Genomic DNA, 50,020 nt, shown 5'->3' with positions numbered 1-50,020 from the left:
CGGGACTTCCTCGCCGACCGGGTGGCCGGGTGGGCGGGAGGATACGTAGCGGGTGGGTGGGGGGACGCGTGCCGGTCAGGTCGGCAGCTCGATCACGTCCAGGGCACCGGCGGCGTGGTCGGCGCGGATCCGCTTCTTGTCGAACTTGCCCACCGAGGTCTTCGGTACGGCGTCGACGAACGCCCACCGCTCGGGCAACTGCCACCCGGCCACCCGGTCGGCGAGGAAGTCCCGCAGCTCCTCGGCGCCCACCTCGGCGCCCTCCCGCCGTACCACCGTCGCCAGTGGACGCTCGTCCCAGCGCGGGTCCGGTACGCCGACCACGCACGCCTCCTGCACCGCCGGATGCGCCATCAGCGCGTTCTCCAGCTCGACCGACGAGATCCACTCACCACCGGACTTGATCACGTCCTTGGCCCGGTCGGTGAGGGTGATGAAGCCGTCCGCCGAGAGAGTGCCGACGTCACCGGTACGCAGCCAGCCGTCCCGGAACCTCTCCGGGTCGGGTGCGTCGTCGCCGACGTACCGGCCGGTCACCCACGGGCCGCGGACCTCCAACTCGCCGACGGACGTGCCGTCGGCGGGCATCCGCGCGCCGTCCGGGCCGACGATCCGGGCGGCGACCCCGGCCGGCACCCGCCCCTGGGTGTAGCGGTAGCGCCAGGCCTCGTCCCCGGTCGCCCCGGCCGGTGTCCGGGCCACCGAGCCGAGCGGTGACATCTCGGTCATCCCCCAGGCGTGGATGACGTCGATCCGATGCCGCTCGGCGAAGGCGTGCATCAGCGCGGGCGGGCAGGCCGAGCCGCCGACGATCACCTCGGTCAGCGAGGAGGTGTCGACCTCGTTGGCGTCCAGGTAGTTGAGCAGGTCGGTCCAGATCGTCGGCACCGCACCGGCCAGGGTCGGTCGCTCGGCGGCGATCATCGCGGCGATCGGCGCACCCTGGAGGTACCGGTCCGGCATCACCAGGGACGCCCCGGAGAGGAAGGCTGCGTACGGGATGCCCCACGACATCGCGTGGAACATCGGCACGATGGCGAGTTCCCGGGTGGTCGGGCCGAGCCCGAACGACTCCGGCAGGCAGATCTGCACCGAGTGCAGCCAGATCGACCGGTGCGAGTAGGCGACACCCTTCGGGTTGCCGGTGGTGCCGGAGGTGTAGCAGAGGGCGGCGGCATCGCGCTCGTCCAGCTCGGGCCAGTCGTACCGGTCCGGCCGGTTCCGCAGCAGGTCGTCCCACCGGTGTACGGCGATCCGCCCGCCCCCGGCTGCCGACAGCGCCGCCGGGTCACCGCCACCGACCACCACCACGTGCTGCACAGTGGACATTTTCGGCAGCGCCTTGGCCAGCAACGGGATCAGCGTCGAGTCGACCAGCACCACCCGGTCCTCGGCGTGGTTGGCGATGTAGGCGACCTGCTCGGGAAGGAGACGGATGTTGAGTGTGTGCAGCACCGCACCCATGCTCGGCACCGCGAAGTACGCGACCAGATGCTCGGCGTTGTTCCACATGAAGGTCGCCACCCGCTGGTCACCGGTGATCCCGAGGTCGTCGCGGAGCGCGTGCGCGAGCCGGGCGGCGGTCGCACCAACCTCGGCGTACGTCATCCGACGGGAGCCGTCGCCCAGCCAGGTGGCCACCTCGGCGGTGCCGTGCACGGTGCTGCCGTGTTCAAGGATGCGGGAAACCAGCAGGGGCGCGTCCATCATCGTGCTACGCATGGACCACAACCTAGTGTCGCAGCTCACACCTGACCACCCGGAAGGCAGCCCGATGAGCAGCAGTATCCCGTGGGCCGATTCGTACCTCGGTCAGCTTCGCTCCCTCGCCGGTGACCGTACGCTGCTGTTCGTCGGCGCCCGGGGCGTGGTACGCGACGAGGCCAACCGGGTGCTGCTGATCGAGCGCTCCGACAACGGTTACTGGGCGCTGCCCGCCGGCGCGTTGGAACTCGGCGAGTCGATCGCCGAGTGTGCGGTCCGCGAGGTCTGGGAGGAGACCGGCCTGACCGCCACCGAGGTCACCCCGTTCGCCATGTACACCGGCCCGGACCGCACCTTCACCAACATGTACGGCCACACGTACCAGCTCTTCGTCGTCGCCTTCCGGGTCGACGCCTGGTCCGGCGTACCGCTCACCAGCACCGACGAGACCACCGACGCCGGCTTCTTCGCGCCCCGGGCGCTGCCCGCGCCGGTCTCCGGCACCGTGCCGGAGACCCTGGACGACCTCGCCGTGTTCGAGCAGACCGGCCAGGTCGTCTTGAAATAGGTCATCCTGAAATAGGAAGGGTGCGACGGGAGCGCAGTCAATTCTCCGATCAGGAAGGCCTCAGATCATCGTCTGGGCGTTCGCCTCCATCTCGGTGGCCGCGTCGCCCTTCCGGTCCCGGGAGAGCCGCTCGCCGGAGGTGGCCGGCGGGGCGCCGCGCAGCTCGTGGTTCGGCATCGCCAGGGTGACGGCCACGGCCAGGAGCGCGACCAGCCCGGCGACCAGGAAGACGGTGTCCAGCGCGTCGACGAACGACTCCTGCACGGCCGCCCGGATCGGCTCCGGCAGCGCCAGGATCCGGGACGGCTCGTTGACCGAGAATTCGGTGCTGGCGCCGGCGAACTGGGCCCGTTGCTCGGGCGGGAGCTGGGCGATCGCGCCGGGCAGCCGGTCGGCCAGCCCGGTGGAGAGGCCGGCGGAGAGCACCGCGCCGAGGATCGCCACCCCGAACGAGCCGCCCAGCGACCGGAAGAAGGTGGCGGCCGAGGTGGCGGCGCCGAGGTCGCGCATCTGGACCGCGTTCTGCACGGCGAGGACCAGCGACTGCATGCAGAGGCCCAGCCCGACGCCGATGACCACCATGTAGGCGAAGGCGTTCCAGAGCGAGGTGTCGACCTGCAACTGCGTGAAGAGCAGCATGCCGGCTACCAGCACGACCGCCCCGGCCACCGGAAACCATTTGTACCGGCCGATCTGGCTCATCGCCCGCCCGGAGAGTACCGAGGTGACGATGACACCGACCATCATCGGCAGCATCAGCAGGCCACTGTCGGTCGGCGACGCACCCTTGACGATCTGGAGATAGAGCGGGATGAAGATGATCGATCCGAACATCACCAGCCCGAGGATGAAGCCGGCGGCGTTGGCCAGCGCGAAGGTGGACCGGCGGAACAGTTTCAGCGGCAGGATCGGCTCGGCCACCCGGGCCTCCTGGACGAGGAAGAGTACGCCGAGCACCGCTCCGGCCGTGAAGAGTCCGATGATCATTGCGGAGCCCCAGGCGTACTCGTTGCCGCCCCAGCTCAGCGCGAGCAGCAGCGCACTCACCCCGGCCACCAGCAGGCCGGCGCCGAGCCAGTCGATGGCGTGCTGCCGGCGCTCGAACGGGACCAGCCGCATCACGTGATAGCAGACGACGATGGCCACCACCGCCAGCGGCACGTTCAGGAAGAAGATCCAGCGCCAGTCGTGCTCGGCGAAGTAGCCGCCGACCAGCGGACCGGCCACCGAGGAAACCCCGAACACCGCGCCGAACAGCCCCTGGTAGCGGCCACGCTCCCGGGGCGTCACCACGTCGGAGATGATCGTGAAGGCGAGGGTCATCAGACCGCCCGCGCCGAGGCCCTGCACCCCCCGGGTGATGATGAGCTGGGTCATGTCCTGCGCGAAGCCGGCGGCCAGCGAGCCGACCAGGAACGTCCCGATGGCGAAGAGGAAGACCGGGCGGCGGCCGAGGAGATCGGCCATCTTGCCGTACAGCGGGGTCGAGGCGGTCGACGCCAGCAGGTACGCGGTGACCACCCACGAGTAGTGGTTGATCCCGCCGAGTTCGCCGACGATGGTCGGCAGCGCCGTACCGACAATGGTCTGATCCAGCGCGGCCAGCAGCATGCCGGTCATCAGGCCGCCCATCAGGAGCAGGATCTGGCGGCGTGTCAGGGTCGGCCGCGTGTCCTCAGCAGCGGTGGTCATAGTGCCTTCTCCCCCTGATGACACAGAAGATGCCTGCCTGGACACGCGCGAGCGGCTCGACCGCACCGCCGGTCCCGGGGCGCGGCCCGTGGGACGCCGGTCCCGGACTCGGCTCGTGACACCGGTCCCGGACTCGGCTCGTGACACCGGTCCCGGACTCGGCTCACCGCCGGGCCGGGACCGGTGATGGTGCCGCAGGGGTCGGTCAGAGTGTCAGTGCCGGCCCTCGGCGAGTTCCTCCACGAGCTTGGCGCAGAACGCCGGCAGGTCGTCCGGCTTGCGGCTGGTCACCAGGCCGTTGTCGACATGGCACTCCTCGTCGACCCAGTGCGCGCCCGCGTTCGACAGGTCGGTGCGCAGGCTGGGCCAGGAGGTGAGGGTACGGCCCTTGACCACGTCGGCGTCGATCATCGTCCATGGCGCGTGACAGATCGCCCCGACCGGCTTGCCGGCGTCGAAGAACGCCCGGACGAATCGGACCGCGTCCGGGTTCGTCCGCAGGGCGTCCGGGTTGGCCACCCCACCGGGCAGCACCAGGCCGTCGTAGGCCGCCGGGTCCGCCTCGGCCACGGTCGCGTCGACGTCGTACGTCCCGGACTTGTCCAGGTGGTTGAAGGCCTGGATCCGGCCGCCCTTGAGGGAGACCAGTTCGACCCGGCCGCCGGCCGCCTCGACCGCCTCCCGCGGGCGGGTGTACTCGACCTCCTCCACACCGTCCGTGGCCAGGAAAGCGATGCGCTTGCCCTGCAAGGTCGCGGTCATCTCGGTTCTCCTTTCCAGGGGGAAACGGGGGTTAATGTTCCGACGAACCGTTTGGTCGCATCCCGTGGAAAAGACGTTCCCGGTACGCCCGGTGCCAAACCCGCCGTACGGCCACCGCCGCACCCCCGGCGGGGTACCCGGGACCAGGTTTGCCCGGCCGGGCACCGGGGACCCGCAGCAACATGGCGACAGACGCAGCGGAACAGCGCCGGTTGGCCTCGGTGGTGGAGAGCTGGCTCGGCAGGGGCGTACTGGTGGTCGGCGACGCCATGCTGGACGAGTGGCGGTTCGCCGAGTCGGACCGGCTCTGCCGGGAGGCGCCGGCACCGGTGTTGACCCTGCGCCGCCGGCTGACCGCGGCCGGCGGCGCCGCGAACACCGCCGTCAACCTCACCGCCCTGGGCGGCCTGGCGGCGCTGGTCGCCCCGGTCGGCGCGGACGTGGCCGGTGACGAACTGCACGACTGCCTGGACCGGGCCGGCGTCTGGGACCGGACCATCAGCCAGCCCGGCCGGCCGACCCCGGTGAAGCGGAGACTGCTCGCCGCCGACCAGATCCTGCTCCGGGAGGACGAGGGCGACGCCGACGAGACGCTGCCCGAGGAGGGCGTACAGCGGATGCTCAACGCGCTCGCCCGGGCGACCGAGGAACTGCGGGCGGACCGGGACGGCCAGCCGCCGACCCTGGTGGTCTGCGACTACGGCCTGGGTGCCCTGCCCGAGGCGGTACGAAGCTGGCTGGTCCGGCACCGCGACTCCTTCGCCACCGTCGCCCTGGACGCGCACGATCTGGCCTACTGGCGCGGGCTCGCCCCGACCGTGGTGACCCCGAGCTTCGCCGAGGCGACCCGGCTGCTCAACGACGCGGTCACCGCCGGCCCGGCCAGCTCTTCGGCGGTCGCCGGCATCCGGGTCAGCGTCGCCGAGGATGGCACGACAGCCGCCACCGGCGGGCCCGTCCCGGCCGCCGCTGCCGCTGGTGCCGAGGAGGGTGGCCGGGACGGTGACGGCTCCGCCGCGCCGGACGCTACGCCCCCGGGTGGCGGCGACGGTGCCGGTCCGGTCGGCGGGGACGGCCTCACGGTCACCAGTGACGAGATCGGGGTCTCGGGTGACGACATCGTGGTGGCCGGTGACGAGACGTCGAGTGCCACCGCCGGGCGTCCCGTCGCGGCCGGCGGCGTCAGCCGGGCGCTGGTCGCCCAGGCCCGCCTCGCCGAGCTGCGGGAACGCACCGGTGCGGACGTGGTGGCGGTGACGTTGGACGCCGAGGGTGCCGTGGTGGGCGGGGCCGACGGGCGGTCCCGGCGCAGCCACGCGACTCCGGTACCGGCGAGTTACGCCGTCGGTGCCGGTGACGCGTACCTGGCCGCGATGACGCTGGCGCTGGCCGCGGGCGCGCCGCTGCCGACCGCCGCCCAGTTGGCCCAGCTCGCCGCGACCACCACCGTCTCGGACACCGGCACCTGTGTCTGCCTGCGGGAGGACCTGATCGCCGCGCTGGGCTCGGTCGACGAGGCCCCGGCCCGGATCGTGCTCGACCGGGACGCGCTGGTCGAACTCGTCGAGCGGCACCGGGCCGAGGGGCGGACCGTCGTCTTCACCAACGGTTGCTTCGACGTACTGCACCGGGGGCACGTACGCTACCTCGACCAGGCACGCGACCTCGGCGACCTGCTGGTGGTGGCGGTCAACTCCGACGAGAGCGTACGACGGATCAAGGGCACGGACCGGCCGGTGAACCCGGTCGAGGACCGGGTGGCGGTGCTCGCCGCACTCTCCTGTGTGGACCACGTGGTGGTCTTCGAGGAGGACTCGCCCACCGCGCTGATCGAGGCGATCCGCCCCGACGTCTACGTCAAGGGCGGCGACTACCCGCCGGACATGGTCCCGGAGGCACCCCTGGTACGCCGGCTCGGCGGTGAGGTCCGCACCCTCGGCTACGTACCGGACCGGTCCACCTCGGCGGTGATCGAGCGGATCCGCTCGCACGGCGACGCGGCCCGTGGGGCGGTGCGCACCAGCACGCTGCGTCGGCGCGGAACGGCGCAGACGGCCGGGTCGACGCAGACAGGCGGAACGGCGCAGGCGGCCGGATCGCCGCAGACGGGCGGGACGGCGGCCGCGTCGAGTCGCCGGGCGTGAACGCCGGTTCACACTCCGATCGGGCCGGTGCGGGGGTCAGGACGGTCACCCGGCCGCTCGACCCGGGCAGTGCGGCCCAGTTCCGTACGCCCCGGCTGCTGGACGTGCTGGTGCCGACCCGGAACCGACCCGCCGAACTCGCGGTCACCCTGGCCGGGCTGGCCGCACAGCGCCCCGCCGAGGTCGACGGGCGGGCCACCGACCGGACCGGCTCGGACGGCTTCGGGGTGGTGGTCAGCGACCAGTCCGACGGAGAGCCGGGCTGGGCCGAACCGGCGGCTGCGGCGATGGTCCGGGTACTCCGGCACCGGGGACACCCGGTGCTGCTCACCCGGCGGCTGCCCCGGCGGGGCCTGGCCGAGCACCGCGCCTATCTGCTGGACGCCTCGGCGGCCCGGTACGTCCTCTTCCTCGACGACGACGTCTGGCTCGAACCCGGCACCGTCGACCGGCTGGTCACCGCGATCCGGGAACTCGACTGCGGCTTCGTCGGCAACGCGGTGCACGGACTGTCCTACCTGGGCGACGTCCGGCCGGAGACCCACCGGCACTACGTGGAGTGGGACGGCCGGCCGGAGCCGGAGCGCCTCCGCCCCGGCGCGCCGGAGTGGGACCGGGCGCAGATCCACTCGGCGGCGAACCTGCTGCACGTGACGGAGGCCCGCCGGCTGCCGGCCGGACAGTGGCGGGCATACAAGGTCTCCTGGATCGGCGGCTGTGTCCTCTACGACCGGTCCCGGCTGCGCGCGGCGGGCGGCTTCGACTTCTGGCCCCGGCTCGACCCGGGGCACCAGGGCGAGGACGTGGCCGCCCAACTCGCCGTGCTGGCCCGGTACGCCGGAGCCGGCGTGCTGCCCAGCGGGGCGTACCACCTGGAGGCGCCGACCACGGTGACCGAGCGGACCATGGAGGCCTGGGAGGTCACCGTCGGGTCAGATCGGCCACCGCCGCCAGCACCTCCACCACCGGTACGTCGGTGACGAACGAGACCTGGTGCGGGCAGGCCGGGCCGCCGCCCCGGGCCGGATAGATCTCCCGGCTGCAGTCCTGGCCGCAGGTCGGGCAGTTGAGGGTCCACGAGGCGATCGGCCGGTGCCGGGCGCGCAGCGGCACCGCGCAGTTGATCATGTTGCCGACCCAGAAGATGCCGACCGTCGGGATGTCCAGCGCGGCGGCGACGTGCACCGGCCCGGTGTCGTTGGAGACCACCACCTCGCAGCCGGCGTAGCAGCCGATCAGGCCGCCGAGCGACAGTTCGCCGACCACCGAGCGGACCGGCCGGCGGGCCGCCGCCACCACCTCCCCGGCGAGTTCCCGCTCGCCCGGGGTGCCGGTCACCAGCACCTCGTAACCGTCGTCGACGAGGTGGTCGGCGACCTCGGCGAAGCGCTCCGGCGGCCACCGGCGGCGCGGGTCGCTGGCACCGGGATGCAGGGCGATCCGGGGGCCCGCCGGCTCGCCGAGCACCGTACGCGCCTCGGCCAGGTCCGCCTCGGTGGCGACCAGCCGGGGCAACAGGCCGGTAGGGCTGGCGCCGACCAGGCCGGCGACCTCCAGGTATCGGACCACCTCCGGCTGGTAGTAGACGTACCGGAGCCACCGGTCCAGCGGCGGCGCGTCCTCGGTACGCAGCCCGGCGGTCACCCGGGCACCGAGCCCGGCGACCAACGGGTTGGAGTTGGCCCCGCCACCGTGCATCTGGAGCGCGAGATCGAACCGCTCCCGGCGGGCCGCGGCGAGGAACTCGGGCATCGACTCGGCCGACGGCTCCGGTTCACCCGGCCCGGCCACCCGGATCCCGTGCGCGGGCGGTACCACCAGTACCCGGTCGACCGGGCCGGGACGGTCCCGGAGCAGACGCTCGTGCCAGGGCGCGCCGATCAGCACCAGCTCGGCGTCCGGATAGCCGGCCCGCAACGCGTCGAGCGCCGGCAGCGCGAAGATGAAGTCACCGAGCGCGTTGGCCCGGAGTACGGCGATCCGCTCGACGTCACCGACGAGGTCCCCCACCTTGCCGATCATCGGGTACGGGTCCGCCGCCCGCTCAACCCGTGAAGCCGGACGTCGGGGTGCCGGCGGCGGTGTCCGGCCGGTGCAGTTCCCGGTCGGCGGCCGGGTCCACGGTGCCGGGCGGGACGCCGGCTCCGGCGGTACCCCCGGCGCGCTGGCCCGGGTCGTGGCGTCGGCTGCCGATGGTGATGGTCCGGCGACCCGGCCGGGGTGCCCTCGGCAGCGTGACCGTGAGCAGCCCGTGGTCCATCACGGCGTCGATCCGGTCCGGGTCGACCGGCGCCGGTAGGTGCACCCGGTGCTCGAAGGCGCGGGTCTGCGACGCGCTGCCGACCATCCCGTGGTCCGCGTTGACCTCGGCCTCGGAGCGGGCCCGGATGCACAGCTCGCGGTCGTCCAGCTCCAGGGCCACCTCCTCCGGCGCCACCCCGGGCAGCCGGGCCTGCACCGTCCAGCCGTCGTCGACCGGCCTCAGCTCGACGTCGGGTTGCCCGCCCCGTCCGCCGACCAGCCGGCCGAGTTCCGCGCGGAGCGTCTGCAACTCGCCGATCGGATCCCAGCCCCGGTCCCCGGTGCCACGTCCTGGCTCAGTCATGCCGCCGCCTTCCCTCCCATCGTCGTCCGGGCCTTCTCGCCCGGTTCGGCACTCCTCGGGCCGGCCCGCTTCGCCCAGCTCAACGCTCCTCGGGCCGGTCCGCGGCCGCGGCGGCGGTGGCCCGGGGGCGCAGCGAACTCGGCGCGTTCAGGTCCGCATCCGGATCCACCCCGACGCCGAGCCGGTCCACCAGCTCGCCACCGAGCCAGGCGCCGAGCCCGGCGGCGGCGACCGCCACCACCTCGATCGCGACCAGGGCGCCGCCGGCCGCCCGGGTGTCCGCGGCCAACCGCACCGCCCAGACGGCGGCGAAGAGCAGCACCACGGCCAGGTTGGTCGAGGCGTGCGCCACCCCCACCCGCTTGGCCCGGGTCCCGGACGGTATGGCCAGCAGGTCCACCGCGCCGGCCATCGCCGCCAGTAACCCGCCGATCAGGCCGACCAGAATGTTCCAGTACGCCACCTCGCCGAGGAAGGCAGGGCCGCCGGCCACGTCGATGATGTCGAAGATCGTGGCGGACACGAACAGGGCGATCGGGAACATCACCAGCATCGGATGGACCGGGTGCCCGAGCACCTTGATTCGGCTCTCCATCATCGTCGCCTCCCAGGCTCAGCGAATGCCGGCGCCGCGGTCGCTGTAACCGACGCCGTACCCGAATTGTCCGCCCGCAAACCTTCCGTGCCTGGCTCATCCGCTATTTCGGTGCTGAATGCCGCTGCGTGCGGTAGGCAACCGCCATCGCGCCCCCCGAGGGGATCGAGCCAAGCTGCCGAAGACCGTCAGCGGCGGGCCACCACGGGTTGGGCCAGGACCCGCCGGCCCAGCGGCTCCGACCCGGTGGCCAGGCAGGTGAGCAGGCAGCGTGCGGCGACGTTGACGTAGTTGCCGTAGCGGACGAAGCCGACGAGCTGGTCGACGGTCATCCAGCAGAAGTCGTCCGGTACGTCCAGGTCGAAGTCCTCACCCAGGTCCACCACGATGTACCGGCTCTCCGCGTGGAAGAACCGCCCACCCTCCTCCGAGTGCACCACGTCCACCAGTCGCCGGGACGGCGGCGCGTCGAGGATCTCGGTCAGATAGCGCGGCCAGCGCTCGGCGGGCAGCCCGGCGTAGTTGGCGGGGATGCAGGACACGGTGGGCGCCATCTCGATCACGTCGTGCGTGCCGGCCTCGGTACGCGCGTGCACCAGCACGTGGAACGTCTCCCCGACGTGCCGGCCGAGGAACCCGACGACGCCGCGGCCGCAGGGCTCGATCATCGGCTGCGACCAGCGGCTCACCTCGCGGTTGCTCGCCTGCACGTCCACGCCCATCACCGAGAAGTGCCGGCCCTCCTCGTGCACGACCCGGCCGTCGACGCGCCGCCACCGGGCCACCCGGGACAGCGGCAGCAGGTTCCGGCCCAGGTGGTACCGGGCTCGTGCCTCGGTGAACCAGCTCAGCAGGTGCTCGTGGGAGTGCAGGGGGCGAACCGTGCTGTCGGGCCGGGCTCCCTCCTCGTGAAACAGGAATGGCGCACCCGACAGCACGGTGCGCGCGTCCATGTTGATGAGGTTGGGTGCCTTCAGCAACTCCGCGATCTGCTCAAGGCTGAGCCAGCAGAAGTCCTCACGGGCGGGCACCGGCCCGTCGACCTCGACGATCATGTTGCGGTTCCGCTTGTCCAGGAACCAGGTGCCCTGCTCGGACTGCAACGCGTCGAACACCGCCCGGCCGGGCCGGGGCGCGACGAAGTACTCCAGGTAGGGAACGCTGTCGCCCCGGTGAACCCTGGTGTAGTTGCTGCGCGTCGCCTGGATCGTCGGCGACAACTGGACCAGGTTGATGTTGCCCGGCTCCATCTTGGCCTGCATCAGGCAGTAGACGGTGTCGCCGACCAGCCGGACGAGGAGACCGAGGATGCCGATCTCGGGCTGGAGGATGATCGGTTGCGACCAGGACGACGTCTCCCGGTGGTCGGTGGTAACCGCGAGCCCCTGCACGGAGAAGAACTTTCCGCTCCGGTGAGCGATGTTCCCGGTCGCCGGGTCCGTCTGCCATCCGTCCAGCCCATCCAGTGGCGCCCGGGTCACCTGGTACGCGTTGCGTCGGCTCCGCTCGGCGAACCAGGCGTGGAATTCTGACAGGTCGTGGATCACGAACTACCTCCGGAGGACGGACACGCAGTGGGCCAGCGGACCGGTGGAGAGGGCGGCTGTCACGGGCGGCGCGCGGCCGACGACCTCCCTCGATGGTGGTTCGTCCGTCAGCGGACGACGGCCGGCGTGTGCCGGTAGGCGAACTCGGCGATGGACCCGGCGATGTAATCGATCATCTCGTCGGTCAGCCCGGGGTAGACCCCGACCCAGAAGGTGTCCTCGGTGACGACGTCGGTGTTGGTCAGCTCGCCGGAGACGCGGTGCGGGCGGTCCACGTAGGCCGGATGCCGGGTCAGGTTGCCGCCGAACAGCCGGCGGGTGGCGATCCGCCGCGACTCGAGGAACGCGACCATGTCCCGCCGGGTGTAGCAGGCGTCGGGTCGTACCGTGAGAACGAAGCCGAACCAGCTCGGATCGGCGTTCTGCGTCGGCTGCGGCAGCAGCAGCCCGGGCACGCCGTCGAGGGCCTCACGCATCCGGCGCCAGTTGCGGCGGCGAGCCTCGACGAACTCGTCGATCCGGCGAAGCTGCGCCAACCCGAGGGCGGCCTGTAGGTCGGTCGACTTCAGGTTGTACCCGACGTGGGAGAAGACGTACTTGTGGTCGTACCCGTTCGGCAGCGTGCCGAACTGCTGGTCGAAGCGTTTGCGGCAGCGGTCGTCCTCACCCGGGTCGCACCAGCAGTCCCGGCCCCAGTCCCGCATCGACTCGGCGAGCCGGGCGAGCACGAGGTTGTTCGTCAGGACGCAGCCGCCCTCGCCGGTCGTGATGTGGTGCGCCGGGTAGAAACTGACGGTGGCGAAGTCGCCGAACGTGCCGGTGAGCTGGCCCTCGTAGGTGGAGCCAACCGCGTCGCAGTTGTCCTCGATGAGGAACAGCCCGTGCTCCTCGGCCAACGCGGCCACCTCACGCACGGCGAACGGGTTACCGAGCGCGTGGGCCATCATCACCGCCCGGGTCTTCGGCCCGATGGCCGCCGCCACCCGCTCGGCCGTGGCGTTGTAGGTGCCCAGCTCGATGTCGACGAAGACCGGTACCAGTCCGTTCTGCGCGATCGGGTTCACCGTTGTCGGGAACCCGGCCGCGACCGTGATGACCTCGTCGCCGGGGCGTAGACGATACTCCTCAAGCTGCGGCGAGGTCAGGGTGCTCAGCGCGACCAGGTTCGCCGACGAGCCCGAGTTGGTCAACAGCGCCTTGCGGAGCCCGAAGTACCGGGACAACTCCCGCTCGAACCGCCGCGAGTGCGGCCCCGCCGCGATGCGCAGGTCCAGCGCCGCCTCGACGAGCGCGACCCGGTCGTTCTCGTCCAGCACCGCTCCGGAGGTCAGCAGCGGTGTCACACCCGGGACGAACTCTCCGGGCGGGGACTCACGGTGGTACCGACCCACCAGGTCCAGGATCTGTTTCTTGACTGTTGTCACCGGATCGCCCTTCCGCAACGGGATGCTCTGCCCTCGTCCGCCAGCGCACGGACTCTGTCGATCAACCTCGCCTGCTCGACCGTCACCTCGATGTCCGGTGCGGGGCCGCCGCGGACCGCGGCGACGAACGCCTCGATGGCGCGGGAGTACTGGTCGTCGGGGGGCAGCGTCCGCTCCTCCGCGCCGTCCCCGGTGACCAACCGCAGCACCGGACGGTGGTCGGCCGGCGGGGTGAAGACGTGTTCCACGCTGAGCCGACCGGTGCTGCCGGTGAAGCGGTACCCCGAGGTGTAGGCGTGGCGCAGCCCGAAGGACAGCTCGGCGGTCACCCCGCTCGGCGCGGCGAGGAGCGCGGCGCCACCCACGTCGACCCCGAGGTCCCGGTCGTGCCGCAGGACGGCGCCCCGCACCTCCAAGCCGCCGCCGAGGAAGTGCAACGCGGCGCGGACCGGATAGCCGGCGACGTCCAGGAGGGCGCCCCCGCCCAACGCGGCGCGGTACCTGATGTCGTGGCGCGGGCGGGCCGGGATCGCGAAGGTGGCGGCGAAGGACTGCAGGTCGCCGATCGCTCCCTCGTCGATGAGCCGGCGCACGGCCCGGTGCTGGCCGTGCCACGGAAACATGAAGTTCTCCATCAGCACGACCCCGTGCCGGGCCGCGAGTTCGGCCAGCCGGGCGGTGTCCGCCGCGGAGGTGGTGAGCGGCTTCTCGGCGAGCACGTGCTTTCCGGCGTGCACCGCCTCGGCGATCCACTCCGCGTGCAGCGCGGGCGGCAGCGGCAGGTAGACCGCGTCCACGTCGTCCCGGTCGAGCAGCGACCGGTACCCGTGCACGGGCTCGCCGCCGAAACGTGCGGCGAACGCATCCGCCCGGCCGCGGTCGCGGCTGGCCACCGCGATCAGGCGTACGCCCGGGACACTGGCCACCGCCGGCAGGATCCGGCGGGCGGCCACGTCCGCGCACCCGAGCACGGCGAGCCGCACCTCACCGGTCATCTCAGGCCGCCGATCCCTGCCGGTGGTCCGAGAGCAGTTCGTGATGGAGCTGCTGCAGCTCGGTGCAGGGCTCAAGGCCGAGTTCCTCGTTCAGCGCGCCACGGAGGTGGCGGTAGGCGTCGAGGGCGTCGCCGCGCCGGCCACTGCGGTCCAGGACCCGCATCAACTGGCCGCGCAGCCCTTCGTCCAGCGGGTTGGCGGCGACCAGGGACCGCAGCTCGCCGATCAGCTCACGGTGCAGCCCGACCTCGATTTCGGCCTGGATCCGCAGGTGCCGCGTGTTGCGGCGCTGCTCCTGGAGGTCGATCGCGTACGCGGACAGCCGCGGCCCGCACATCACGTTCGCCAGCGGCGGGCCGCTCCACAGCGCGAGAGCGGCGCGGAACGCGCGGGCCGCGGCGTCGTAGCGGCGCTGGTCCAGCGCCTCCCGGCCGATCTGGCGCAGCCGCTGGAACTGGAACACGTCGACCCGCGCCGGGTCGACCCGCAGCATGTATCCGGGCGCCTTGGTCACCAGCACGTCGTCGCCGTCTTCGGCGAGCCCCCTGCTCTCGAACATTCGGCGCAATTGGCAGATGTAGGTCTGGACAGCGGTGCGGGCGGTCTTCGGCGCGCCGTTCGGCCACAGCTCATGGATAATGGATTCGGTGTTGACAACCCGCCCCGCGCATAGCACGACCATCGCCAGCGACTGCAGCAGTTTCGGCGCCGTCGGCGCGATGTCCGCGCCGTTCCAGTGAATCTCCACGGGTCCGAGCACGGTGAAGCGAAACCCGGCCTCGCCCCATTTCGCGCGGCCAGCCCGGTCGTCCGAAAGCCCAGGTACAGCGTTGTCCGCGAGCCGCTGCCGCATCAGACTGCCCACTCTCGACCTCCGTTCATACGCAAGGTTGCCGGGTCGGACAATAACTTTGCACTCATCGAAGCGTCTTCGAGGCGGGGGCGAACGTCAATGGGAGTTACGTCAGGCCTGAGTAAAGTTTCGTCATGTACGCGTCAACCCGGTATAGCCTTTACCGCAGCTTGAGTGGGCTTGTACGGGGTCACCGTACGCTCGCGGACATGAAGGGAATCATCCTGGCCGGCGGCCACGGGACTCGCCTGCATCCGATCACCCTGAGCGTGTCGAAACAGCTTCTTCCGGTCCACGACAAGCCGATGATCTACTACCCGCTGTCGGTGCTGATGCTGGCCGGCATCCGAGAGATCCTGATCATCTCGGCGCCGTCGGACCTCGCCGGGTTCCGCAGGCTGTTCGGTGACGGCAGCGCCCTCGGCCTGTCGATCGGCTACGCCGAGCAGGCCGCACCGCTCGGCATCGCGGAGGCGCTGCTCATCGGCGCGGACCACATCGGCACCGACTCCGTCGCGCTGATCCTCGGCGACAACATCTTCCATGGCCCGGACCTCGCCACGCTGCTCCGGCGCAGCGTCCGCGAACTCGACGGCTGCGTCCTGTTCGGCTATCCGGTCCCCGACCCCGAGCGCTACGGGGTCGCCGAGACCGACCCCGACGGCCGACTGGTCAGGATCGAGGAGAAGCCGGCAGAGGCCCGGTCCAACCGCGCGATCACCGGGCTCTACCTCTACGACAACGAGGCCGTGGCGATCGCCCGGCGGCTGCGCCCGTCCGCACGCGGCGAACTGGAAATCACCGACGTGAACCGGGTCTACCTCGAGCGTGGCCGGGCCCGGCTGGTCGACCTCGGCCAGGGCTACGCCTGGCTCGACACCGGAACGCACGACTCGCTCACCAACGCCAGCCAGTACGTCCAGACCATCGAGCACCGACAGGGTCTCCGCATCGGGTGCATCGAGGAGATCGCGCTGCGAATGGGGTACATCGACCGGGACGCCTGCTACCGGCTCGGCATGGGGCTGGCGAAGTCCTGCTACGGCCAGTACGTCATGGCGCTGGCCGCACCGCAACCGCTGCTCACCCCGGTCGGCTGACGGCCATGCAGGTTCTGGTCACCGGCGGTGCCGGATTCATCGGGTCGCACTACGTACGGCGGCTGCTACAGGGCGCCTACCCAGGGTTCGCCGGGGCACGGGTGATCGTGCTCGACAAGCTGACCTACGCCGGCACCTGGGAAAACCTCGCCGAGGTCCACGGCGACCCCCGCCTCACCCTGGTACACGGCGACATCTGCGACCCGGCCACGGTCGCCGCGGTCATGCGTGACGTGGACACGGTGCTGCACTTCGCCGCCGAGTCGCACGTCGACCGCTCGATCAGCGGTGCCGCGGACTTCGTCGCCACCAACGTGCTCGGCACGCAGACCCTGCTCGCCGCGGCGGTCGCCTGCGGTGTGCGGAAGTTCGTCCACGTGTCAACCGACGAGGTGTACGGCTCCATCGACGAAGATCGCTGGACGGAGACCCGCCCGCTGCTGCCGAACTCGCCGTACTCGGCGTCCAAGGCCGGCGCCGACCTGCTCGTCGGGGCGTTCCACCGCACCTACGGCCTGGCGGTCTGCATCACCCGCTGCTGCAACAACTACGGCCCGCACCAGTTCCCGGAGAAGGCGGTCCCGCTGTTCGTCACGAACCTCCTCGACGGGCGGAAGGTGCCACTCTACGGCGACGGGACGAACGTCCGGGAGTGGATGCACGTCGACGACCACTGCGCCGCGGTGCAGCTGGTGGCGGAGCACGGGGTGCCCGGCGAGACCTACAACGTCGGCGGCGGCACCGAGCTGAGCAACCTGGAGCTGACCCGGCGACTGCTCGCCGCCGTCGGCGCCGACTGGTCCAGCGTGGAGTTCGTGACCGACCGGCCGGGCCATGACCGGCGGTACGCCGTCGACACCACCAAGATCCGCACCGAGCTGGGCTTCGTTCCCCGGGTGCCGTTCGAGCACGGGCTGGCCGAGACCGTCAGGTGGTACCGCGACAACCGGCGCTGGTGGGAACGCGCGCGGCTGGTCGCCGCCGGAGGGCATCGCTGACCTCCTTCCGTCACCGGATGACCGCCCTGGCGAGGGCATCCTCGCGCCCCGCCGCCGGCGGCGGGTCCACCGCGAGCGGCCCACACCGCCGTCCGCGCTCATCGGCGGGCGGCGGCCTCCTGCCAGCTCGTCAGGACACCGGCGGCCACGGACTGCGCCACCGTAGGCGCCCGCACGTCTTTGCCCGACATCAGAGGTGGCTCGCTGCGTCCTGGCGGTTCACGGGCTGCGGTTCACCGGCGATGAGCTGGTGTGCCGCGTCCTCCCGGACGAAGTCGGCCCGGGCGACGCTGAGCTGGTCGGACAGCGAGTCGTCCAGGGCGCGGCGGGGCATCCAGTCGAGGAGCTGCCGTGCTCGCTAGATATCCACCTGCTGCCACTGCGCGCCCGCGCCCGCCGTCACGCCGGGCACCTGGTCCGCAGCCACGACCCGGACCGCCGGTCCACTGAGCGCGATCATCCGGTGGACCAGCCGCCGTACCGAGACCGCCTCGCCCCGCCCGATGTTGACGACCTCCCCGGCGACCTGCGATCGCGGTGCCCGCGCCGCCGCCACGACCGCATCGGCCGCGTCACGCGCATCGACCTCCCGGTGGCGACGAAGAGCAGGCCGCGATGCAAGTCCCGCCGCCCGAACAGCGGCCCGAGCCGCAGCTCGCCCGCTCCGGTCGCGGCGATCCCGGCCAGTTGGCCGGCGACGCTGCCCAACAGGCTGGCTGGGGGTGCGCCTGGACCGCAGACGTTGGCAATCCGCAGCACCAGACCGTCCAGACCACCGGTCCGCACGGCCCGCAGCACTGCCCGCGTCCCACCCAGCTTCGAACGCCCGTAGCCGGTGTTCGGGGCCGGCAGCCGCCCTTCGGTGATGGCGGCGCCGATCGGCACCGGGCCGTACTCGTGGACGCTGCCCAGGCGGATCAGACGTGGCCGGCGCGGCACCGTGGCCACCGCGGGCATGATGGTGAAAAGGACTCGCATGACACGCTCCTCCGGCCTCAAGCAAACCTTCTGCTCCGTACCGACTGGGCCAATCCACGCTGAATGGCGAGCGGGTAATGGTGTCCACGCGGGAACGGACGATTCTGGAGACAATTGCGCGAGAGCTAATTGGTAGTTTCTTCCGCACGGTCGGCGTGGTCAAGGCGCGGTACGTCAGATCTCGGCAAGGTTGCGTCAGCTCCGTCGAATATCACCACCCGGCGCCGCCCCCAGGTCCGGGCCGGGAGTCACCCGTCGAGCAGACGACGCGGGCCGGAACCCTGGCGTCCCAGCGTGTCGTTGGGATTGGCCAGCAGGCAGCGGTCGATCGACATGCAGCCGCAACCCACGCAGTCGGCGAAGTCGTCGCGCAGCTGCTGGAGCAGGCGGATCCGCCGGTCCAGGTCATGCTGCCACCGCCGGGACATCCGCTTCCAATCCCGGCGGGTCGGCGCGCCGTTGTCCGGCAGTTCGGCCAACGCGGCCCCGATCTCGGCCAACGGTATCCCCACCCGTTGGGCGATCCGGATCAACGCGACCCGGCGTAGCGTGTCGCGCGGGTAGCGGCGCTGGTTGCCGGAGGTGCGGCGACTGGTGATCAGGTTCTGCCGCTCGTAGAAGTGCAGCGCGGAGACGGCGACCCCGCTGCGGGCGGAGAGTTCCCCAACTGTGAGTTCCATCCTCTCTCGGCCCGGCTCCGGCATGTCCACGCGCTCATTGTCGACGCGAATCGGGCCCGCTTCAACCTCGGACACGCTCGGCACCGATCCCAGCAATTCTTTACCACCTTCCTTTGCGGTCCGCCGTGCCCGCAGATGGGAGCGGGCCGCTGGTGAGAACGGACCGCTGGTGAGAACGGGCCGCTGGTGAGAACGGGCCGCTGGTGAGAACGGGCCGCTGGTGAGAACGGGCCGCTGGTGCATCGGGTCGCGGCGCCGTGGGCGTCCAGGTGGGCAAGGATCAGTCGTCGTTGGGGTTCCCCGCGCCGATCACGGCCGATGCCGCGAGGTAGGCGTCGATGACCCGCCGGTAGTAGCCGGCGCCGAACCACGTCGACACCTCCGGCACCAGGGCGCGCAGCTTTTCCGTCGAGATGAGATGGTGCATGCCCACGTTGAGGTAGAGCCGACGGGCGGCCAGACCGAGGCGCTGTTCCAGGTAGTCGGCGATCTCCACCACCGGTGTCGCCTGGCCGGACGCCACGTTGACCGTCTCCCCGCGCAGCCCCATGGCGAGCAGCCGGTCGATGACCCGGACCGCGTCGCGGGCGTCGATCAGGTCGCGGGCGGCACCGCGGTGGATCCGCACGCACCCCGCGCGCATCTGCCGGATCAGCGCCGGGACCAACTGGTGCGGCGGCTGGCCCGGCCCGACGAGGTGGCCGAGCCGCAACACCAGGTAATCGGCGCCGGAAGCGCGCAACTGCTGCTCAAGGGCGAGCTTGTGCACGCCGTACGGCGTGCACGGGACCACCGGCCGATCCTCCGTGCCGGGCCCGTCCACGGTGCCGTACATCCCCGTCGACGCCGTGGAGAAGTACAGCAGCCGCCGACCCGTCGCCCGGCAGCGGTGCGCCGCGTCCCGCAGCAGCGCCGCCTCCCGGGCGAAGTCCGCACGCGAGGTGGTGTTCACCCACGACACGCCGGCGGCGAGCACGACGGTGTCCGAGTGCTTGCCGGCGACCGGCGCCAGGCTTCGAGCCAGAAAGCCGTTCCCCACGATCTCCATCGAAAAGGTCCTCATCGTCGGCCGGCGACACGGCGCCGGTCAGTCGGATACGAGGGACGTGCCGGCGACCATGTGCTCGGCGGTGGACGCCAGCGCGGCGGGCGTCGGGAGTGCCGCCACCTCGTCGCGCAGCCGCGCCGCCGCCGCCCGGTAGTCGGGGTTGTCCAGCAGGTCGGCCGCTGCGGCGGCGACGTCGCCGGCGTCCGCGATCGCGTTGTGTACGACCCGTGCCACCCCGGCGTCCGCCATCCGGGCCGCCACCGTGTCCTGGTCCAGCCCGTTGGGCAGGATGAGCTGCGGGGTCCCGGCCGCGGCCGCCGTCATCGCGCAGCCCGCGCCGCCGTGGTGGACGACGAGGTCGCAGTCCGGCAACAGCAGGTGCAGCGGTGTGTGCTCGAGCAGCCGCACCCGGGGCCCGACCGGGCCGATCCGCCGCCGGTCGGCACTGATGACCGTCACGACCACGTCGACATCCAGTTCGGCGAGACCGGCCAGCACCTTCGGCACCGCGAACGTCGCCGGGCCGAACATCGTGCTGACCGCGGTCCCCCAGACCACGCAGACCCGCCGACGCCGCACCGGGTCCGGTGCGGGGTCCGGTGTGGCCGCCAACCACGACGGCATCGCGCCCGGCCCGTTGTACGGCAGGTACCGCAGCCCGAGCCGCTCCGCCCGCAACGGTGGGGCGGCGGACGGCGGGCTCGGATCGACGACGTACCGGTAGACGTCCGGCCCCATCGTGCCGACGCCGTGCCGGGGGAACGCCTCGCTGTCGTCGGCGGGCACGAGCGGGAAGAGGCCGGCGACCAGGTCGTCCGGGCCGAACAGACCCCACAGGTGCAGCAGCGCGGGCACGCCCAGTACCCGCCCGAGCAGCGGACCCTCCAGGCTCATCAGGTCGTGCACCACGAGCCCGGGCCGCCACCGGCGCGCGAAGGCCACCGCCGCGTCGGTGCTGCGCCGGGCGGCGCCGGCAATGCGGTCGCGGTTCTCGGCCCGCCACGCCGCGAGGTCGAACTCGTCGAGGCTGGCGACCCGCTCGCCGGTAATCGGGTGCGGAGGCGGCTCCGGGAACCGCCACCGGCCGGCCAGTGCGTTGCCGTAGTTGTGCAGCCGCGCCCCGAGCACCATGTCGGGCCCTTCCAGGAAGGGCATCGCCAGGAGCCCGGCCGCGGAGACCGCGTCGGCCTGTTCCGGCGGGCAGGCCACCCGGACGTCGTGACCGGCGGCCCGCAGCGCCCACGCCAGCGGTACCGTCGGGAACCAGTGACCGGCCCAGTTGGACACGCCGAAAAGGACCCGCATCGCATCGTCCCCTCTCGATTTGCATTGATGATTTTCGATGTTTGGTGCTCGGGGCGATCCGGTCGGCGGGGCGAGCCCACCGACCGGGGCGTACGGTCAGGGCACGAGCGCCACGAGTGCGTCGACCACGTCGGTGGGTGGCGGCAGCGTGGCGATCTCCCGGGACAGGGCGCACGCCCGCTCGGCGTACCGGCCGTCGGAGAGGATCTCCCGGCAGGCCGCCGCGACCTGGTCCGGGCCGTCCTCGCCGGCCAGGAGCGTGACGGCCGCGCCGAAGTCGGACACCCGCTGCGACGGGGCGACGAAATTGGCCCCCTTGGGGATCAACACCTGCGGTACGCCGGCGTTCATCGCGGTGAGCCCGGTGACGCCGCCGGCGTGGTGCACCACCAGGTCACACGTGTGGATCAGGACGTCGAGTGGAATCCAGCCGGCCCGGATCCCGCCCAGCTCCGGCCGCAGCGCGTCGGCGACGGCCGGCGGCGCGGCGACGACGACCTCTACGCCGAGCGGGGCGACGCTCTCCACCAGGCCGCGCAGGAAGTCGAAGTTCTGGTCGCGGGCCACCCGACTGCCGGACGTCACGCAGACCCGCCGGCGCTCGCCCCGGGTGTACATCCACGGCTCCAGCAGGGCCTGCCGGTTGCCAGGCACCCAGCGCATCATCTGCGCCGGCCCGGCCCCGGGCGGCCGCAGGCTCGGCGGGCAGATGTCCACGAAGAGATCCGGCTCGGGGAGCCGGTCCAGGCCCACCGCCGCCAGCTCCGGCCGCAGTTCCTCGTTCGCCCCCGGATCGATTCCGGTGGCCTCGGTCGCGTCCCACGCCTGCCGGACGAACGGGATCTTCAGGTGGGCGGCGAGCAGCGGCGCCGCGTAGGACATCGTGCCGCCGACCACGATGTCCGGGCGCCAGTGCTGGGCCAGCTCCAGCAGCGGGTCCAGGCTGGCGGCCGCCATCCGGCCGAACCAGCGGCCGGTGAAGAGCATCTCCTCCACCGGGTCCTTCGGTATCTCCACCGGCGCGCCGGACCGGTCGGTCGTGATGAAGTGCCGGATCGTCAGCGGCGTGGCGGAGACCGCCGGCAGGCCGACCCCGGCGATGTACGGCGCCATCTCCTCGGTCGACGCCATGAAGACCTGGTGACCCGCGTTCCGGGCCGAGGTGGCGAGCGGTGCCAGGGCGAAGATCGTCGCCGGTGCGCCACCTGCCACGAACAGCAGCCTCATAACTCCTCCTTGTTCGGTCTGTTCCGGGCGAGCCGCTCGAGGTCGGCGGCGATCCGGGCGGGTGTGGGCTGGTCCCGCATCTCGCGCCCGAGCTCACGGGCCGCCTTGGCATAGCTGTCGTCCTCCAGCAGCGCGGCCAGCGCGGCCCGGAGCGCCGCCGGGTCGTTCTGGCGGGCCGCGTCGTCGATCGCGATGGCGGCGCCGCGGGCGGCCAGCCGGTCGCCGGCCGCGAACTGGTCGCTGATCTGCGGCAGGACGAGCTGCGGCAGGCCGGCGTCGGTGGCGGACATCGAGGTCCCGGCGCCGCCGTGGTGTACGACCGCCGCACAGCGGCCAAGGAACATGTTCAGCGGGGTGGGATCGATCATCCGGACGTTCCCCGGCACCGGCCCGATCTCCTCCCGGTGGACGGCGTCGACGGTGGCCACCGCCTCGACGTCGGGGAGCCCGTCGAAGGCCCACAGCAGCCGCCGCAGGAACGGAACCCCGTGCATGACGAGGGTCAGCCCTCCGACCGAGACGGCCACCCGCCGGGGTCCGGGCCTGCCCTCGCCCAGTTCGCTCCCCAGCCAGGCCGGTACCGCCCCGCCGCCGTTGTACGGCACGCACCGGAGCGGGGTGGCCGGCTCCACACCCGGCAACTGCAGGCTCGGCGGGCATGGATCGAGCAGTACGTGGGGGTCGGGCAGGCCGGCCAGTCCCACGCTCCGGCACGCCTCCGCAAGGGCGAGCCGGGCCTTGGGCCGGGCCGGCGTGGAGATGGGGTCGACGCCCCAGCGGTGCTGCACCACCGGCACGCCGAGCACGCCGCCGACGATCAGTGCGACGTACTCCAGCGGGTCGGCGAGGATCAGGTCCGGGCGGAAACCCCGCGCGAAGTGGAGGTAATCCGGCAGCATGCGTTCGGCGTGCACCATCCACACCCGGCCGTACTCCCCCATCACCTCCGGGGCGGGCCGCCCGCGCAGTTCGATCGGGCGCACGCCGTCCGGCAGTCCGGCCAGCAGCATGGCCCCCAGGTCGAACCGGGTGCCGATGCTCACCGCGTTCAGCCCGGCGCACCGGGCCGCCTCCAGCACATCCGGCTGGCCGGCCACCAGCAGTTCGTGACCGGCGGCGCGCAGCGCCCAGGCCAGCGGCACCAGCGGCGTCAGGTGCGTGGGGACCGGGGTGGTCAGCATCAGAACGCGCATCTGCCTTCACAACCTCCCATGAGCAGGGCTCCGGGTACCGATCCCGGTCCCCGCGCCTTCCGTGGTGCCTACGCCCGGTCCCCGTTCCCGGGCCCGAGCCTGTCGTCGTCAACGCCCACGCCCGGTACGGGCGCCTCGGCCCCCGCGCCCGGTACGGGCGCCTCCACCCCTACGCCCGGTACGGGCGCCGGTAGCGGGCGTCCCGGAGCGCCTCCGCCCACCAGACGAGCTGGTCGAGCATCACCTTCGCCGCCGCGTTGCACCCCTCGGGATGCGTCGGCCGCCCGTCGCTGTCGAACTGCTGCCACGCGCCGTGGAAGCTGACCATGTCGCGAATGGTCATCGCGTGCAGCTCGGCGAACACCTGACGCAATTGCTCCACCGCCCGCACGCCCCCGGCGAGACCGCCGTAGGAAACGAACCCGACCGGCTTTGCCTGCCACTGGGTGAAATGCCAATCGATCATGCATTTCAACGAGGCCGGATAGCCGTGGTTGTATTCCGGCGTCACCACGACGAACGCGTCAGCCTGCTCGACGCGCGGACTCAGGTCGCCGAGGACCGCCGCGACTCCGGGCGCCGGCTCGTCCGTGATCGTGACCGGCAACGGGGCCTCGGCAAGGTCGATGACGTCGACCTCGACACCGTTGCGCTGCCGGGCCTGCTCGACGAACCAACGTGCGACCGTCGGACCGAAGCGGCCCTTGCGGACGCTGCCGATGATCACAGCAACGCGGATACGATCCTTTGACATGGCTGTCCTTTCCGTGGGCGTGAGACAACGGCTGACTCACATTGACGACCGTAGAATCTCAACTAATGTTGATGTCAAACGGCCGATCGACGCCCTGGTAGCAGGCCCGGCAGTGCCACCAGAAAGCCGGCCACGCCAACCGCGGTGACCAGTGCCAGCGCCGGACCATGGTGTGCCGCGACCGCCGCTGCCGGTGGGCCGCCGCCGAGGACCGCGCCGGTTCCGAGCACCACGGCCGCGCCGCCGAGTTGAACCGATGTCTGGTAGAGCCCGCCGGCCATCGCCTGCCCCACGGCTGGGACCCCGGCCGTGGCCTGCACGTGCAGGGCGAAGAAGGCCAGCGCGAAGCCGGCCCCGACCAGGAGCATCGTCGGCAGGACCTCGGTCAGGTACGTCGGCGACGCCCGCGCCGGGCGGTAGAGCGCGTAACCGATCGGCGGCGCGGCCGCGCCGATCGCGATCAGCCGGGCCGTGCCGAACCGGCCCACCAGGGCGGCCGCGTACGGCACCGAGACCAGCAGCAGCAGGCTGGCCGGCAGGAACGCGAGCCCCGTCCGCAGCGGGCTCCAGCCGAGCAGGAGCTGCATGTGCAGGGTGGCCACGAGATGGAAGCCCCAGTACGAGCCGTTGAGCGCGGCGGCGCCGACCATGGCCCGCAGCAGCCGACCGTCTTTCGGTACCGCCAGGCGCCCCGGGCCGGCAGAGGGTGAACCGGGGACGACGCGCAGGGCGAACGCGAACAGCACGAGCGCGGCCGGCGCCGGTACCAGGAATGTCCAGCGCCAGCCGAGGCCGGTGGTGAGCACCCCGGAGAGCAGCAGCCCGGCGGTGAAGCCACTGGCACCGAAGAGCCCGTAGACGGAGACCGCCCGGTTGCGCTCCGGCCCCTCCGGGAAGGTGCTCGCGATGATGGCCAGCCCGGCGGGTGCGGTGAGTGCCGCGCAGACGCCCTTCACCACCCGGGTGGCCATCAGGGTCGCGCCGTCGGTCGCGAGACCGCCCACCAGCGACGCGACGGCGAAGACGAGCAGCGCGGCGAGATAGACCCGGCGCCGGCCCAACCGCGCGGCCAGGTACGCGCCGGCCAGCAGCGTACCGCCGAACCCGACCGCGAACCCGGCGATCGTCCACTGGAGGGCCGGCACCGGCAGACCCAGCTCGGCGCCGATGGACGGCAGCGCGATGCTCGCGACCGACACCTCCAGCGCGTCGAGGAGCATGTTCCCCGACAGGACGAGCAGCAGGACGGACCGGCCCGCGCCCCAGCGCACGGGCGCGGCCGGCCGCACCGGTGGGATCATCTGGCACTCGTGCCGAGCAGCGTGCCGCCGCTGGCGTCGAGCCAGCCGCCGGTGATCCAGCGCCCGTCCGACGAGGCGAGGAACGCCACCACGTCGGCGACGTCCGCCGGCTCGCCGATCCGTCCGAACGCGGTCGTGCCGGCGAGGGCCGCGCGCACCTCCGGATTGCGCAGCATCTCGCTGCCGTTGTCGGTGACGCCCGGCGCCACGGTGTTCACGGTGATGCCGCGCGAGCCCAGGTGCTGGGCGAAGTGCAGGCTGATCATCTCCACGGCGGCCTTGCTCATGGCGTACGCCACCTCCTGCGGCAACGCCATCCGGGTCAGCGCGCTGGAGATGTTGATGATGCGCCCACCGTCGGGCATCATCGGCAGCGCCCGCTGCACCGCGAAGAGCGGCGCCCGGGCGTTCACCGCCATCATCCGGTCGAAGGTGTCCGGCGTCAGCTCCTCCGGCGCGACCCCGCCCATGATGCCGGCGTTGTTCACCAGGATGTCCAGCTCGGCGGCGCCGGTGTGCTCCCGCAGCCCGGTGCGCACTCCGTCGAAGAGGGTGTCCACCGCGCCCGCCGTGCCGAAGTCCGCCGGTACGGCGAAGGCCCGGCCGCCGGACGCGACCACGGATTTGACGGTGTGCTCGGCCGCCTCGGTGTTGCTGGCGTAGTGCACGGCCACGAGTGCGCCCTCGCGACCGAGCCGCTCGGCGATCGCCCGGCCGATCCCCCGGCTCGCGCCGGTGACCAGCGCGGTCTTTCCTGTCAGACTGCCCACGACTACCTCCTGTTGGGTGTGCACTGATCACTTGCTGGGCGCGCCGAACCAGCGGCGCAGCGCGACATCCAGACCATCCGGGCCCGCCGGACCGGTGGCGTCGATCGAGACGGCTTCCGACCCGCCGGCACTGGTCGAGACGACTCCCGGCCCGCCGGCACTGGTCGAGACGACTCCCGGCCCGCCGGCGCCCGACCAGGCGACGTGGCCGTCCGGGCGCAGCAGCAGGGCGCCCGCGTCGGGTGGTCCGCCGGTGTGCCGGGCGGTCACCAGGTCGAGGCGGTCGCGCCAGCCGTTGACGGAGGCGGAGAGGCCAGCCTGGTGCGCGGCGTCGCCGGTGAGGTCGAGGAGCACGCCGCGGCCGGTCCGCAGCAGCGCGGTGGTGCTCGTCGGGCCGGCCGGGGTCGACAGTGGCCAGTGCGGCACCCGGCGGCCGACCAGCGGCCCGGGGCCGTACGCCACATCCAGCCCGCTGACCATCGCGGCGAGGTGCGCCCGCACGTCGGCGTACCCGAGCAGCTCGCCGAGGACCGCCCGGAGCGGATCCAGGTCCGCCCCGCCGAAGAGCAGCAGCGCCTGCGCCTCGATCGCGCCGAGGACCCGGCGCCCGACCGGGTGCCGCTCGTCGTGATAGCTGTCCAGCAGGCCTGCCGGCGCCCAGCCGCACGCCTCGGCGGCGAGCTTCCACCCGAGGTTCGCCGCGTCCTGCAGTCCGAGGTTGACCGCCTGGGCGCCGACCGGCGGTTGGACGTGCGCGGCGTCGCCGGCGAGCAGAACCCGTCCGAGCCGGTACCGGGTCGCCTGGCGGCTCGCGTCGTCGAACGTGTCCACCCACAGCGGCGTGCCGGCGCCGATCTCCTCGCCGGTGACCCGGGCCCACGCGGCGACGACCTCGGCGTACCCGGGCGGGGCACCCTGGCCCGCGGCCGGGCGGCCGGATTCGTGCACCATCAGGCGCGTCACGCCGTCGCCCCGGCCGGCGGCGGTGACCAGCCCGGCCGGGTAACGGCGCAGGCGCCGCTGCGGGATGTCGATGCCGGTCACGTCGGCCCGCAGCAGCTTGCGGGTCGGCTCGCGGCCGGCGACGTCGAACCCGGCGAGCCGCCGTACCGTGCTGTCCTGGCCGTCGCAGCCGACCAGGTACCGGGTCCGGAGCCGGACCGGGCCGGCCGGCCCGTGCCCGCGCGCCTCGACGTGGTCGGCCGCCACGGTCAGCTCCGACAGCTCGTACCCGCGCCGGATGTCGGCGCCCAGCGCGGCCGCCCACGACCCGAGCACCGCCTCGGTGCGTGCCTGGGAGACCCGCCACAGGCCGGGCCGGTGGCTGGCCAGCCGGTCGAGCTCCAGCGGTACCCCGCCGAAGTGTCCCAGGTCGTCGCGGGGTGGCTCGCCGAGGTGTGCGAGCAGGCCACGCTGGTCGAAGATCTCCATGGTGCGGGCGTGCAGGTGCGAGGCACGCGACTGGCCGGTCGGCTCTCGAAGCCGCTCCCAGACCACGACCTCCGCCCCGCCCAGCGCCAGCTCGCCGGCGATCATCAGGCCGACCGGTCCGGCGCCGACCACGAGTACCGGCTCGTCGGCCATCAGCGCCGGCTCTCGGCGTACTCTTTGGCGTGCCGGAGCGTGGCCAGACTGTTGGTGCCCAGCGCCTGCCGGACGTAGCTCCGCGCGTCCCGCACCGTCGCCGCGGGGCCGAGCACGCCCTCGATGGCCCCCTCGTTGAGGACCACGGTGTGCCGGGAGGTGACCTCCACCGCGTCGCCGCGATCCTCGAACTGCCAGTGTCCGGTGTGCAGCGTCATCAACCGGGGCGGAGCGATCTGCTTGTACACGATGCGGGTGTGTGGCAGGCACACCCGGACGGACGTGGTGCTGTGCACGGACCCGTCCGCGGTGCGGGTGTCCATTTCGAGCAGTTGCAGCCCCGGGGTGTCCTCCTGGACGGAGACCCGGGCCACGTGCGGCAACCGCCGCGACCACAACTGCGCGTCGTTGATGAAGTCGTACACGTCCTTGACCGAGCCGTCGATGCGCACGGTGTCGTCGAAGGTCAGCGACCGCTCCCCGTCGCCGGCCTCCGCGCCGGCCTCCGCGGCGGCCTTCAGCGCCGCCAGCTCCGAACCGCTGTTGCGGTCCACCGCCCGGTCGATCCAGGCCAGGTGGTCCGGGTCGTCCCCGACGGCCCGGAAGTGGTGGCGCAGCCGCACCAGGGACTCCCCGGCGGAGATCGGCTCGACGAGCCAGCTGCCCCCCATGGCGGCGACCGGCGGCGCGGAAACCTCCTGCCGGAAGTCGACACACAGCCGATCCGCGTCCAGGCGCCGCCGCGAGACCCAGCTCTTGGCGGTGCCGTTGGCCGTGGCCCAGATCCGGATCAGCTCCTCCGAACCGGTCCGCTCGACGTGCTCGACGTGGATGGTCGGTGGAAAGATCTGCGGCCAGTTCGCCACCTCGGCGATGAGGTGGTAGACGGTGGCCGCGGGGGCGTGCACGGTGATCTCGTGCTCCGTCTCGGTGCTGCCCGGCAGCGACATGCTCTTCTCCTTCTCAGAAGTTGCCCAGCCCGCCGCAGACGTTGATGGCCTGGGCGGTGATCGAGGCGGCCGCGTCGGAGACCAGGTAGCCGACGAGGCCGGCAACCTCCTCCGGCGTCGAGTAGCGGCCCAGCGGGATCTTCGCCTCGAACCGCTCCAGCACCGCCTCCTCGGAGGTCTGCCAGGCGGCGGCGTACCCCTGCCGGACGCGCTCGGCCATCGGGGTCTCGACGTACCCGGGACAGACCGCGTTGACCGTGATCCCGGTCCTGCCCAGCTCGTTGCCGAGCGCCTTGGTGAAACCGACGACACCGTGCTTCGAGGCCGAATACGGTGCGCCCAGTACGACGCCCTGCTTACCGGCCGTCGAGGCGACGTTGACCACCCGGCCACGGCTCTTGTGCCGCAGGCCGCCCGCGTTGAGCACCTCGCGGGTCACCCGGAACACGCTCGTCAGGTTCGTCTCGATGACGTCGAGCCACAGGTCGTCGTCGATGTCGGCGGTCACCCCGCCGCCGCTGCGGCCGGCGTTGTTGACCAGGATGTCGACCGACCCGTACCGGTCGACGGCCGCGCGGACCAACGCCCGCACGTCGGCAGCGGACCGCACGTCGCAGGCGACCCCGTCGACGTCGAGCCCTTCCTCGCGGAGCCGCTTGACGGTCGAGGCCACGCTTTCGGCGGTACGCGCGCAGATGAACACCCGGCAACCCCGCCCGGCGAGGGTCCGTGCGACGGCGAGGCCGATCCCGCTCGTGGCGCCCGTGACTATGGCGTGTTCGGACATGTCCCCGCCCTCAGCTCGCGCTCGCCGAAGCGAGGTGGGTGTTGACGGTCCCGAGCAGCGCGCGGGGCGTCCGGGCCGAGGTCAGCGCCTCGTCCTCGATCTTTATGCCGAACTCGCGCTCGACCCGGGTACCGGTCTCGAGCAGGGCGAGCGAGTCGTAGCCCAACTCGTCGAACCCGGTGTCGAGGATGTCTCCGTCGAGGTCGACCCACTCGTCCTGGCCGGCGGCCTCGCGCAGGATCCGCCTCAGGTCGTCGATGGTGAAGGTCCGGTTGAGCATCTGTTGTCCTCCGTTGTCTCCTCGCTTGCGGATGCGCTCGCCGGCGCCCGGACGACCATGGCCGAACTGAAGCCGCCGTACCCGCGGGCCAGCACGAGTGCGGTGCGCAGCGCCGCCGGTCTCGGCTGCCCCGTGACCAGGTCGAGCCGGTATTCGGGGGCCGGCGAGACGTTCAGGGTGGGTGGGATCAGACCGTCCCGGATGGACAGCAGGGCGGCGGCCAGGTCGAGCGCGGCCGCGCCGGAGCAGAGCCGGCCGGTCATCGTCTTGGGTGCGGTGACCGGCACCCCACGCGGGCCGAAGACGGCGGTGATCGCCGCAGCCTCGATCCGGTCCAGCTCCGGCACTGCCGCCGCGTCGGCGAACACGACATCGACACCGTCCGGCTCCAGCCCGGCGTCGGTCAGGGCCAGCTCGATCGCCCGCCGCAGCCCGGGCTCCCGGCCCAGGCCGGGGCGGGGGTCGAAGGTGGCGCCGTAGCCGGCGATCTCGCCGTAGACGGTCCGGGCGCCGCGCGCCCGGGCCGCCCCGGCCTCCTCCAGGATCAGCAGGGCGCCGCCCTCGGCCGGCACGAACCCACCGGCGCGGGCGTCGAACGGAAGGTACGCCCGGTCCGGCTCGTCGCTGCGGCTCAGCCGTCCGCTGGCGAGCTGGGCCGCCCAGCCCCACGGACAGATGGACGCGTCCATGCCACCGGCGACGACCAGCGCGCTGCCCCGGCGGATCTGCCGGCAGGCGTGCGCGACAGCGTCCAGCCCACCGGCCTGGTCGCTTACCACGACGCCGCTGGCCCCGCGCAGCCCGTGCCGGATCGAGACCTGCCCCGAGTTGACCGCGTAGAACCAGGCGAACGCCTGGTACGCGCTGACGTACTGGCCGCCCTTACGCCACAGGTTCTGCAGCTCGCCCTGGCCGAACTCGAACCCGCCGGAGGAACTGGCCGTGACCACGCCGGCGCTGAACTCGGGCAGTTCGGCCGGGACCACGCCGGCGTCGACCAGCGCCCAGTCCGCCGCGACCAGCGCGAGCTGGGTCATCCGGTCGGTCTGCGGGATCAGCCGGCTCGGCAGGTGGTCGGCGCCGACGAAGTCCTGGATCTCGCCGGCCAGTCGGGCCGGGTAGCCGGCCGGGTCGAACCGGGTGATGCGGCCGACCCCGCTCTTGCCGAGCAGCGTCGCCGACCAGTAGTCGGCCGCGCCGAGCCCGTTCGGGGCCGTGACCCCCAGCCCGGTGACCACCACCCGCGCGGTCACGCCGCGCTCCTCGCGTCGTCGACCAGCGGGCCGGTGAGGACCATGGCGCTCTGGAACCCACCGAACCCGCTGCCCACCGTGAGCACCGTGTCGGTGCGGCGCTCCCGGGCGTGCAGCGGTACGTAGTCGAGGTCGCATTCGGGATCGGCGTGGTGGAGGTTCGCCGTCGGCGGCACCACATCGTGCGTGATGGCGAGCACGGACGCGGCGATCTCGATGGAGCCGATGGCGCCGAGCGAGTGGCCCACCATCGACTTGATGGAGCTGACCGGCGTGCGGTAGATGTGCCCGCCGAGGCTGCGCTTGAACGCCGCGGTCTCGTGCCGGTCGTTCTGCCGGGTGCCCGAGCCGTGCGCGTTGACGTAGTCGATCTCCTCGGCGTTCAGCCGCGCCTCGGCGAGGGCGCTGTCGATGGCCACCCCCAGCTCCCGGCCGTCCGGTCGCAACCCCGTCATGTGGAACGCGTTGCACCGCGAGGCGAAGCCGGCGACCTCCGCGTAGATCCGGGCTCCCCGGCGCTGCGCATGTCCCCACTCCTCCAGGACGAACACCGCCGCGCCCTCGCCGAGCACGAACCCGTCCCGGGTCCGGTCGAACGGGCGCGAGGCGTGCTCGGGGTCGTCGTTGCGGGGCGACGTCGCCTTGATCGCGTCGAAGCAGGCCACCGTGATCGGCGAGATCGGCGCGTCCGTCGCCCCCGCGACCATCACGTCGGCGGAGCCCTCGCGGATCAACTCGACGGCGTGGCCGACCGCGTCGAGGCCGGAGGTGCAGCCGGTGGAGATCACCGTGACCGGCCCCTCGGCCCCCACCGCCCAGGCCACCTCGACGGCGAACGAACTGGGCACGAAGTACCCGTACAGGTGCCGCACGGCGTAGCTGTGGTCGACGAGCCAGAGCCGGCCGCTGTCGCTGACCACCCGGTACTCCTCTTCGAGGCCCATGGTGGCCCCGACCGCGCTGCCGATCGTCACCCCCGTCCGCTCGGGGTCGCAGGTGTCCGGTTCCAGGCCGCTGTCGGCGGTCGCCTCCCGGGCCGCGACGACGGCGAGCTGGGCCCCCCGGTCCATCCGCCGGATCTCCCGAGGGCTGAGCCCGTGCGCCGCCGGGTCGAAGTCGATCTCGGCTGCGATCTGGGACCGGAACGGCGAGGGATCGAAGAAGGAGATCCTCCTGGTCGCCGTCCGCCCGGCGGTCAGCAGATCCCAGAAAGCCTTCGTCCCGATGCCGCCGGGCGCCAGCACACCGATCCCGGTGATCGCGACCCGCCGCCTCATGACGTGGCTTCCCAGCGGTAGAAGCTCGACGCCATCGCGTCGGCCGGGGAGCGCCAGGTCTGCGGATCGTACGGGCTGATGAACGGCCGGAGGGCGGCGCTGACGTCCACGAAGAGCGGGTGGGACCGGACCCCCTCGATCGCCGCGCCGCCGTCGCCGTCGAAGTCCTGGAGGTGGAAGTACAGGCCCTGGTACGAGAAGAGCTCCCGCCGCCGGACCCGCATGAGCGAGGGCATCTCGGTCTCGTCGAAGCGACCGAATATCCGGGCCACCTCGCCGCTCACCTCCGGCGCCATCCTCGCCACGATCAGCGTGCTGCTCACCACTTCTGCCGGCTCACTCATCGCGGGCCCTTCCTTCCGAACCAGGGACTCCGAACCAGCGACGCAGCGCCGCCTCCAGCTCGCCCCCACCGGGCGCGGCCCAGGCGACGTGCCCGTCGGGGCGGAGCAGGAGCGCCTCCGTACCGGCCAACTGGCTGGTCGCCTCGACGCCGTGCGGTGCCGCGGTGACCACGTCGACCCGGTCCGCCCATCCGGCAGCGGTACGGCGCAGCCGGTCGTCGTCGGTGAAGTCGAGCAGGATCCCCCGGGCCGGGTGCAGGAGCCGCGTCGTACTCGTCTTTCCGGCCTCGCCGACCAGGTCCTGGTGCGGCATCCGGCGGCCGAGCAGCGGGTGGTCCCCGGGGCCGACGTCGTACCGGATGTCCAGCCCACTCACCATGCCGGCGAGGTGCCGGCTGACGTTCTCGAAGGCGATCAACTCGGTCAGCACGTCACGCAGCGGCTGCATCGCCTCGCCGCCGAGCAGGATCAGCCCCTGCGCGCGGGTGTTCAGCAGCAGGCGCTGCCCGACCGGGTGCCGCTCGGTGTGGTAGCTGTGCAGGAGCCCGGGGGGCGCCCACCCGGCCACCTCGGCGACGAGCTTCCAGCCCAGGTTCACCGCGTCCTGCACGCTGACGTTCAGCCCCTGGCCGCCGGCGGGCAGATGGATGTGCGCGGCGTCGCCGGCGAGCAGGACCCGGCCGCGGCGGTACTCGGTGACCTGCCGGGTGGCGTCGCCGAAGGCGCTCGTCCAGATCGGCGTACCGGCGCTGATGTCCTCGCCGGTCAGCCGCTGCCATGCGGCCGCGACCTCGGCCCACGGCGGTGGTTCGGTGCGCTGCCGCGGTGGGGCGCCACGCTCGCAGATGATGATGCGGTCCACTCCGGCCGCCACCGGGCCGGCCATGAAGAAGCCCTGCGGCACCGTCTGGCCGATCGGCCGCGGCGGTATCTCGCAGCCGGCCACGTCTGCCAGGAACATCTCCAGGGTCGCCGCGGTGCCGGGGAAGTCGAACCCGGCCGCCCGGCGTACCGTGCTGCGCCCGCCGTCGCAGCCGACCAGGTACCGCGCGCGCAGCTTTCGGGGGCCGGCGGGGCTGCGGAGGTGCGCGGTGACGCCGTGCTCCTCGCTTTCCAGCCCCACCAGATCCCAGCCGCGCCGGACGTCCGCACCCAGCTCCGCGGCCCAGGCCGCGAGGATCGCCTCGGTGCGCGCCTGCGGTATGCCGTGCGCGGCGAAATGGGCGCCGTCGAGCACGCTGAAATCAACGGGCAAACCGCCGAAATGGCCGCGCGGCCCGGTGGAGATCTCGCCGAATCGGGGCAGCAGCCCTCGCTGGTCGAACACCTCCATCGTGCGTGCGGTAAAGCCTAGGCCGCGGGACTCCCCGGTGGGCTCCGTCAGCCGGTCGATGACGACGGTCGCGACACCCGCCAGGCGCAGCTCGCCGGCGAGCATCAGCCCGGCCGGGCCAGCACCCACGACAATTACATCAGCGTCCATGTGTCCTCAGATTCACCGTCGGATGGTCAGAGAATGGCGATACAGAGTCGTTCATCGTGTTCACGACGGCTCAGCCACGGGCGCCGACTCCGCCGAACTGCAGGCCGACTCCGCGGACAGTGACAATCCAGGTAGGGGCACCGAGCTTGCTGCGCAGGCTGCTCACGTGCGTGTCGATGGTGCGGCTGGAACTCGCCCAGGCGTCATCCCAGACCTTCGACATTATCTGTTTGCGGGAAACCACCGTCTCTGGCTGGGTGGCCAGCAGACGGAGGAGGTCGAACTCCTTACGGGTCACATTGATGAGCCGGTCGTCGAGCCGGACCTGGCGGGCGCCGAGGTCTATCTGCAGTGGCCCGTACGAGATCCGCCGCGGCTCCGGCGGCGCGGGGCGCGCCCGGCGCATGACCGCCCCGATGCGCGCGACCAGCTCGCGAAATCCGTACGGCTTGACGAGATAGTCGTCTGCGCCGGCCTGTAGGCCGAGAACGCGGTCCAGCTCGGTACCCCGGGCAGCCAGCGCGATGATCGGGATATCGCAGTCGGTGCGGATGTCGCGGCAGACCTCCAGCCCATCGAGGTCCGACAGTTCGAGATCCAGCAGTACGAGGTCCGCGCGGTGACATGACCGCAGCGCATCTCTTCCGGTGTCAACGGTTAGGGTGTCGAATCCGTGGCGCCGCAGCCCGCCCGCGAGCGACTCGGCGACGGTGGCGTCCCCCTCGGCGACAAGTACCCGCACCATGACTACGCCCCAGCGTGATGGTAAGCATCCCTGTCCATGGGCGAAACCGTACGGGATAGGGATCGAAGTCTATTCAAGGACGGATCAAACGACGTCAGAAAACCAATCGAGGATCACTCCGGCCACCCCTCGACAGTGCAACGGAATGCAATACCCCACGGTCCTGGCCGTCAGGCCGCAAGCGAACGGACGAGCAGCGGACAGAGCCGTTGAGCTGCGGCGTCCAGTCATTGTCCAGTCATCGTCCAGCGACGTGGTCGAAGGTATGGGAGCCGAATGACAGCGGGACAGGCCGTCGTGCCGTTACGGCGGCGCTCTCGCACGGTGTGGCTGCTGCATCTGACCGCAAGGGACTGGGAGATAGCCGTGGGCTTGGTAGACGATTACCAGTTGGCCGCCTGCGCACCGTCCGTCGACGACTCACCCCGAATCTGGACGCACCCGTGGTCCGAGGATGGCCTGCGGTTCAAGGTGCTCGGTCCACTCGAGGTCTTCCGTGGCGAGCACGAGTGCACGCCCAGCGCGCCAAAACTGCTGCAGGTGCTGGCCCTGCTCGTACTCCACGCCAACCGGATCGTGCATATCGAGACCCTTGTCCGGCTGCTCTGGGGCGACCGGCCGCCACGCAGCGCGGTAGCCACCATCCAGACGTACATCTACCAGCTTCGGCGCTTCCTGACCCGCGAGCAGGTGGACAGCGGCGACGGGGACCTACTCGTCACGAAGAACCCCGGGTACCTGCTGCGCGTCCACCCCGACCAGGTCGACCTGCAGCAGTTCCAGCGGCTGAGCCGGCAGGGGCAGGTCTTCCTGCGGGGGCGCCGGTTGGACGAGGCGGCCTCGAGGTTGCGCGCCGCCCTGGGGCTGTGGTCGGGCAGCCCGCTGGCCAACGTGCCGATGGGTGCAAGGCTCGACCCGTACGTGACCGACCTGCAGGAGCAGCGGCGCAACGCACTGCAGCTACGGATCGAAGCGGAGATCGAGCTCGGGCTGCACCGCGAGCTGATCGGCGAGTTGCGCTCGCTCGTCGTGCTCCACCCGTTGGACGAGTGGATGTACGGCCAGCTCATCCGGGTCCTCGCCCGCAGCGGCCGGCGCAGTGACGCACTGCACGCGTACCATCACCTACGGACAACCCTCGCCGCAGAGTTGGGCCTGGACCCGTCCCCCGAGCTACAGCAGCTCTACCAGCAGCTCCTGGGCACCGACTAGCTCGACGCCGATGTGGGCGACGTCGACCCGCTCGACGAGGTCCCGCCTGCCGCCGTCCCCAGATTGCGAGGTCGAGATGGATCCTGAGATTGCGGTGTGCTGCGCCGACCTGCACAAACGATTCGGCGCCAACGAAGCGTTGCGGGGCGTCGATCTGGAGATTCCCAGCGGGACCGTGCACGGTCTGCTGGGGCCCAACGGCGCGGGCAAGACCACACTGGTCCGGATCCTCGCCACGCTCACCCGGCCCGATCGGGGGCGGGCCCGCGTCGCCGGCTACGACGTGGTCCGCGACGCCGACCAGGTGCGGTACCGGATCGGGCTCGCCGGCCAACACGCCTCGGTGGACGAGAGGCTGAGCGGGCGGGCCAACCTGCGGATGTTCGGGCGCCTCTACCACCTGCCCGACCGGGTAGCCCGGCGCCGGGCCGACGAGCTGCTCGACCAGTACGACCTGGCGGATGCCGCCGACCGCAGCGTCGGGACGTACTCCGGCGGGATGCTGCGCCGGCTGCACCTGCTGGCGAGCCTCATCGTCGCGCCGCCGGTGCTGTTCATGGACGAACCCACCACCGGCCTCGACCCCCGGAGCAGGGGCGAGATCTGGGACACCATCCGTGATCTCGCCGCCGCCGGCACGACCGTGCTGCTCACCACCCAGTACCTCGAAGAGGCGGACCGGCTCGCCGACCACATCACGGTGATCGACACCGGGCGGGCCATCGCCTCGGGCGGGCCCGACGAGCTGAAGGCGGCCGTCGGCAGCCGGATCGACGTCGTGGTCCAGGACGTCGCCGCGCTGGCTGGCGCGGCTTCCGTGCTGGCCGCCATCGCCGGTGGTGACCCCGAGATCGACGCGGACGAGCGGCGGGTCAGCGTACCCGCCCGGCAGGGCGCCGTGACGCTGACCGAACTGGTACGGGAACTGGACCGCGCCGGTGTCGTCGCCGAGGACATCGCGCTGCGACGGCCCACCCTGGACGAGGTCTTCCTGACGCTGACCGGGAGGCCGACCGAGGCGGAGGTGACGGTGGCATGAGCGTCGACCCGGGCTCGCCGCTGGTGCTACCGCCGCCGGTTCCGCCTGCCACGGCCGTCGACCGGATCCGGTGGACGCTCGCCGACGGCTGGACGATCGTGCTGCGTAATCTGGGCCACATCACGATCGGCGTGCTGATCGCGCAGCTCGTCTTCCCCGCCATCATGATCGTGATGTTCGGGTACGTCTTCGGCAGTGCCATCGCCGTTCCCGGCGGGGGAAACTACCGCGAGTACCTGATACCCGGTCTGTTTGCCATGGCGGCGTTCGCCGGGGTCATCGCCACCGCGTCGGAGGTCGCCTCGGACGCGGGCAAGGGCATCGTCGACCGGTTCCGGTCGCTGCCGATGGCCCGCTCGGCGGTGCCGTTCGGCCAGACCGGCGGCGACATCCTGCTCGGCGCGCTCAGCATCGTCTTCCTCGCCGCCGCCGGGCTGGCCGTCGGCTGGCGGGCGCACCACGGCATCGGGGCGACGCTGGCGGGTTTCGGCCTGTTGCTGCTGCTCCGCTATGCGGTGAGCTGGGGCGGTGTCCTGCTCGGCCTCATGGTGTCGGAGCGGACCCTGAACCGCCTCGGCGCGCTCATCTTCCCGGTCACGATGATATCGAACGCCTTCGTGCCGACCGACCGGATGCCGACGTGGCTGCGGGTGATGACGGAATGGAACCCGACGAGCGCTCTGGTGACGGCCTGCCGCCGGCTGTTCGGGAACCCGGGCGTGCCCGATGGGGACGCGGCTCTGCCGCTGCGGTACCCCGTCGCCGCGACGATCGTGTGGTGTGTGGTGATGCTGGCGGTCTTCGTCCCGCTCGCCGTCCGCCGCTACCGGACCATGGAGCGCTGACCGGAGTTGCCGCTCGTGATCGGCCGCCGGTCGCAGAGTGTCGACGTGGCCGTAGTCGCGTTCGCCTGTGGCATCCGTAGCTGGCGGAGCCGTCGACCGACGGACGTGGCAGGTCGGAGAAGCCGGGCGCACTCCACAAGACCCTGCGGCGCACTGCGGCGAGATCCCTCCCGTCGATTTCGGTTTCGCTGGGAGTATTCATGGCGGGTGGAAGTCCGCGACACGCAACCGACCGCGCTGGTACGGCTCTGACACACTTGTCTGGTGCGACGCTCGCGGGTCGTCAGGCGTGTCGCGGCGATTGTCTTTTCCGTCGCCGCGCTCATCCTTATTGGATCATGGATGGTCGGCGGTACGGGCCGGGCAGACGAGATTTCCAGCATCCTGGCGGCACTGGTAGCCCTTACCTCCGCCCTGCTCTGGGTCGTTAACAACAATTTCGGGACCGGTACCCAGCCGGCCCGCCCCGACCAGCTTGATCTCGCCGTCCGGGAACTGGCCGAAACGATATCGGTGCAGTGGGAGCAGGAGGGGGTCCTGCGGGGTCTGCGCGACACCCAGCCCGCGAACATCCGCTGGTCAACCACCGGCACGCTGCTCACCGAGCCCCGGGGCGCCGTCGTCCCGCAGCAGGCGGACGGCGAACTGCGGTGGCGGCGGCTGAGCGAGTACGAGTCGGCCATTCTCGACCTGTTCGACAGGGCGCCGTCGCACCGACTCGTTGTCCTGGGCGACGGTGCCGCGGGTAAATCGGTCTTCGCGCTGCTCTTCACACTCAGCTACCTCGCCCGCCGTCGCGAACGGGATCCTGTTCCGGTGATGCTCAGCCTGTCGTCATGGAGCCCCGACAACGAGGCATTCACCGCGTGGGCGGAGCGCAAACTGTTCGAGCTTTACCCATTCCTTGAGAATTCAGGCGTCTACGGAACCAAGGCGGCACGTCGGCTCATCGACACCCGTCGGATCATCTTCGTCTTGGACGGCCTCGACGAGATAGCCGATCATGCGCGTCCGGTCGCGCTGGACGACATCGAGCGCTCGCTTCCAGTGGGCCAGCCACTACTGCTCACCTGCCGCACCCACAGCTTCGTGGCGGTCACCGCGGGTCGCCCGGCGCTCGCCGGGGCAACCCGGGTGACCCTGCACCCGCTGCAGGTGGACGACGCGATCACCTATCTGTACGGAGCGGAAACCTATCCGGACGGTCGGTCCGGTCCGGCCCCGGCCCAGCGGAAGCTGTCGCGCGTGCGAGCCGTATTGAACGTGGTGCTCAGCGACGGGCAGGCCCGGCGGCCGCAGGGATCGGAGGCGTTACGGGCCGCCCTGGGTTCCGAGAAGTGGCGGCCGCTGTTCGAGGTGCTGAGGGACAGGACCGGCAGTCCGCTCCAGCGGGTGATGGCCGTCCCGTTGTACGCGGCGCTGGTCCGGCGGCGCTACAGCGACGGGATCCTCGACCCGCAGGAGTTCGTCCGCAGCGTCGCGGGAGTGAACGAGGCAGGTATCCGGAGCGCCCTGATCGGCGACCTGCTGTGGAAGTTTGACCGACCGAACACGCGGGGGCCGGCCCCGCCGGGCCGGGGGCCGCGGACCCGCTGGCTGGGGTTCATGGCCGACAGGTTGCGCCGCACGGATCAGCCGACGATCGAATGGTGGCGGCTGTACCAGTGGCTGAGCCCGCGGCAGTGGGCGCTCATCGCCGGTATCGTCCTCACGCTGACCTACCTGCTCACGATCGGCTTCCCGGAAGGGCTCAAACGCGGTATCGCGGTCGGGATGGCGGTGGGAATCGTGATCGGTCTGACCCGGGGCAGCCTCGCCGGTCTGCGCGCGGGTGCGCTGACCGGGGTGGTCGGCGGTTCGGGCGTTCTCGCGGTGTCAGCCTTCCTGCTCGACTGGTTCGACGCGGTCTTCGTGGCGGTCGAGCTGGGTGTGGCGCTGGGCGTGGCCACCGCGTTGATCCCGCGGATGCAGCGGTCCCTGACGGGAGTGTTCCAGGTGGGGCTGCTGGGCGGTATGGCCGCGGCGACGGTGACGGGTCTCCAGGACGGAATCTCGCATGGGCCGTCCGCCGGGTTGTTCCGTGGCGTCACGACGGTGTTCGGCATGGGCATCTCGATCGTCTTCGCCGGAGCCCTTACGTACTGGCTGAAGGTGACCGAGCAACCCAAGCAGCCCTCGTTCATCAACATCTCTCGCGCCCGCCGTGAGCGACGGCTGCTGCCGTACCTTGCCTTCGGCACCGCGAGCGGACTGGCCATCGGCGTCGGCGGAGGGCTGGTCGGGGCGGCCCGGTCCTGGTTCGCCGGCGGACTGGAGGAGGCGGTGACCTACGGCGGCGTGATCGGCCTGAGTTACGGACTGACCGCCGGATTCGCGGTCGGCCTCACCGGGGGCTACGTCAAGTGGATCACGGAACCGTCTGCGGAACCACTCGCCGTGACCCCCAGCCTGACGCTCAGCTACGGTCGCATCGTCGCGCTGGCGTACCTCGTGGTGCCCACCGTGGCCGCGCTCGGCACGATGCTGGCGCTCCGTTACGTGCTGACGTCCCACTACCCGGCCGTGGCCGGTCCGGCAACCCACTCACCAAACGTCTCACCGGTGAACGGCGCGGCGCTCGGGGCGAGCATCGGGCTCGTCCTGGCGTGCTGTTTCACCCCGTGGCCGGCCTTCGTGCTCGTCCGACTGATGCTGTGGATCACGCGCTGCGGGCCGCTGCGGATGATCGGAGCACTGGAGCGGGCGTGTGACCTGGAGATCCTGCGACATGACGGAGCGGCGTACCAGTTCCGGCACGACGAGATCCGCAAGTGGCTCCTGACCGCGGAGCCGGGCGGCCGAGGCCCCCAGCCGGCTACGGCCGCACCACGGTCCAGCGGGGCAGGGCCGTGAAGGCGCCGGTGCCGATCGTCGATGAGGGCAGCCCTTCCACAGCCGCGTAGACCATCTCGTACGCGCTGGTAATGGCGGCGAGCAACGGACGCGGCCGCAGTTCCCAACGCGCGAGGGTGGGCTGGCCGGCCATCGGCGCGAGGTCCAGGACGTACGGTCGCTCCGCGCCGGGCTCGTGCCGGAGCCGGGCCAGCCGCTGAAGGTCGCTGTGCTTGCGCGCGACCTCCGCCAGGTAGGCGGCGCCCAACCCCTTTCGCAGGCGCTCCACGTGCCGGGCGGTCAATCGGATGAACGGCGACGGCCGGGCCTGGTAGCTACCGGCCGGGAAGGTGCTCAACGACAGCACGTGGGTGCAGTTGTCGTCGACCGCCATCCGGTATGGCAACGAGGTCAGCACGGAACCGTCGATCGCCCGCTCTCCCCGGTAGACGCCGGCACCACGCACCAGCACAGGCCGCCAGGAAGTGCTCATGAGCGCCGCCTTGAGATCTTCCCGGGTGGTGAAGTCGGTCGCGGCGTACGGCTGAATGGTGTCGACCATCGTCAGTGCCACGGTGAGCGGCACCGGTGAGCTGAGCACCCGGTCGTAGTGCAGTGGTCGGACCTGCTCCATGATCTCATCGAAGACCACGGCAAGGTCGAGCGCCGAGCCACCGCGCAGAAATCGACCCAGCCGCAGGAAATCCCGGCTGGGAAGATCCTGGAAGTAGATCGGAAGCGCCCGCCACGCCTCGCCGGCGACGAAATAGGCGCTGTTGATCGCCCCACCCGAACAACCGTAGAGCGCGTCGAAGGCGGAGCCGAACCCGAACTCCTCGAGCGCCGCCAGCATGGCCCCGGAGACCACCCCGCGCATGCCGCCGCCCTCCACGGCCAGCCCGATCTTGTGATCGTCGGCGCGTTGACCCGGTTGGCTCTTGGCTCGACGGCGCTCTCGCAACGCATCGAGAACGGGATGGTCGACGCTCCACATCCCATCACTGGGCCCAGATTGCTCCGGCATCTGACACATCCTCGGCACGAATCCACAGTCTTGAATTTATCTCGCCCGTGCCTTACCTTCTGTTGATGCTGCTGGCGGCAGTCGGGTCATACTACCCCTGTGAGGCACCGATGCTCCAGCGGTGAGATCTTCGAGTTGCCCGCACTGGAAGCAATCGATCAACCTGACGGAGTGACGTTTCCCGGAAGGTCAGAAGTTGACCGCCAACAGCCGTGCCGCAGGCGTGGTGGCAACGAATGCATGTGGCACGAAGGGTGCGATGTAGATGCTGGAGCCCTGCGGGAGATCGGCCTTGGAGGGCGCCTCCGGGTCGCCCCAGCGCATGTGGACATCGCCCTCCAGAACGTAGATAAACTCACCCCCTGGGTGCCCGGCGTTAAACTGCGACTCGTCCTCGCCCTGCCGCAGCACGTCGACCAACAATGGCACCATGTTCGGCGCCGTGTGGGTACGGACGAGACAGTGGTACGTGTAGTATTCCGCACCGCCGCGCTTTCCCGTGATCGCGTCGGCATCGCCTGCGTACTGTAGCTTGACGCCGTTGTCGAGATCGCTCCTGTGGCCCGGCACCAGTGTCGCCGGGTTGGTGTCGAGCGCCTTGGCGATATCGGACACCTGGGCCAGGGTCAGATCCGGCAGGTCATGGCTCTGTTCCCACTCGCGCACCGTCTCGGCGTTGATACCCAGACGGTCGGCGAGATGATGTTCGTTCAGCTTGATCTGTTGACGCCGACTCCGTAGCTTTGCGCCGAAACCGGATGTCGCCTCGACGTTCATGGGAAACCCCCTCGGGTCGGCTTGATCAATAACCCCGGGCTTGAGACGCACTTTACCGACCCCCCCTCGACAAATCAACCATGATAGATTGTCACGAGCTTCGATCAATTTCGCGGACAGATGATCCCAGAAGGCGCTGATCGAGTCGGTGGGTGGCCATTGTGGCCGGGTGCGACCAGAGCCCATTGATGCGGCCGTCAACAGTTCTCGTCAACGTCTCCCGCAGCGCGGTCGTCGGGGAGGCGGCGCTGGCCGGAAACCCGGTGCCGCACCGCGTTGCGTGACGGCGGCCGACCACAGGGAGGTGTTCATGGCCGGTGACGGCCTGCGGGTGGATCCGGGTCATCGAGGTGGTCGCACTCCCGGCCGAGGCGAACAAGCTGGGCGCGGTGCCGAGTCGACCGGTCTCACCGCGGTGGTCGTCGGGGCCGCCGGCCACACCGGCGGCGAGGTCTGCCGCCTGCTGCTCGGACACCCTTACGTCGGCGAGATCCTGCCGACGTCGCGCTCGGATCTGCCGTTCGACCAGACGCACCCGAACCTGCGCGGCTGCGGGCTCGTCTACCGTTCCGCGGACGAGGCTCTGGACGCCCGCCCGGACGTGGCCTTCCTCTGCGCGCCCGCTGGGGAGGCCATGCGGATGGCACCACGCTTCCTGACCGCCGGTACCCGCGTCGTCGACCTCGGCCCCGACTTCCGGTTCGCCGATCCCGACGTCTACACGCGCGTCTACGGTCGCCCCCACCTGGCACCCGAGCTGTTGGCGAAGGCGGCGTACGGGGTCAGCGAACTCAACCGCGCCGAGATCACCGCCGCCCGGCTGGTCGCGAATCCGGGCTGCTACGTCATCACCGCACTGCTGGCGCTGTATCCCCTGCTCGGCGCCGCCTTCGTCGACTGGTCGTCGCTGATCCGGATCAGTGCCATCAACGGTACGTCGGGCGGCGGGACCGCCCCACACCCGCGGCTCATGCACGCGGAGGTCGCCGGATCCATGCTGTCGTACAGCCTGAACGGCCATCGTCATGCCCCCGAGCTGGAGACCGTGCTGGGGCGCCTCGGCGGGCGACCAGTGTCGGTGGACCTGAGTACGGCCTACGGACCCTTCGTCCGCGGCACCTTCCTGACGGCCAGCCTGTCCGTCGGCACGGCATGGCGCGACGACCTGGACCGCGACGCGGTACTCGACCGGTACCGGAAGACGTACGGAAGCGGCGCCGACGGCGAATACTTCGTCCGTGTCGTCGACCAGCCGCGCCGCGGTGGGCTCAACGAGAAGGAGTACGACCTCTACCCACGGCTGGCCGACGTCGTCGGGTCGAACTTCTGCCATGTCGGGACGGACTACGACGCCACGCACGCGGTGATCCGGGTCGTCGCCGTGACCGACAATCTCGGCAAGGGAGCCGCGGGTTCGGCGATCCAGAACATGAATCTGCTGACCGGTCTGCCGGAGTCCACCGGCCTGGCCGCCTATGCGCTGTGAGGCTGTCGCGTGTTCGAGCTACGGATACCCACCACGATCGTGTTCGGGGCGGGACGACTCGCCGACGTCGGAAAGCTCACGCGCCACCACGGCCGGCACGCGCTTGTCGTCACCGGCCGGGCGGCGATGCGCCGGCACGGTGTGACCGACCGGGTCACCGGGCTGTTGCGGGATGCGGGAGTACGGGCGACCGTGTTCGCCGGCGTTCGGCCCAACCCACACGCGGAGGAGGTCGACGCGGCGGTGGCGCTGGTCCGGCGACACGCCTGTGACGTGGTGGTCGGACTCGGGGGCGGCAGCGCCATCGACGCGGCGAAGGCCGTGGCGGTCGGGGTCAACCACGCGGCGAGCGGCCCCTTGGTGGGACGCACGCTCGATCCCGAACCAGGCTCCCTGCCGGTCGTCGCCGTTCCGACCACCGCCGGCAGCGGTTCCGAGATCAGCAGAGGGGCCATCGTCACCGACACCGCACGCAACCTGCGCGCCGGCATCCGGGGCGAGGATCTGTATCCGGCGGTCGCGGTGATAGATCCGGATCTTGTCGCCACGGTTCCCGGCCGGACGGTGGCCGACGCCGGGTTCGACGCGATGGCCCATGCCATCGAGGGGTACGTAGCGCGGTCGGCCAACCCGGTGAGCCAGGTGCTCGCCGAGCGCGCCATTCTGCTCCTCGCGGAGCACCTGCCCGCGCTGTCGGCCGGGCGGAGCGACCGTGCCGTACGGGAGGGCTGCTGCCTCGCGGCGCTGCTGGGTGGCGTGAACGTCGCCACCGTCGGCACCTGCCTACCGCACCGGCTCCAGCACGCGATGGCGTCGGTGGCGCCGGATGTCTCGCACGGCCGTGGCCTCGCCGCGCTCTATCCCGCCTGGCTGCGACACGCGGAACCGTTCGCGACGGGCCGTTTCCGGCGGCTCGCCGGCCTGCTCTCCGCACCGGACGTCCACCACGGCGTCGCCGAGATCCGGCGGGTCCTCGGGCTCACCGAACGACTGCGGGACCTGGCGGTGACCCCGGGGGACATCCCGGCCGTGGTGGACGCCGTCCGGGGCAACGTCGACAACGACCCCATCGAGGGGGACGCCGCCGAGGTGATCCGCGGCATACTGACCGAGTCCTGAGTTTAGAAGAAGATCACGGATGGCTGGTCAAAGGACCATTCAAGGACTCGACGGGCCAGCGGCGCTGTTGTCGACCTTCGGAAACGGCGAAGCCCAGGCCGATGACCTGGGCTTCTGTTCCGAGCCGCCTGACGGAATCGAACCGTCGACCTACGCATTACGAGTGCGTCGCTCTGACCGACTGAGCTAAGGCGGCAACGCCGGCAAGTGTACGACACCGGGCGCCGGCCCGGCTCGGGGGTTTCCCGGTGGGTACCCGGGCAGGGCGGCCGGAAGCGGTCGGACCTGGCGAAACCTCGCGCCAGCGCCGGATCGGTCAGCGGGCGGACAGTACCACGACGGGCGCCCCGACTAGGCTGCCATCGATGACCGATCACCAGGCGCCGCCGGTCCCGGCGCAACCGGCGGCCCCACCCCGGCCGGGCAGCCTCGACCCGAGCGAACTCGGCTTCACCCCGCAGCGCCCGGTGCCCTGGCTGGCGCCGCTGCTGCTGGTCAGCACCGGGCTGCGTACCCTGCTGGCGCTGCTCTTCGGCGCGTACCTCGACAAGCGGGAGTTGCAGAACTCGCTGCCCAGCACGGTGACCCGGCAGGTCGGCCCGGACGGCGACCTGTGGCTGGACTTCGTCGCCGACCTCGGTGACGGGTTCAACGCCACCTACTCGGTCGCCTATCTGCTCACCCGCCCGGAACTGGAGGTCGACGGGCACCGGCTGCCGCGCGGCCAGATGCTGCTGATGGGTGGCGACCAGGTCTATCCGACGGCCAGCGGCGAGGCGTACGAGAACCGGTGCAAGGGCCCCTACCAGGCCGCTCTGCCGCAGCCGCCGGCCGACGGCCCGCCCCCGGCGCTCTACGCCGTCCCCGGCAACCACGACTGGTACGACGGCCTCACCGCGTTCCTCCGGCTCTTCGTCCGCTCCCGGGACGACAACGTCGGCGGCTGGCACACCCCGCAGGGCCGCTCCTACTTCGCCGTGGAGCTGCCGGCCGGCTGGTGGCTGTTCGGGCTGGACGGGCAGTCCGGGGTCTACCTCGACGACCCGCAACTGCGCTACTTCGAGGAGGCGGCGAAGGGGCTCACCGCCGAGTCACGGGTGATCATCGCCGTGCCGGAGCCGAGCTGGGTCAAGGCCGTCGACAAGCCCGACGAGTACGACACCATCGACTATTTCCTCCGTACCGTGATCGCGCCGACCGGCGCCCGGGTCCGGCTGCTGCTCTCCGGCGACCTGCACCACTACGCCCGGTACACCGGACCGGACCGCACCCTGGTCACCTGCGGTGGCGGCGGCGCCTACCTTTACCCGACCCACAAGCTGCCGGGCCGCATCGAGGTGCCGCCGAGGGACACCCTGGTCCGCCGGGCCAGCACCAGCCAGTCGTACGATCTGGCCGGGCGCTATCCGGACGCGGCCCGGTCCCGGCGGTACGGCTGGGGCATCTTCGGCCGGCTGCCGCTGCGTAACCCGGGTTTCGCCACCCTGCTCGGCGGGCTGCACACGCTGTTGATGCTGGCCATGGCCGGCGTGGTCGCCCCGCGCTCCGAGGCGGCGGCCCAGCGGTTGTTCAGCATCCCGCTGGCGATCATGCTCGTCGTCACGCTGGTCGGTGCGGTCTTCTTCGCCAAGCCGCCCAGTGCGAGCGGCAAGCGGCACGCCCGGCACTGGATCCTCGGGCTCTGTCACGGCTTCGGGCACATCGGGCTGGCCGCCGCCGGCACCTGGCTCTGGCTCCAGCTCTTCTTCCACGCCTGGCCGTGGCCGCTGCCGGTGGTCGCGGCCGCGGTGGTCTACGGGCCGATCGCGGGGCTGGTCGCCAGCCAGCTCACCGCGCTCTACCTGCTGGTCGCCGGCTCGTTCGGGGTCAACCTCAACGAACTCTTCGCCGGGCAGGGCATCGAGGACGCCAAGTGCTTCCTCCGGCTGCACATCGCCGCCGACGGTACGCTCACCGGCTATCCGATCGCGGTGGACCGGATCTGCCGGCGCTGGCAGGCCGAGCCGGACGGTACCCCGGACGCCGCCTGGCTGACGCCACGCCATCCACTGCCGTTCCGGCTCGCCGAACCGCCGTTCACACTCCGCTGACCCGGCTGTCGGGACCGGTCAGGCGTGCCGCTTCGCCAGGCTGACGAAGGCGCGCCACCGCACGGGATCGAAGGTCAGGAGCGGCCCGTCCGGATCCTTGCTGTCCCGCACCAGTACGCGGCCCGCAAGATTGTCAGCCACCTCGACGCAGGCTGACCCGTTCGAGTTGCTTCGGGTGCTCTTGCGCCAGGCAGGCCCAACGGTGCTCATAGCTCGTTCACCAACTTCATGATCAGGGCTCGGGATTGGCCGCGCGGCAGGGCGACCGCGGTTACAGCCTGCCAGGAGCGTTCGAGAGCGGCAACACGCCCTGGCTCGGTGATCAGCCGGCCCTCCACCTGGTCATCGACATATCCGACCGTTGTTTCGTTGGGCAGGCTCGCGAGCATGAAAGGCCCGTTCTCGCCCGGGTAGTGCTCGGCAGAGTGTGGGATCACATGCACGAACAGTCGGCTACGGTCACCCATCTCTACAAGGTGGTGCAGCTGTTCCTTGAGGACAGCCCGGTCACCGCGCTCTCCAAGAGCGTTCTGGTCGATCGTGAACTGACAGACCGGGGGATCCTCTCGCCCGAAAACCGCTGCTTGGCGCTCAAGCCTGAGTGATACGTGTTCCTCAGCTTGTGCCTCGGTCAACAGGCCGCTGGTAAGGATCTCCCGCGCGTACGCCTCGGTCTGTAGCAGGCCAGGGATGATCGCTGATTCGTGCCATCGGATCGCGGTAGCCTCACGCTCGATGTCCGGCCAGGGTCGGAACCACTCAGGGGGCGCAGCCTTCCGCGCGTCGGCCGCCGTGCCCTGCACCAGGTCTCCGCTGCCGAAGAGGTTGTCAAGCTGCCTGGCCGTGTCTGGCATCGGCACCAGCCGGGCGGTCTCGAACTTGGCAATCAACGATGCACTGACGCTCAAGCGTTCGGCGACCTGCTCCTGCGTCATCCCGCTGTTGATGGCACGTAGGAACTTCAGGATTCGCGGGACACCATTCTGACTCATGTCTTCCCGATTCTTCTCGCTGATTCCCGAACTCGGACTGTTGGATGCGACGTGTCATCAGTCTTTCGTCACCACGGTGTCTCGTCCAGGGTGGACGGCAGACGGAGGGCAGTCGGTCTACTGACCTTTCGGGGTGTGCCCGCAAAACGCCCCGAGTGGACCGCCTCCGTCGAGGGGCGGGGACCTGCTCGGAGGAAATGGGGTCCCGCCTTCAAGAATCTCCGATACCAGAGAGGTGATCCCGATGGCGCTGGAAAGGCGACCGCCACACCGACGGGACTGGCGTCGACTCTGGCTGTACTGCCGGTGCGGCCATCGCTGGATCTGCCCGGATTCCGCGATACGGGCCCCGAAGCCATTCACGCCCTACATCCGGCCGATGACCGACGAGGAGTACCGGGCCGGCATGCGGGCCTCGTCACCCGTACCCGAGGTCGTGCTGCGCCTGGACCCGATCGTCCCGCCGCCGGCCAGCCCTCGGACCCGGTCCACCAACGATCCGTTCTGGAACTCGTTGTCCGGTCGACACCACACCGGCGGCGCCCCGAGACCCGCGCAGACCTACCGGGGCCGCTACGGCGAACGGCGGCCCCGGGCCGAGCGAGTCGGCCGGAGGTAGCCGTGATCGGGCCGCAGGAGCGGTGGTACCGGCACATGCGACGGCTCGCCCAGCGGCGCTACCCGGCGGGTCGGCACACCCCGGCACGGTCATACCGTTGCCGGACCTGCTCGGATCCCTGGCCGTGCGCGCCGGCCCGGCTGGCCCTGCTGCTCGGCTTCAAAGGCGACCGGGTGGGGCTGATGATGTACCTCGGCGTGCACCTCACCCGCGCACTGCAGGCAATGCCCGACACGCATCCCGCGCTGATCGCCGGACAGATCCTCTACTGGGTTCCCCGGCGCCGGTGCTAGTCGGTCGTCGTCGCGGGGCGTGAGTCGTACGCCCGACGGGGTCCGCAGACGTCGGCCAGTGCGCACCGGCTGACGGATCCGTCGGAGAGCTGCCGAACCGTCACCGTCTCGCTCGGGACGTGCCGGGACACGACCTTCGCCTGGCCGGCCGGCGTCTGGACCCGCTGCCCCGGGCTCGGATAGTTGCCGCTGTTGGCATAGAGCGGATGCTCGTACTTCAGGCAGCACATCAGCCGACCGCAGGCGCCGGAGATGCGCAGCGGGTTGAGCGGCAACTCCTGGTCCTTGGCCATCCGGATGGTCACCGGTTCGAAGTCGGTGAGGAAGGTGGCGCAGCAGAGGTCACGCCCGCAGGAGCCGATGCCGCCCTGTACCCGGGCCGAGTCCCGGGCGGAGAGCTGGCGCAGCTCGACCCGGCAGTGCAGCGTGGCACCCAGGTCGCGGACCAGGGACCGGAAGTCGACCCGGTGCGGCGCGGTGAAGTAGATGGTGATCCGCGACCCGTTCGACCCGCCGCTCGCCGTCGACTCGATGACGCAGTCGACGGCGACCACCTTCATGGGGAGCTTGTGCTCCCGGATCAGCCGCTTCGCGGCGACCTTCGCCTCGGCCTTCCGCTTGCGCAGCATCTCGTCGCGGCGCAGGTCCTCCTCGCTGGCCAGGCCGGCGAGCCGGGGAAAGCCGCTGGTGTCGTCGGAGACCCACTG

The 50,020-nt window shown here is 71.2% G+C and carries 48 protein-coding genes and 1 tRNA gene (1 of these 49 cut by a window edge); 14 read left to right on the top strand and 35 right to left on the bottom strand.

Translation table 11 applies throughout. The features are described from left to right. Positions 1-75: 75 nt before the first annotated feature. Positions 76-1,707 (bottom strand): long-chain fatty acid--CoA ligase, encoded by a 1,632-nt coding sequence (locus ABNF97_RS21175; protein WP_349339520.1) that lies wholly within the window; start codon positions 1,705-1,707, stop codon positions 76-78. A gap of 67 nt (positions 1,708-1,774) precedes the next feature. On the opposite strand from ABNF97_RS21175, the gene ABNF97_RS21170 reads away from it, so the two are divergent. Next, positions 1,775-2,272, top strand: a complete 498-nt coding sequence (locus ABNF97_RS21170; protein ID WP_130461703.1) for an NUDIX domain-containing protein — start codon at positions 1,775-1,777, stop codon at positions 2,270-2,272. A gap of 60 nt (positions 2,273-2,332) precedes the next feature. On the opposite strand, the gene ABNF97_RS21165 is transcribed toward ABNF97_RS21170, so the two are convergent. Together ABNF97_RS21165 and ABNF97_RS21160 are read right to left on the bottom strand one after the other, a co-directional pair. Then, positions 2,333-3,964, bottom strand: a complete 1,632-nt coding sequence (locus tag ABNF97_RS21165; protein WP_349339509.1) for an MDR family MFS transporter — start codon at positions 3,962-3,964, stop codon at positions 2,333-2,335. A 213-nt stretch (positions 3,965-4,177) separates the two neighbouring features. Then, entirely contained in the window at positions 4,178-4,726 is a 549-nt protein-coding gene (locus ABNF97_RS21160) for a DJ-1/PfpI/YhbO family deglycase/protease (RefSeq protein WP_130461701.1), read from the bottom strand. A gap of 182 nt (positions 4,727-4,908) precedes the next feature. Here ABNF97_RS21160 and rfaE2 point away from each other — a divergent pair, with 182 nt between their 5' ends. Beyond that, complete coding sequence (gene rfaE2, locus ABNF97_RS21155) at positions 4,909-6,870, top strand: D-glycero-beta-D-manno-heptose 1-phosphate adenylyltransferase (protein ID WP_349339508.1); 1,962 nt, start codon at positions 4,909-4,911, stop codon at positions 6,868-6,870. Continuing rightward, entirely contained in the window at positions 6,867-7,850 is a 984-nt protein-coding gene (locus ABNF97_RS21150) for a glycosyltransferase family 2 protein (RefSeq protein WP_349339507.1), read from the top strand. Before rfaE2 ends, ABNF97_RS21150 begins: the two co-directional genes overlap by 4 nt. Here the strand turns inward: ABNF97_RS21150 and ABNF97_RS21145 are convergent. The 7 genes from ABNF97_RS21145 to ABNF97_RS21115 form a co-directional block, all read right to left on the bottom strand. After that, entirely contained in the window at positions 7,792-8,892 is a 1,101-nt protein-coding gene (locus tag ABNF97_RS21145) for a glycosyltransferase family 9 protein (protein ID WP_130461699.1), read from the bottom strand. The genes ABNF97_RS21150 and ABNF97_RS21145 overlap by 59 nt on opposite strands. Before the next feature lie 22 nt (positions 8,893-8,914). Further along, positions 8,915-9,475, bottom strand: coding sequence for an Hsp20 family protein (locus ABNF97_RS21140; RefSeq protein ID WP_130461698.1), 561 nt, complete (start codon positions 9,473-9,475; stop codon positions 8,915-8,917). A 79-nt stretch (positions 9,476-9,554) separates the two neighbouring features. Next, a complete protein-coding gene (locus ABNF97_RS21135; protein ID WP_130465773.1) occupies positions 9,555-10,070 on the bottom strand; it encodes a DUF2231 domain-containing protein in 516 nt (171 codons plus the stop codon). A gap of 188 nt (positions 10,071-10,258) precedes the next feature. Further along, complete coding sequence (locus ABNF97_RS21130) at positions 10,259-11,617, bottom strand: NDP-hexose 2,3-dehydratase family protein (protein ID WP_130461697.1); 1,359 nt, start codon at positions 11,615-11,617, stop codon at positions 10,259-10,261. Positions 11,618-11,724: 107 nt separating this feature from the next. Further along, the gene (rfbH, locus tag ABNF97_RS21125) at positions 11,725-13,041 is read right to left on the bottom strand and encodes a lipopolysaccharide biosynthesis protein RfbH (protein ID WP_130461696.1); all 1,317 of its coding nucleotides are present in this window, start codon (positions 13,039-13,041) and stop codon (positions 11,725-11,727) included. Continuing rightward, the gene (locus tag ABNF97_RS21120) at positions 13,038-14,036 is read right to left on the bottom strand and encodes a Gfo/Idh/MocA family protein (RefSeq protein WP_349339506.1); all 999 of its coding nucleotides are present in this window, start codon (positions 14,034-14,036) and stop codon (positions 13,038-13,040) included. The genes rfbH and ABNF97_RS21120 overlap by 4 nt, the downstream gene beginning before the upstream one ends. A gap of 1 nt (position 14,037) precedes the next feature. Next, positions 14,038-14,901, bottom strand: a complete 864-nt coding sequence (locus ABNF97_RS21115; protein ID WP_349339505.1) for an AfsR/SARP family transcriptional regulator — start codon at positions 14,899-14,901, stop codon at positions 14,038-14,040. A gap of 197 nt (positions 14,902-15,098) precedes the next feature. Here ABNF97_RS21115 and rfbA point away from each other — a divergent pair, with 197 nt between their 5' ends. After that, a complete protein-coding gene (gene rfbA / locus ABNF97_RS21110; RefSeq protein ID WP_349339504.1) occupies positions 15,099-15,989 on the top strand; it encodes a glucose-1-phosphate thymidylyltransferase RfbA in 891 nt (296 codons plus the stop codon). 5 nt (positions 15,990-15,994) lie between these two features. After that, the gene (gene rfbB / locus ABNF97_RS21105) at positions 15,995-16,987 is read left to right on the top strand and encodes a dTDP-glucose 4,6-dehydratase (RefSeq protein ID WP_130461693.1); all 993 of its coding nucleotides are present in this window, start codon (positions 15,995-15,997) and stop codon (positions 16,985-16,987) included. A gap of 190 nt (positions 16,988-17,177) precedes the next feature. Here rfbB and ABNF97_RS21100 read toward each other — a convergent pair whose 3' ends face one another. From ABNF97_RS21100 to ABNF97_RS21010, 19 genes are all read right to left on the bottom strand, one after another. Beyond that, a complete protein-coding gene (locus tag ABNF97_RS21100) occupies positions 17,178-17,321 on the bottom strand; it encodes a hypothetical protein (protein WP_349339503.1) in 144 nt (47 codons plus the stop codon). A gap of 122 nt (positions 17,322-17,443) precedes the next feature. Beyond that, the gene (locus tag ABNF97_RS21095; RefSeq protein WP_349339502.1) at positions 17,444-17,965 is read right to left on the bottom strand and encodes an NAD-dependent epimerase/dehydratase family protein; all 522 of its coding nucleotides are present in this window, start codon (positions 17,963-17,965) and stop codon (positions 17,444-17,446) included. Positions 17,966-18,213: 248 nt separating this feature from the next. Continuing rightward, positions 18,214-18,645, bottom strand: a complete 432-nt coding sequence (gene soxR, locus ABNF97_RS21090) for a redox-sensitive transcriptional activator SoxR (RefSeq protein ID WP_207230444.1) — start codon at positions 18,643-18,645, stop codon at positions 18,214-18,216. Between the two features lie 280 nt (positions 18,646-18,925). Continuing rightward, positions 18,926-19,693 (bottom strand): NAD-dependent epimerase/dehydratase family protein, encoded by a 768-nt coding sequence (locus tag ABNF97_RS21085; RefSeq protein ID WP_349339501.1) that lies wholly within the window; start codon positions 19,691-19,693, stop codon positions 18,926-18,928. A 39-nt stretch (positions 19,694-19,732) separates the two neighbouring features. Beyond that, positions 19,733-20,998, bottom strand: a complete 1,266-nt coding sequence (locus tag ABNF97_RS21080) for a nucleotide disphospho-sugar-binding domain-containing protein (protein WP_130461689.1) — start codon at positions 20,996-20,998, stop codon at positions 19,733-19,735. A 96-nt stretch (positions 20,999-21,094) separates the two neighbouring features. Next, the gene (locus ABNF97_RS21075; RefSeq protein WP_349339500.1) at positions 21,095-22,225 is read right to left on the bottom strand and encodes a glycosyltransferase; all 1,131 of its coding nucleotides are present in this window, start codon (positions 22,223-22,225) and stop codon (positions 21,095-21,097) included. After that, positions 22,222-23,418 carry a nucleotide disphospho-sugar-binding domain-containing protein gene (locus ABNF97_RS21070; protein WP_130461687.1) on the bottom strand — a complete coding sequence of 399 codons (1,197 nt, stop codon included), beginning with the start codon at positions 23,416-23,418 and terminating at the stop codon, positions 22,222-22,224. The genes ABNF97_RS21075 and ABNF97_RS21070 overlap by 4 nt, the downstream gene beginning before the upstream one ends. A 169-nt stretch (positions 23,419-23,587) precedes the next feature. After that, on the bottom strand, positions 23,588-24,172 hold the full coding sequence (locus ABNF97_RS21065) for an NAD(P)H-dependent oxidoreductase (protein WP_130461686.1): 585 nt from the start codon (positions 24,170-24,172) through the stop codon (positions 23,588-23,590). A 74-nt stretch (positions 24,173-24,246) separates the two neighbouring features. Beyond that, positions 24,247-25,473 carry an MFS transporter gene (locus ABNF97_RS21060; protein WP_349339499.1) on the bottom strand — a complete coding sequence of 409 codons (1,227 nt, stop codon included), beginning with the start codon at positions 25,471-25,473 and terminating at the stop codon, positions 24,247-24,249. After that, on the bottom strand, positions 25,470-26,243 hold the full coding sequence (locus ABNF97_RS21055; protein ID WP_349339498.1) for an SDR family oxidoreductase: 774 nt from the start codon (positions 26,241-26,243) through the stop codon (positions 25,470-25,472). Before ABNF97_RS21055 ends, ABNF97_RS21060 begins: the two co-directional genes overlap by 4 nt. 27 nt (positions 26,244-26,270) lie before the next feature. Next, entirely contained in the window at positions 26,271-27,827 is a 1,557-nt protein-coding gene (locus tag ABNF97_RS21050; RefSeq protein WP_130461683.1) for an FAD-dependent monooxygenase, read from the bottom strand. Continuing rightward, complete coding sequence (locus tag ABNF97_RS21045) at positions 27,827-28,777, bottom strand: aromatase/cyclase (RefSeq protein WP_349339497.1); 951 nt, start codon at positions 28,775-28,777, stop codon at positions 27,827-27,829. Before ABNF97_RS21045 ends, ABNF97_RS21050 begins: the two co-directional genes overlap by 1 nt. A 13-nt stretch (positions 28,778-28,790) precedes the next feature. Next, complete coding sequence (fabG, locus tag ABNF97_RS21040; protein WP_349339496.1) at positions 28,791-29,564, bottom strand: 3-oxoacyl-ACP reductase FabG; 774 nt, start codon at positions 29,562-29,564, stop codon at positions 28,791-28,793. 10 nt (positions 29,565-29,574) lie between these two features. Then, positions 29,575-29,844 (bottom strand): phosphopantetheine-binding protein, encoded by a 270-nt coding sequence (locus ABNF97_RS21035; RefSeq protein WP_130461680.1) that lies wholly within the window; start codon positions 29,842-29,844, stop codon positions 29,575-29,577. After that, a complete protein-coding gene (locus tag ABNF97_RS21030) occupies positions 29,811-31,097 on the bottom strand; it encodes a beta-ketoacyl synthase N-terminal-like domain-containing protein (protein ID WP_130461679.1) in 1,287 nt (428 codons plus the stop codon). The genes ABNF97_RS21035 and ABNF97_RS21030 overlap by 34 nt, the downstream gene beginning before the upstream one ends. Then, positions 31,094-32,374, bottom strand: coding sequence for a beta-ketoacyl-ACP synthase II (locus tag ABNF97_RS21025; protein ID WP_130461678.1), 1,281 nt, complete (start codon positions 32,372-32,374; stop codon positions 31,094-31,096). Before ABNF97_RS21025 ends, ABNF97_RS21030 begins: the two co-directional genes overlap by 4 nt. Next, positions 32,371-32,697 (bottom strand): TcmI family type II polyketide cyclase, encoded by a 327-nt coding sequence (locus ABNF97_RS21020; protein ID WP_130465770.1) that lies wholly within the window; start codon positions 32,695-32,697, stop codon positions 32,371-32,373. Before ABNF97_RS21020 ends, ABNF97_RS21025 begins: the two co-directional genes overlap by 4 nt. 13 nt (positions 32,698-32,710) lie before the next feature. Next, positions 32,711-34,201: an FAD-dependent monooxygenase gene (locus ABNF97_RS21015; protein ID WP_349339495.1), complete on the bottom strand. Its 1,491-nt coding sequence runs from the start codon at positions 34,199-34,201 to the stop codon at positions 32,711-32,713. 70 nt (positions 34,202-34,271) lie between these two features. Continuing rightward, entirely contained in the window at positions 34,272-34,946 is a 675-nt protein-coding gene (locus tag ABNF97_RS21010) for a winged helix-turn-helix domain-containing protein (RefSeq protein WP_130461676.1), read from the bottom strand. Positions 34,947-35,312: 366 nt separating this feature from the next. Here ABNF97_RS21010 and ABNF97_RS21005 point away from each other — a divergent pair, with 366 nt between their 5' ends. The 4 genes from ABNF97_RS21005 to ABNF97_RS20990 all read left to right on the top strand — a co-directional run bounded on the left by ABNF97_RS21005 (position 35,313) and on the right by ABNF97_RS20990 (position 40,934). Next, positions 35,313-36,158, top strand: a complete 846-nt coding sequence (locus ABNF97_RS21005) for an AfsR/SARP family transcriptional regulator (protein ID WP_349339494.1) — start codon at positions 35,313-35,315, stop codon at positions 36,156-36,158. Between the two features lie 76 nt (positions 36,159-36,234). Next, on the top strand, positions 36,235-37,197 hold the full coding sequence (locus ABNF97_RS21000) for an ATP-binding cassette domain-containing protein (protein WP_349339493.1): 963 nt from the start codon (positions 36,235-36,237) through the stop codon (positions 37,195-37,197). Continuing rightward, positions 37,194-38,042: an ABC transporter permease gene (locus ABNF97_RS20995; protein ID WP_130461673.1), complete on the top strand. Its 849-nt coding sequence runs from the start codon at positions 37,194-37,196 to the stop codon at positions 38,040-38,042. Before ABNF97_RS21000 ends, ABNF97_RS20995 begins: the two co-directional genes overlap by 4 nt. Positions 38,043-38,384: 342 nt before the next feature. Beyond that, entirely contained in the window at positions 38,385-40,934 is a 2,550-nt protein-coding gene (locus tag ABNF97_RS20990; RefSeq protein WP_130461672.1) for a hypothetical protein, read from the top strand. On the opposite strand, the gene ABNF97_RS20985 is transcribed toward ABNF97_RS20990, so the two are convergent. Together ABNF97_RS20985 and ABNF97_RS20980 are read right to left on the bottom strand one after the other, a co-directional pair. Next, on the bottom strand, positions 40,897-41,937 hold the full coding sequence (locus tag ABNF97_RS20985; protein WP_349339492.1) for a patatin-like phospholipase family protein: 1,041 nt from the start codon (positions 41,935-41,937) through the stop codon (positions 40,897-40,899). The genes ABNF97_RS20990 and ABNF97_RS20985 overlap by 38 nt on opposite strands. 189 nt (positions 41,938-42,126) lie before the next feature. Next, the gene (locus tag ABNF97_RS20980; protein ID WP_349339491.1) at positions 42,127-42,714 is read right to left on the bottom strand and encodes a cupin domain-containing protein; all 588 of its coding nucleotides are present in this window, start codon (positions 42,712-42,714) and stop codon (positions 42,127-42,129) included. A 310-nt stretch (positions 42,715-43,024) separates the two neighbouring features. Between ABNF97_RS20980 and argC the strand changes: the two genes are divergently transcribed. Beyond that, entirely contained in the window at positions 43,025-44,200 is a 1,176-nt protein-coding gene (gene argC, locus ABNF97_RS20975) for an N-acetyl-gamma-glutamyl-phosphate reductase (RefSeq protein ID WP_349339490.1), read from the top strand. Between the two features lie 9 nt (positions 44,201-44,209). After that, a complete protein-coding gene (locus ABNF97_RS20970) occupies positions 44,210-45,319 on the top strand; it encodes an iron-containing alcohol dehydrogenase (protein WP_130461668.1) in 1,110 nt (369 codons plus the stop codon). 122 nt (positions 45,320-45,441) lie between these two features. Here the strand turns inward: ABNF97_RS20970 and ABNF97_RS20965 are convergent. After that, a tRNA-Thr gene (locus ABNF97_RS20965) sits at positions 45,442-45,515 on the bottom strand. Positions 45,516-45,684: 169 nt separating this feature from the next. Between ABNF97_RS20965 and ABNF97_RS20960 the strand changes: the two genes are divergently transcribed. Continuing rightward, positions 45,685-47,409, top strand: coding sequence for a metallophosphoesterase (locus tag ABNF97_RS20960; protein ID WP_130461667.1), 1,725 nt, complete (start codon positions 45,685-45,687; stop codon positions 47,407-47,409). An 18-nt stretch (positions 47,410-47,427) separates the two neighbouring features. On the opposite strand, the gene ABNF97_RS20955 is transcribed toward ABNF97_RS20960, so the two are convergent. Both ABNF97_RS20955 and ABNF97_RS20950 read right to left on the bottom strand, forming a co-directional pair. Beyond that, positions 47,428-47,619 (bottom strand): DUF397 domain-containing protein, encoded by a 192-nt coding sequence (locus ABNF97_RS20955; protein WP_349339489.1) that lies wholly within the window; start codon positions 47,617-47,619, stop codon positions 47,428-47,430. Continuing rightward, on the bottom strand, positions 47,616-48,401 hold the full coding sequence (locus ABNF97_RS20950; protein WP_349339488.1) for a helix-turn-helix domain-containing protein: 786 nt from the start codon (positions 48,399-48,401) through the stop codon (positions 47,616-47,618). Before ABNF97_RS20950 ends, ABNF97_RS20955 begins: the two co-directional genes overlap by 4 nt. A gap of 379 nt (positions 48,402-48,780) precedes the next feature. Between ABNF97_RS20950 and ABNF97_RS20945 the strand changes: the two genes are divergently transcribed. Continuing rightward, positions 48,781-49,020: a hypothetical protein gene (locus ABNF97_RS20945; protein WP_349339487.1), complete on the top strand. Its 240-nt coding sequence runs from the start codon at positions 48,781-48,783 to the stop codon at positions 49,018-49,020. 2 nt (positions 49,021-49,022) lie between these two features. After that, positions 49,023-49,313: a hypothetical protein gene (locus ABNF97_RS20940; protein ID WP_349339486.1), complete on the top strand. Its 291-nt coding sequence runs from the start codon at positions 49,023-49,025 to the stop codon at positions 49,311-49,313. Here ABNF97_RS20940 and ABNF97_RS20935 read toward each other — a convergent pair. Continuing rightward, positions 49,310-50,020, bottom strand: the 3' portion of a protein-coding gene (locus ABNF97_RS20935) for a PSP1 domain-containing protein (RefSeq protein WP_349339485.1). It continues 144 nt past the right edge of the window; 711 of the gene's 855 nt are visible here — the last part of the coding sequence; its start codon lies off the right edge, out of view; its stop codon occupies positions 49,310-49,312. The two genes, ABNF97_RS20940 and ABNF97_RS20935, sit on opposite strands and share 4 nt — an antisense overlap.

The sequence above is a fragment of the Plantactinospora sp. B6F1 genome (genome assembly GCF_040120695.1).
Taxonomy (GTDB): domain Bacteria; phylum Actinomycetota; class Actinomycetes; order Mycobacteriales; family Micromonosporaceae; genus Plantactinospora.
This window is presented reverse-complemented; position numbering and strand designations above follow the sequence as displayed.

What these genes read in the sequence shown, in the direction of transcription:
- ABNF97_RS21175 (WP_349339520.1), bottom strand. Translation starts at nt 1,707, where the DNA reads ATGGACGCGCCCCTGCTGGTTTCCCGCATCCTTGAACACGGCAGCACC.
- ABNF97_RS21170 (WP_130461703.1), top strand. Translation starts at nt 1,775, where the DNA reads ATGAGCAGCAGTATCCCGTGGGCCGATTCGTACCTCGGTCAGCTTCGC.
- ABNF97_RS21165 (WP_349339509.1), bottom strand. Translation starts at nt 3,964, where the DNA reads ATGACCACCGCTGCTGAGGACACGCGGCCGACCCTGACACGCCGCCAG.
- ABNF97_RS21160 (WP_130461701.1), bottom strand. Translation starts at nt 4,726, where the DNA reads ATGACCGCGACCTTGCAGGGCAAGCGCATCGCTTTCCTGGCCACGGAC.
- rfaE2 (WP_349339508.1), top strand. Translation starts at nt 4,909, where the DNA reads ATGGCGACAGACGCAGCGGAACAGCGCCGGTTGGCCTCGGTGGTGGAG.
- ABNF97_RS21145 (WP_130461699.1), bottom strand. Translation starts at nt 8,892, where the DNA reads ATGATCGGCAAGGTGGGGGACCTCGTCGGTGACGTCGAGCGGATCGCC.
- ABNF97_RS21140 (WP_130461698.1), bottom strand. Translation starts at nt 9,475, where the DNA reads ATGACTGAGCCAGGACGTGGCACCGGGGACCGGGGCTGGGATCCGATC.
- ABNF97_RS21135 (WP_130465773.1), bottom strand. Translation starts at nt 10,070, where the DNA reads ATGGAGAGCCGAATCAAGGTGCTCGGGCACCCGGTCCATCCGATGCTG.
- ABNF97_RS21120 (WP_349339506.1), bottom strand. Translation starts at nt 14,036, where the DNA reads ATGACCGGTGAGGTGCGGCTCGCCGTGCTCGGGTGCGCGGACGTGGCC.
- rfbA (WP_349339504.1), top strand. Translation starts at nt 15,099, where the DNA reads ATGAAGGGAATCATCCTGGCCGGCGGCCACGGGACTCGCCTGCATCCG.
- rfbB (WP_130461693.1), top strand. Translation starts at nt 15,995, where the DNA reads ATGCAGGTTCTGGTCACCGGCGGTGCCGGATTCATCGGGTCGCACTAC.
- ABNF97_RS21100 (WP_349339503.1), bottom strand. Translation starts at nt 17,321, where the DNA reads ATGCCCCGCCGCGCCCTGGACGACTCGCTGTCCGACCAGCTCAGCGTC.
- ABNF97_RS21095 (WP_349339502.1), bottom strand. Translation starts at nt 17,965, where the DNA reads ATGCGAGTCCTTTTCACCATCATGCCCGCGGTGGCCACGGTGCCGCGC.
- soxR (WP_207230444.1), bottom strand. Translation starts at nt 18,645, where the DNA reads ATGGAACTCACAGTTGGGGAACTCTCCGCCCGCAGCGGGGTCGCCGTC.
- ABNF97_RS21085 (WP_349339501.1), bottom strand. Translation starts at nt 19,693, where the DNA reads ATGGAGATCGTGGGGAACGGCTTTCTGGCTCGAAGCCTGGCGCCGGTC.
- ABNF97_RS21080 (WP_130461689.1), bottom strand. Translation starts at nt 20,998, where the DNA reads ATGCGGGTCCTTTTCGGCGTGTCCAACTGGGCCGGTCACTGGTTCCCG.
- ABNF97_RS21075 (WP_349339500.1), bottom strand. Translation starts at nt 22,225, where the DNA reads ATGAGGCTGCTGTTCGTGGCAGGTGGCGCACCGGCGACGATCTTCGCC.
- ABNF97_RS21070 (WP_130461687.1), bottom strand. Translation starts at nt 23,418, where the DNA reads ATGCGCGTTCTGATGCTGACCACCCCGGTCCCCACGCACCTGACGCCG.
- ABNF97_RS21065 (WP_130461686.1), bottom strand. Translation starts at nt 24,172, where the DNA reads ATGTCAAAGGATCGTATCCGCGTTGCTGTGATCATCGGCAGCGTCCGC.
- ABNF97_RS21060 (WP_349339499.1), bottom strand. Translation starts at nt 25,473, where the DNA reads ATGATCCCACCGGTGCGGCCGGCCGCGCCCGTGCGCTGGGGCGCGGGC.
- ABNF97_RS21050 (WP_130461683.1), bottom strand. Translation starts at nt 27,827, where the DNA reads ATGGCCGACGAGCCGGTACTCGTGGTCGGCGCCGGACCGGTCGGCCTG.
- ABNF97_RS21045 (WP_349339497.1), bottom strand. Translation starts at nt 28,777, where the DNA reads ATGTCGCTGCCGGGCAGCACCGAGACGGAGCACGAGATCACCGTGCAC.
- fabG (WP_349339496.1), bottom strand. Translation starts at nt 29,564, where the DNA reads ATGTCCGAACACGCCATAGTCACGGGCGCCACGAGCGGGATCGGCCTC.
- ABNF97_RS21035 (WP_130461680.1), bottom strand. Translation starts at nt 29,844, where the DNA reads ATGCTCAACCGGACCTTCACCATCGACGACCTGAGGCGGATCCTGCGC.
- ABNF97_RS21025 (WP_130461678.1), bottom strand. Translation starts at nt 32,374, where the DNA reads ATGAGGCGGCGGGTCGCGATCACCGGGATCGGTGTGCTGGCGCCCGGC.
- ABNF97_RS21015 (WP_349339495.1), bottom strand. Translation starts at nt 34,201, where the DNA reads ATGGACGCTGATGTAATTGTCGTGGGTGCTGGCCCGGCCGGGCTGATG.
- ABNF97_RS21010 (WP_130461676.1), bottom strand. Translation starts at nt 34,946, where the DNA reads ATGGTGCGGGTACTTGTCGCCGAGGGGGACGCCACCGTCGCCGAGTCG.
- ABNF97_RS21000 (WP_349339493.1), top strand. Translation starts at nt 36,235, where the DNA reads ATGGATCCTGAGATTGCGGTGTGCTGCGCCGACCTGCACAAACGATTC.
- ABNF97_RS20995 (WP_130461673.1), top strand. Translation starts at nt 37,194, where the DNA reads ATGAGCGTCGACCCGGGCTCGCCGCTGGTGCTACCGCCGCCGGTTCCG.
- ABNF97_RS20990 (WP_130461672.1), top strand. Translation starts at nt 38,385, where the DNA reads ATGGTCGGCGGTACGGGCCGGGCAGACGAGATTTCCAGCATCCTGGCG.
- ABNF97_RS20985 (WP_349339492.1), bottom strand. Translation starts at nt 41,937, where the DNA reads ATGCCGGAGCAATCTGGGCCCAGTGATGGGATGTGGAGCGTCGACCAT.
- ABNF97_RS20980 (WP_349339491.1), bottom strand. Translation starts at nt 42,714, where the DNA reads ATGAACGTCGAGGCGACATCCGGTTTCGGCGCAAAGCTACGGAGTCGG.
- argC (WP_349339490.1), top strand. Translation starts at nt 43,025, where the DNA reads ATGGCCGGTGACGGCCTGCGGGTGGATCCGGGTCATCGAGGTGGTCGC.
- ABNF97_RS20960 (WP_130461667.1), top strand. Translation starts at nt 45,685, where the DNA reads ATGACCGATCACCAGGCGCCGCCGGTCCCGGCGCAACCGGCGGCCCCA.
- ABNF97_RS20955 (WP_349339489.1), bottom strand. Translation starts at nt 47,619, where the DNA reads ATGAGCACCGTTGGGCCTGCCTGGCGCAAGAGCACCCGAAGCAACTCG.
- ABNF97_RS20950 (WP_349339488.1), bottom strand. Translation starts at nt 48,401, where the DNA reads ATGAGTCAGAATGGTGTCCCGCGAATCCTGAAGTTCCTACGTGCCATC.
- ABNF97_RS20945 (WP_349339487.1), top strand. Translation starts at nt 48,781, where the DNA reads ATGACCGACGAGGAGTACCGGGCCGGCATGCGGGCCTCGTCACCCGTA.